The organism is Pseudomonas sp. IT-P12, assembly GCF_949767465.1.
Classification (GTDB): Bacteria; Pseudomonadota; Gammaproteobacteria; order Pseudomonadales; family Pseudomonadaceae; genus Aquipseudomonas.
This window is the reverse complement of the sequence record NZ_CATKPY010000005.1, coordinates 1-50612: the sequence shown is the minus strand read 5'-3', so window position 1 is coordinate 50612 and position 50612 is coordinate 1. Positions and strand designations below refer to the sequence as shown.

Here is a 50612-nt window from a genome sequence, read left to right as displayed (position 1 = left end):
TGCGTAACTCTTTGTTTACCAAAGAGTTTTCCGTTTCGACTGCGCCGGAAGTGGGGCGAATTATAGACGTCCAGAATCTGCCGTCAACCCCTAATTATGCTTTTCTCGCAGAAGATGATTTTTTACCCGCCAGGCGAGGGATTCGGCGCGACACGGCTGGCAGACGCAACACCAAGAGCAGCAACCCTATGCAGGCATACACCGCCCACTCTTTCAGGTCGGCACGCACGATCCACAACATATGCAGCAAGCCAAGCCCGAGAACGACATAGGCCAGCCGGTGCAACTTCTTCCAGCGAGCACCCAGACGCCGCTGACTGTAGCGATTGGATGTCACTGCCAACGCCAGCAGGCAAAGGAAGCCTAGCGCCCCGACAATGATGTACGGCCGCTTGCGCAACTCGACGCCGAGTTGAGACCAGTCAAAGCCAAGAATGAACGCCAGGTAACTGCATAGATGCAGAACCACATAAGCGAAACACCACAGCCCCAATTGCCGCCGGACCGCCACCCACCCCGCCCAACCGGTGAGCTTCTGCAAGGGTGTCATGCTCAAGGTTATCAGCAGCAGGATGAGCGTCCCGAGCCCCAGCCGGTCAACCAGCACCTTGCCAGGATCCGGCCCGAGCAAATCCGCCCAGGCCTGATAGAGCCAGAGCAACGGCCATATCGCCGCCACTATAAAGACCCCTGCTCGCCACAACGGATATCGCATCAGTAATTCTTCCGCAGATCGAGCCCTGTGTATAACGAAGCGACTTCATCCGCATAACCATTGAACATCTGCGTGTCGCGCACATTGGGCTTGAACAGGCCGCTCGGCAAACGCCGCTCCCGTGCCTGGGTCCAGCGCGGGTGGTCCACTGCCGGATTCACATTAGCGTAGAAACCGTACTCATCCGCAGCAATGCTCTGCCAGGTGGTCTTCGGCTGCTCGCTGACCAGGCTGATCCGCACGATGGACTTGATGCTCTTGAAGCCGTACTTCCACGGCACCACCAAACGCAAGGGTGCACCGTTCTGATTCGGCAACTCACGCCCGTACATGCCCACCGCGAGGATGGCCAAAGGGTTCATTGCCTCATCGAGCCGTAATCCTTCGACATAAGGCCAGTCGATCAAGGCAAAACCGGAACGCTGCCCCGGCATGGTTTGGGGGGCCTGCAGGGTTTCGAAGCGAATGAATTTTGCCTTGGAGGTCGGCTCGACCTGCTTGAGCAATGCCGAGATGGGAAAGCCTATCCACGGAATGACCATCGACCAGGCCTCCACACAGCGCAGACGATAAATGCGCTCCTCCAACTGGTAGGGCTTCATGAAGTCTTCCAGCGCGTACCGCCCTGGCTTCCCCACTTCCCCGTCCACCACCACGCTCCAGGGCTCGGTTTTCAGCGCACCCGCGTTGGCAGCCGGATCACCTTTATCGGTGCCGAACTCATAGAAGTTGTTGTAGTGGGTCGCATCCTTGAACGGCGTGATGGCTTCGTCCCTGACGTTGACTGCCCCCCACTGCACAGAAGGAAGCTTTTGTGAAAACCAGGCAGGCGCCTTGCCGGGCTCGACATCCGGATAACGCGCAGCATCAGCAGCGCCGGCCCAACGTGGCAAACCGCCCAGGGCAAGGCCGGCAGCGGCAGCCCCCAGGACACTTCGACGGGATAGATAGAGGGATTCAGGCGTGACGTCCGACTCATGACAGTCGGACGCCTGGGGGACTTTGATCAGCATGGTAACTCCGCAGCATTGGAGAACAGATGCACCAATAGACTGCGGAGTATGAAGGAAATTACGCGTTCTTGTGCCGACGAAGGCGTAACAGATATTGCACCGGACCAGACGCCGCATAGGCGAGGAACACCAGCAGCAGGATACGCGGCGGATCACTGAAGACCACGGCGAACACCAATACGACGGCAAGGATGGCCACGAAAGGTACGCGCCCCTTCAGGTCCAGCTCCTTGAAGCTGTTGTACTTGATATTACTGACCATCAGCATGCCAGCAGCCGCCACCATCAGCGCCACCAGGAACGACATCTTGGAACCCTGGATCCCGTAATCGCTGAAAGCCCAGACAATACCGGCAACGACACCCGCAGCAGCCGGACTGGCCAGGCCGATGAAGTAGCGCTTGTCGGCGGTGCCGACCTGAGTGTTGAATCGCGCCAGTCGCAGCGCAGCACCGGCGACATAAATGAAGGCAACCATCCAGCCGACCTTGCCCATGTCGCCCAAAGCCCAACCGAATGCCAACAGGGCGGGCGCGACACCGAAGGCGACCATGTCCGACAGCGAGTCGTACTCGGCACCGAAGGCGCTCTGGGTATTGGTCATCCGAGCCACGCGACCGTCAAGGCCGTCGAGCACCATGGCCACGAAGATCGCGATGGCCGCGAAGGCGAAATACTTGCTGGCGCCAGCGGCATCGCCGGCACTCAAGGCGCTCTGCGCGCTCATCGAGTTGATGATGGAATAAAACCCCGCGAACAGGTTCGCGGTGGTGAAGAGATTCGGCAGAAGATAGATACCACGATGCCTGACTTTACGGCCTTCGGCGTCATGCCCTTCTTCGACGTGCTCATCGATGGGCAGCAGGCTTTCGGCGTCGGAAGCCTGGTTTGGCTCTTCGGGACGTTCGCTCATGGACATTACCTTGCAACAGGGTGGAAAGTTTCGACAAGTGTCTGGGACGACGGTTCGGCCGCAAACGATGCAGCTTTATACCAGAACCGTCCCCGCAAACGAAAAAACGCGGCCTGGGCCGCGTTTTTTCTCACACAAGTGCGCGACTTAGTTTTTGGCTTTGTCGACGATCTTGTTGGCACCGATCCACGGCATCATGGAGCGCAGTTGCTCACCGATGATTTCGATACCGTGAGCGGCGTTGTTACGACGCTTGGCGGTCATCGAAGGATAGCCGGTGGCGCCTTCGCTGATGAACATCTTGGCGTATTCGCCGTCCTGAATACGTTTCAGGGCGTTGCGCATGGCCTGGCGGGATTCGGCGTTGATCACTTCCGGACCGGTCACGTACTCGCCGTACTCGGCGTTGTTGGAGATCGAGTAGTTCATGTTGGCGATACCGCCTTCGTACATGAGGTCAACGATCAGCTTCAGTTCGTGCAGGCACTCGAAGTAGGCCATTTCCGGCGCGTAGCCAGCTTCAACCAGGGTTTCGAAACCGGCCTTGACCAGCTCAACGGTACCGCCACACAGAACGGCTTGTTCGCCGAACAGATCGGTTTCGGTCTCGTCCTTGAAGGTGGTTTCGATGATGCCGGTACGACCGCCACCGACGCCAGCGGCGTAGGACAGCGCGACGTTCTTGGCGTTGCCCGAGGCGTCCTGGTAGATCGCGATCAGGTCAGGGATGCCGCCGCCTTTGACGAACTCGGAACGCACGGTGTGGCCCGGTGCTTTTGGCGCGATCATGATCACGTCGAGGTCGGCGCGCGGTACAACCTGGTTGTAGTGAATCGCGAAGCCGTGGGAGAAGGCCAGGGTGGCGCCCTTCTTGATGTTCGGCTCGATTTCGTTCTTGTACAGCGAGGACTGGAACTCGTCCGGGGTCAGGATCATGACCAGGTCGGCAGCCGCGACAGCGGAAGCAACGTCGGTCACTTTCAGGCCGTGAGCTTCGGCCTTGGCGACGGTCGCCGAACCTTTACGCAGGCCAACGGTAACGTCAACGCCGGAGTCTTTCAGGTTGCACGCCTGGGCGTGGCCCTGGGAACCGTAACCGATGATGGCAACTTTCTTGCCCTGGATGATCGACAGGTCGCAGTCTTTATCGTAGAAAACTTTCATGAATTTCCCCTATATATCCAGGCCGTTCAGGCCATTCGCTAATTTGGTTTAGATGCTGAGTACTTTGTCGCCGCGAGCAATACCGGTGACGCCGCTACGGACGGTCTCCAGGATCGAAGCGGTGCCGATGGACTGAATGAAGCTGTCGAGCTTGTCGCTGGTACCGGTCAGTTGAACGGTATAGACGCTGGCGCTGACATCGACGATCTGCCCACGGTAAATATCGGTAGTGCGTTTGATCTCGGCGCGCTGGGCGCCCGTGGCCTTGACCTTGACCAGCATCAGTTCGCGCTCGATGTGAGCACTCTCCGACAGGTCCACCAGCTTGACCACTTCGACCAGCTTGTTCAGGTTCTTGGTGATCTGCTCGATGATCTCATCGTGGCCCACCGTGGTCAGCGTCAGACGCGACAGGGTCGGGTCCTCGGTTGGCGCCACAGTCAGGCTTTCGATGTTGTAGTTGCGCTGCGAGAACAGGCCGACTACGCGAGACAAAGCGCCAGGTTCGTTTTCCAGAAGCAAGGAAATAATGTGCCGCATGATTAGGTACGCTCCGTCTTGCTCAGCCACATATCGCGCATGGAGCCGTCTTTGATCTGCATCGGGTAGACGTGCTCACTGGTATCGACCGCAATATCGAGGACCACCAGACGATCCTTCAGAGCGAACGCTTCTTCCATCTTCGACTTCAGATCCTTCGAATCACTGATGCGTACGCCGACGTGACCGTAGGCTTCGGCCAGCTTGACGAAATCAGGCAGTGACTCCATGTAGGAATGCGAGTGACGACTGCCGTAGCTCATGTCCTGCCATTGGCGAACCATACCCAGAACACCGTTGTTCAGGATGACAATCTTGACCGGCAGACCATATTGCAGACAGGTGGACAGTTCCTGGATGTTCATCTGGATGCTGCCCTCGCCAGTCACGCAGACGACGTCGGCATCCGGGAAGCTCAACTTGATGCCCATGGCCGCCGGGAAACCGAAGCCCATGGTGCCCAGACCACCGGAGTTGATCCAGCGGTTGGGTTTGTTGAACTTGTAGTACTGCGCCGCGAACATCTGGTGCTGACCGACGTCGGAAGCGACATAGGCATCGCCCTTGGTCACTTCGCACAGGGTTTCGATCACAGTCTGCGGCTTGATGATACTGCCGTCACCCTTGTCGTAAGGGAACAAGCCGCGATCACCGCGCCATTCATCCACCTGCTTCCACCAGCTTGCCACGGACTCCTTGTTCGGGGTCTCGCCGATTTCCTTGAGGATCGCGACCATTTCGGTCAGGACGCTCTCGACGGGGCCCACGATCGGCACGTCGGCCTTGATGGTCTTGGAAATCGAAGCCGGGTCGATGTCGATGTGAATGATCTTGGCGTTCGGGCAGAACTTGGACGCGCCATTGATCACGCGATCGTCGAAACGCGCGCCGACCGCGAGGATCACGTCGGCATGGTGCATCGCCAGGTTGGCGGTGTAGCTGCCGTGCATGCCCAGCATGCCGATGAACTGGCGATCAGTGCCAGGGTAGGCACCCAGGCCCATCAAGGTGTTGGTCACTGGCAGGTTGAGCATTTTGGCCAGTTCGGTCAGCGGCGCGGAGCCACCACCGAGAATCACGCCACCGCCGGCGTACATCACCGGACGCTTGGCCGCCAGGAGCATTTCGGCTGCCTTGCGGATTTGCCCGGAATGGCCACGGACGGCCGGGCTGTAGGAACGCAGCTTGGCTTTTTTCGGGAAGATGTATTCGAACTTCTCGGCCGGGTTGGTCATGTCTTTCGGGATGTCGACAACGACCGGACCAGGGCGACCGGATTGCGCCAGGTAGAACGCTTTCTTCATGACTTCCGGGATTTCCGAAGCGTGCTTGATCATGAAACTGTGCTTCACGATCGGCCGGGAGATACCGATCATGTCGGTTTCCTGGAACGCATCGGTACCGACCATGGTGCTCGGCACCTGGCCGGAAATGACCACCATCGGGATGGAGTCCATGTAGGCAGTGGCAATACCGGTAATGGCGTTGGTTGCGCCCGGTCCGGAGGTCACCAATACCACGCCGGCCTTACCGGTGGCACGGGCGTAGCCGTCAGCCATATGGGTCGCAGCTTGTTCGTGACGAACCAGGATGTGGGTCACTTCCGGTTCTTTGAACAGGGCATCGTAGACATGAAGAAGAGCACCACCCGGGTACCCGTAGATATATTTGACGCCTTCGTCACGCAAAAAGCGGACGAGCATCTCACCGCCAGATAAAAGCTCCACGTTGTTCACCTCTAAAACGCCAGAATACCGTCCATATCAGAAAGGACGGGTCTTAATAGGTTTACTTCTCGGCAGAGCATGAGCGACGGTGGTCGCCGACTACGTCAGCACTGACTGAGCAAGTATTGGGATCGTCCCAAGTGTTGCGGGCTTTTCCCACCCAGCGCGAGGTAACGCGTTGCGGGTGTAACAGGTCGACGCGGATGTGCGCCTCATGATCTGCCGAGTGGGTCTGCTTCTGGCAGTCCCTCTACAGCGGACTTTGGATTCTTCTGTTTCGTCCCCTGCAAGTCAAGTCGTCTATGTGCTTTATTGAAGTAAGCACATGAGAAAGCAAGAAAAAACCGCGAAACAGCAACTGTGTTAGCTTCAATTGCGCAACCCAATACAAGGAAATGGCATGCGAACGTTTTTCCTGACCGCCAGCCTGTTGGCTGGCTTGAGTCCAATGTGCATGGCCGCGCAGGTTTACAAATGGGTCGATGAACACGGCGTCACCCACTTTGATGCGCAACCGCCCCAAGGCCGGGAAGCCGAAACAGTGGTTACGCCCTCGGCGCCTGCGAGCAACCCGGCGACGCGGCTGCCTGGCAGCACCGTCGGCGATCAACAGGCCATCGACAAGTCGGTGAAAAAGCAGGTCGCCGAGCAGCAGGCCCAACTGAAGGTATTCTGCGAGCAGGCCCGCACGAACCTGGCGCAACTGCAGAACAACCCGCGGCTGCGCGAGGATGTCGACGGTGAGATGCGCCGCCTGACCGACGAGCAACGTCAGGAGCGCACCACCGAAACACAAAGGCAGATCGCCGAGAATTGCCAGTAACGATCCTGCCCTGTGTGAGCGAGCCTGCTCGCGCCGGGAAGGATAAGCGGATCAGCGCGACGTCGTGATCAACAGGTCAAATTCCTTGAGGAGCACCTGCAACTGGCGATCCCGGCCCTGGACATTACGGGAGGCGAAGACCATTTCGGCCATCTCCTGAATGCCCGAAGCGTTGGGCAGCGGCAGATCCTGCTCCAGGATGATTTTCATGCGAGGCAGGAAGATCCACTGCAGCCACTGTTCGAAATCCAGCGTATCGACCGAAAAGGGTTCGACACTGGACAACGCTTCGGCGCAAGGCGCGACATCGTCCCACCATCCCTGAACGCGCAGTTCGCGCTCGATCAGCAACAGCTGTTCGGCAATCTTGGGAAAGCGCACGTCCATTACGAGGAAACCTTGGCCTTCTGACGAGCCAGTGCAGCGCCCGCGGAATCACCCTGCTTCTCACGCGCCTGACCAATCAATTCCCACAGGCTGGCCTGAAGCGCCGGACGTCCATTGGCGAACGTCAGGCCGCGACGGGCAAATTGTTCGGCCTGTGGCGCATCACCCTGCGCCATACGCACCTGGGCCAGGCGATAGAGCACTTGTGGTTCACGGGGTGCAACACGCTGGGCACGCTCGAGGCTGGAGGAAGCGCCATTGAGGTCCCCGCCCGCCTGTTGCTGCTGGGCGGTCGTCAGCAGTGCCAACACCGGACCATCCAGCTGTTCATCGGCGGACAAGCCACCGGCACTCGCCGACGGAATTCCGCTGGGGGTCGACGGCATGCTGTAGCTGCCCTGATTGATCGGCGCCGACTGAACCGGCGAGGTATCGATCGGGCCCGGGGTGATCGGCCCCGGCGTAATCGGCGAAGTGCTGATCGGTGTCGACGAAACGGCACCACCGCCCGGCACCATCACCACGACGCCAGAGTCGCCTTGTGGAATCGCCTGGCCCTGGGCTTGCGCCGGACGCTGCACCGTCGTCTGACGGAAGCCACCATTGGCCGACACCCGCTCACTGTTGGAAACGGCACTGCCGGAATCCACAACCGGAATGGAACCGCGCTGTACGGTGGAGCAACCGCTGAGCAAAGCCACGGTGACCACTGCTGGAATCAACCACTTGTTCACTTGAAACCCTCTTTGCTTAATTCATCCAGCCTTTGACCCAATCCATCACCGTTTCGCCGGAGACAGGGCTTTCCCCACCACACGCAGCGCCGGGAGGCGGTTCGCTGCCGCGAATATACGGCATCTGCACGGCACCTGGGCAATTGGCGTCGGAGCCTTGCCCGGTCCGCGAATCAACCCATGCCTGAACGACGTTGTCCGGTTGCGGCATGTCCAATGGCAGCGGGTCGGCCTTGCGCATGAAGCTGGTCCAGACCTGCAACGCACCGGTGGCGCCAGTGAACGGTGTCTTGCCGTTATCATCGCGCCCCAACCAGACCACCGCCAGCAAGTCCTGACTGAAACCGGCGAACCAGCTGTCTCGCGAGTCGTTACTGGTACCGGTCTTGCCTGCCAGGGTCAGGGTTTTCGGCAATACGTTGTAAACCGAACTGCCCGTACCTTCACGCATGACCCGCTGCATGGCGTTCTGGATCAGATAGATGGACGCCGGATCAAAACGCTGCTGGATCTGGAACGGATAGCGCTTGAGCGGCTCGCCTTCGGCCGTCAGTACACTGCGAATCCCGCGCATCGGCGTATTGAACCCTCCGTTGGCGAGCGTCTGGTACATGGTCGCGACCTCGATCGGGGTCATGCCTCCCGCCCCCAGCAACATCGACGGAAACGCCGGAAACTCACGGTTCACGCCCAGTCGAGCGACGGTTTTCAGCACATTGGGCACGCCGACTGCCAAGCCCAGACGTGCAGTGGACAAGTTGTAGGAGTGCGCCAGGCCCTGATAAAGGAAGACGGTGCCGTGGGAGCGGCGATCATAGTTCTGTGGTTTCCAGACCTGGCCATCCGCCCCCTTGACCGAGAAGGATTCGTCCGACAGCCAACTGGTCAGGCTGTACTGGCTCGGCTTCTCAAGAGCCGTCAGGTAAACGGCCGGCTTGATCAGCGAGCCGATCGGGCGCACCGCATCCAGCGCCCGGTTGAAGCCGGCGAAACTCGCCTGGCGACTGCCGATCATGGCCTGGACTTCACCGGTTTCCGGGTTGGTCACCACCATCGCCGCTTCCACATCATCGGAGCCCTTGCGTCCGGCCAGCCGCTTGAACGTATCGTTGACCGAGGCCTCGGCCTTCATCTGCAGGATTGGATCGAAACTGGTGAAGATCCGCAGGCCTTCTTCGGTCAAGTCTTCATCACGATAGTCTTCGCGCAATTGGCGCTTGACCAGATCGATGAATCCAGGGAACGAGCTGTCGGCGAGTTTGCCCCGCGTCGTCACACCCAGCGGCATTTTCTTCGCCGCCGCGACTTGCTCCGCAGTCGCAACGCCTTGCTGCTCAAGTACATCGAGCACCAGGTTGCGGCGCTCCAGCGCCCGCTCCGGATTGCGCCGCGGGTTGTAATAGGACGGCCCCTTGACCATGCCCACCAGCATGGCGACCTGATGCAACTTCAGTTCGGACAATGGCTGCCCGAAGAAGAACTGGCTGGCCAGGCCGAAACCGTGCACCGCACGCTGACCGTCCTGGCCGACAAACACCTCGTTGAGGTAGGCCTCAAGAATCTCGCGCTTGTCGTAATGCAGCTCGAGCAACATCGCCATCATGGCTTCGGTGAGCTTGCGGGTCAGGCTGCGTTCGCTGGTCAGGTAGAAGTTCTTCACCAACTGTTGCGTCAGGGTACTGCCCCCCTGAGTCATCTTGCCGCCCGAGGTATTGACCCAGATGGCGCGGGCAATCGACTTGGGCGATACGCCCCAGTGGCTGTAGAAATCCCGGTCTTCCACGGCGACCAGGGTTTCGAGCAGGTAAGGCGGGACCTGATCGAGCTTGATCAGAATACGGTCTTCAAGGTTTTTCGGGTAAATCCCGCCAATCAGCAGGGGCTCCAGACGCACCACCGACAACTTCGAGCCGTTGGTCGCCGAGAGTTCGGCCACATAGTCGCCGGAGAATCGCACGCGCACGGGCTGCGCCTTCTCCAGGCCTTCATAGAACTGGAAACCCCGGGTGTTCAAATCCACCGTATTGCCATTGACCGAGGCGGCGCCGGGGCCGTTGCTCACGCTTTCGCGACGATAGCCCAGGGCATCGAGCTCGGTCAGGAAGTCCTCTTTGCTCAGCTTCTGGCCGGTAAACAGCTCGAGCGGGCGCGCATACACCTTCGCCGGGATAGTCCAGCGCTTGCCGGAGAACTTCTCCTGCACGATGGCATCGAGGTAAACGGCGAATCCGGCGAGCAGCACAAGGCCAACCAGACTGAGTTTGATAGCCCAGCTCAACCAGGGACGCAGGCCCCGGGAAGGTGGTTTTTTGGGGGTACGGGGGGATCGGGTACGAGTCATGGCGCCGGATTATACGCACTTTATTCATCGTCAACAGGAGCCAACCGAGGTTTGCGTCGGACGGACTTGCCGCCATAATGACCGCCATATTTTTTGCCAGACTCTGAAGGAACGCCTGTGAGCCAGCCCCTGATCGCCGCCCTGCAAAACCCGGCCCTCTACCCGCATCCGGTAGACGGATTCCAAGTCATCGAAACGCACATCTCCTGGGTGATACTCACGGGCCCCTTCGCTTATAAAGTGAAGAAACCGGTTAACTTCGGCTTTCTCGACTTCACCAGCCTGGATGCCCGCGAGCATTTCTGCGCTGAAGAACTGCGCCTGAACCAGCGCCTGACCGATGATTTGTATCTGGAAGTGTTGCCAATCACCGGCAGCGTCGAGGCGCCACAACTGGGTGGTAATGGCCCGATCCTCGACTTCGCGCTGAAGATGCGCCAGTTCCCCCAGAGCCAATTGCTCAGCACCCTGCAAGCCAACGGCGAGCTGACCACCACGCACATCGACGAGATGGCCGTGCAGATCGCGCAATTCCACCTCAACGCCCCGAAAGTGCCTGCAGAACACGAAGCCGGTACCCCGGACAGCGTCATGGCGCCGGTTCGACAGAACTTCGAACAGATCCGCCCATTCCTGAGTGACAAGGCCGACCTTTTGCAACTCGACGCGCTGCAAGCCTGGGCCGAGAGCAGCTTCGAACGCCTCAAGCCCCTGTTCGCCGAGCGTAAAGCCCAGGGCTTCATCCGTGAGTGCCACGGTGATATCCACCTGGGCAACGCCACCGTGATCGACGGCAAGGTCGTGATCTTCGACTGCATCGAATTCAACGAGCCGTTCCGCTTCACCGACGTTTACGCCGACACCGGTTTCCTGGCGATGGACCTTGAGGACCGTGGCCTGAAATGCCTGGCCCGGCGTTTCATCAGCCAATACCTGGAGTTGACGGGTGACTACCAGGGCCTGGAGCTGTTGAATTTCTATAAAGCCTACCGCGCACTGGTTCGCGCCAAGGTCAGCCTGTTCAGTATGCCGGCCGAGGCCGACCCGGTGCAGCGCGCCACGACCCTGCGCCAGTACCGCAACTACGCCAACCTGGCGGAAAGCTACAGCACCATTCCTTCGCGCTTCCTGGCCATTACCCATGGCGTTTCGGCGGTGGGCAAAAGTCACGTGGCCATGCGCCTGGTGGAAGCGTTGGGCGCGATTCGACTGCGTTCCGATGTGGAGCGCAAACGCATGTTCGGCGAGCAAACCGTCACCAACGACCCTCAGGCCGGCATCTACAGCGCCGACGCAAGCGCCGCGACCTATGCCCGCCTGCATGAAATTGCCGCCGTGATCCTGCATGCCGGTTTCCCTGTGGTGATCGATGCCACGTACCTCAAGCGCGAGCAGCGCGATGGTGCTGCGCAAATCGCCGAAGCCACCGGTGCGCCGTTCCTGATCCTTGACTGCGAAGCACCACAAGCCGTGATCGAAAACTGGCTGGCCCTGCGTCAGGCAGACAAAAACGATCCATCCGACGCCAACCTGGCCGTTATTGCAGCTCAACAGGCCAGTCGTGAAGCGCTGACACCGGCGGAAATCCTGTGCAGCAAACGCGTGCTGACCAATGAAAGCGGGACCCTCGACACCGTTGTCGCACAAATCCGCCAACGCTTGCCGGGCCTGTAAAAAGTATTTCAATCGTGAAGCCTTCATCGGCTTCACGATTGTAACGTAGTGGCATTATACTGGCGTCATAAAACCAACAGGTGACGTGACATGAGCCAGCCCAAACTTCTCGATACACCGCTTTATGCTTTGCTGCACAAAGACGACATCAAGGGTTTCAACAACGAACGCCCAACGGATGGACCTATCGACATGGTCGGGGGTGACTTTCGCGGCCTGGACCTGCGCGAACTGAATGCCGACGGCGTCGACTTCACCAATGCCTATTTCCGTTCCGCCGACCTGCGCGGCATCGATTTCACTCATTCGAAACTGGAAGGCGCCAGCCTGGCTCACGCGCAGATCTCCGGCGCCTACTTTCCGCCGGAACTGAGCGCCGACGAGATCCTGATGTCGATGAACTTCGGCACACGCCTGCGTTATCGCTCACGCTGAAAACGACTGATCACTAAAAAGTCCGGCGCCCCCTGCCTCGCGCTGGACTGCGGATACGTTCGCGCACAAAACCCTGAGCACATCCCGCCTTCCCCTCCTCCGTTGCGATCTGGTACGTCGCGCCCCAGCGTGCTTCTTAGAAGCATTTGCTCCGACAGCGACCAAACAATCACGCTTTTGCTGCTGATGGCTACACTCCTGAGAAGCTCGCCCACGCACCGTTCGGCTATCGCAAGGAGGCTTGATGAATGATGAACTGCAGCATCTGAAGAACCTTGGCAAGACGTCAGCGCAGTGGCTGCATGCCGTGGGCATCCACAGCGCCTCGGATTTGCGTCGGCTGGGGGCCGTGGATGCTTATCGGGCCGTGCGTACGCGCGGGTTTCGAGCGTCCAAAGTGCTGCTGTACGCCATCGAAGGCGCCTTGATGGATGTGCACTGGAACGACATCCCCGCAGAGCGCAAGGAAGCCCTGAATAAACAGCTGGAAGCCATTTCATCACGCCACAAGAACTGAACGGGCCCTGCCACCATGTATTTGCTTGGGGAACAACCGGCCTACGCCGACGTACTGATCGATCGCCTGCAAAACATTCCGGCCCGCCTGCTGGAGCATTTATCCCCGTGCGGCCCGGCGTTGGAGTTTTCGGCGACTGACGATCTGGCAGCCGAATTACCCGTCAATCAATTGTTCATCCTGAAAAGCGGCCTGCTGCATGGATACATCGACGAGCGCCCGCTGTTCTACCTGCATGAAGGCGACCTGGTCGGCTTGCGCCAGGACAGCGACCTGCCACGCTGCCGGCTGTGCACGGATAGCCCGATCACACTGACGCCCTACCTGCGCTCCGAAGTGTTCCAGCACATCCATGCCGACCCGGAGCGCCCGGAACTGTTGCTGCAGTACCTGACCGGTCAGACTGCCCTGTTGTCCGACGCCGTCGCCCGCCTGAAGCAACCGGAGTTACGCAGCACCAACGGCTTTCAGCGCGTCGCGCGTGGCGACATGCTGATCCATCAGGGCGATGAGGCCGATCACGTCTTCGTGATTATCGAGGGCCATGCCGAAGCGTTCGTCGACGGACACAAGGTCGGCGATATCCCCAAGGACGAGATTTTCGGCGCCATGGCCGTATTCACTGGCGAGAAACGTAATGCGAGTGTGATCGCCAGCGAACCCAGTACCGTCATGCTGATCCCCAAAGACCAGTTTCTCAGCCTGACCCGCAGCAATGCGAAGATCGCCCACAGCCTGATCGAAAGCATGGCCCGCAGAATCGACCTGCTGAATAAACAGGTTACACATTTGAGCTCGCTCAAAAGCGGCCCGCCAGGCCAATGATTACGGGCTCCTTCAGCGCTTCGACGGCGATTCTCGAATAAATGAAGAATCAACGGTTGACATGGTAATGAGAATCGATATGATTATCACAACTGGTCGCGAGACTGGTCGATATTTGAACAGCCCTTGGTTCGGACTCTCAGATATCTCCTCATCAGGCTAATCACGGTTATTTGACCCGGCTCTTGCCGGGTCTTTTTTTGCCTGTGGAAAAGTCCGTCCTCACTTGCCGAACTGCTTGCGCATCTGCGCACAGTAATCCGGCGCCTCCATGACGGGGGTGTACCAGACATAGTCGGCCATTGCCGCCGTCACCTCACTGCCCTGCTGAGCGAGCATCAGTACCGTCGGCGCTTCACGCTCACCCAGATCCAGGGCGTGTATCGGCACCCCGACATCCTTGCGCGCGTGGTAAGCACCCGCCAACAACAAGGCCGGGGCGGGAGCTGCCAGCAGCCGCTCGGCCATGCGACGGTCGCGCTGTTGCTGGACGGCGAGCATGGCCGGCATTTGCGAGTCAGGCAGCAGGCCGCAATGGGATTCGCCGACCTGGGCCAAAAGCTCGGCCCTGACAGGCTCGGCGTTGGTGCGAGCACCGCTCAATACCGACGGGTTGGCGTAGATGTCGCGGACCTCGGCAGCATCCAGGTTGGCGGCCAGCAGCGGATACGGCTGGGCCAGGGCGAAACGGACAATCGGACCATACAGGTTCCAATCCCACCCCGACTGCCAGGCCAACGCACCGGGCAAGTCCGCCGGCAACGTCGGCGCCTGACGGACGTCGTCGACGCGGGCCTGCTGGTCCGGCGTGAGCATTTCCAGCAACAGGCTGCCTTGCGGACGCTGATCCCCCAGCGCCTGCAATAGCCAGTGCTGCAATTCGTGGTGATCGCGGTTGTCATGCTGCTCACCGACGATCAACCGCGAGGCGCTGGCCAGCCGCACGACCAGCTCCTGCGCGGTCAACGGCTGGCCGCTGTGCACGTCACGAATGTCACCGACGATCGGCGGCGGCGCTGAAACATGTTGGCAGGCGCTCAGCATCAACCCCGCCAGAATCATTCCTGCACGCATGCACTCCCCCTTCACCTTCAGCGGGCGATGATCAGCGGATGCCCGCGCTCTGGATGCTGTTGTACCAACACGTCCAAGCCGAATACCGCCTTGAGCGGCTCTGGACGCAATACTCGCTCGGGCGTATCGAGCGCGACCGGGCGACCGCCTTCAAGCAGCAGCAGGCGATCACAATAACGCGCCGCGAGGTTCAGATCATGCAGGATCACCAGCACAGCCGCTCCTCGGTCGGCGAACTCGCGCACCGCTTGCAGGGTGGTGTGCTGGTGCAGTGGATCGAGCATCGAGGTGGGCTCGTCCAGCAGTAACGTCTGGCCCGTCTCGCCAGGCCAGAGCTGCGCCAGCACACGCGCCAGGTGCACACGCTGGCGCTCGCCACCGGACAGCGCCAGGTAACTGCGCCCCATCAGGTGCCCGGCATCGGCTGCGTTCAACGCCGCGAGGACAATTTCGTCATCCCGAACCCGGCCGCTCTGGTGCGGCAAGCGCCCCATGCCGACCACTTCTTCGACACGGAAGGCGAAATCCAGGGTCGACACCTGTGGCAACACCGCCAGGCGCTGGGCTCGCCGGGCACCGGTCCACTCCCGCAGCTCGCGATCATCGAGCCAGACGCTGGGTTGATCCGCGTGCAACTCGCCGCCCAATGCGCCCAGCAGCGTGCTTTTTCCGGCACCGTTGGGTCCCAGCACGCCGAGCACTTCCCCGGGTCTGAGTTCCAGCGTGATGTCCGTCAGGACGAGCTTGCGGCCTCGGCGGATGTGCAGATTCTGCGTTCGCAACATCAGGCACGTCCCCTGAGCAGCAAATATAGAAAGAACGGCGCACCGATAAACGCAGTGACAATGCCGATCGGCAGCTCGGCCGGCGCCAGCGCCAGGCGCGCCACCAGGTCGGCAAACAGCAGCAGACTCGCGCCCGCCAGCACCGAGGCCGGCAGCAGCACGCGATGATCCGGGCCGGCCAGCAAGCGCACCAGATGCGGCACCACCAGCCCGACGAAACCGATCATACCGGCCGCCGCCACGGCCGCACCGACGCCCAACGCCGTGCAAAACACCAGTTCACGCTTGAGCCTCTCGACATCGACGCCCAAATGGCCGGCCTCCGACTCCCCCAGCAACAACGCATTCAGGGCCTTGGCCCGGCGTGGCAACCATAACGCCACGCCGACAGTGATCAGTAGCAGCGGCCAGAGTCGCGAGTAACTGGCCCCGTTGAGGCTGCCCAGGTTCCAGAACGTCAGGGTGCGCAGGGTCGCGTCGTCCGCCAGATAGGTAAACAGCCCCACGGCGGAGCCCGCCAGTGCAGTGAGGGCGATACCCGCCAACAGCATGATGGCGACATTGGTCTGCCCGTTGCGGCGCCCCAGCCGATACACCAGCGCGGTCACGCCCAGCCCGCCGATAAACGCGCACAGCGATAGCAGGTATGGCCCGAATGACTCCGGCAAACCGCCAAAGGCCGTTGCGCCGACAATCGCAATGGCCGCCCCCAACGCCGCACCACTGGAAACGCCCACCAGCCCGGGATCGGCCAGCGGGTTGCGAAACAAGCCTTGCATGGCCACGCCCGACAGCGCCAACACCCCGCCCACTGCCAGCCCCAGCAACGTGCGCGGCAGGCGAATCTGCCCGAGGATCAGTTCAGCCTGCTCCAGCCCGTCAGGTGCAATGGGCAGGCCGAGCAGACGCAAACTCGCGCGCAGGGTATCAAGCAGGGGAAGGCTGACCGGCCCCAGCGCCAGCGACAGCCAGATTGCCAACAAACACAGAAGGCTCAGGCCGATGAACAATGCACGGGGCTTTACCAGCACGGTCATGGAGTGGCAGTGCCGGGGTAGAACAGGTCGCTGACTTTTTTCACGGCCAAGGGCAGACGTGGGCCGAGCCCACCCACCAGCAGCGTCGGATCAAGCTCCATGACCCGCCCATCACGGGCGGCGCGGGTCGAGGACAGGATCGGGTTCTCCTTGAACAACGCTGCGCGGGCTGCCTCGCCCGTCAGCGCGCGGTCGGCGAACACCAGCACTTCGGGGTCCAGGCTGATCAGGGACTCGTTGGAGAAGGGTTTGTAACCGGTGTGGGTCGCCAGATTGTGCCCACCGGCGCTCTCAATCAGCCAATCGGCCGCCGTGTCCTTACCGGCGATCAGGGGTTTGCCGCCCGCATGACCGACCAGCAACAGCACACCCGGTGATGATTGTTTGACCTGCGCCCTGGTCACGCGGACTTTCTGCTGGTCGAGTTGTCGCTGATAGTCCTGGAACAACTGCACCGCCTTGTCCTCTGCGCCGAGCAACCGGCCCAGATGCTGCAAATTGTCCTGCAACGCTGGCAGATCGGGCTGGGCCGAGAACAACTCGACTTGCACACCTGCCGTACGAATCTGCGAAATCACCGGCGGCGGGCCCATTTCCTCGGTGCCCACCAGTATTTGTGGGCGCAGGCTCAACACGCCTTCGGCCGATAGCTGCCGTTGATAGCCAATGCTGGGCAATGCCGTGAGAGATGGCGGGTGCTGGCTGGTGGTGTCGACCCCGACCAGTTTCGCCTCGCCACCCAGTGCACTGACCCATTCCGACAGGGCGCCGCCGGCGCTGACCCAACGTTGCGGCAATTCGGCCGCTGCGCCGTGGTGGCTGACGAGAAGTCCGGCACAAAGCGCAATAACGCGGGTACTGAGGCGCATAAACAGCTTCCTTTTAAGGTTTTTCCCAGGCATCGAAAGACCAGGCCAAGTATCCTCGACGTGCGGCAGCTACCTGTGGACAAGGTGGCCATTTGATAATTGTTTTCATTTGAACGTCAAGCTCGGACATATTCAGTCACGAGCCGCCGACGACGTTGAGGATAGTCATGAAGTTTCTTTGCGCTGGCGCTGAGCTGGCCGACTCCAGCAGCCGCGGTTTCGACGTCGATGGCCAGAAGCTGTTTGCCGTGCGCCGCAACGGCCAGGTCTACGTCTATCTCAATCGCTGCCCGCACCGCGGCGTCGGTCTGGAATGGACGCCTGACCAGTTCCTCGACCCCAGCAACAGCCTGATCCAGTGCGCCACCCACGGCGCACTGTTCCTGATCGAAGACGGTGAGTGCGTGGCCGGCCCCTGCGCCGGACAATCTCTGACCCGCGTTGACAGCCGTGAAGACGACCAGGGCATCTGGATCAACCCTTAACGGTCGAGCAAAACATCCAGACGCCGCTCGACCCGCATTCCTTCATGGCTCAAAGCCACGCCATAAGCCAGCACCTCAACCCCGCACGCCACCGCGTCGCGCAAGGCCGAGGCGTAGGCCGCATCGATTTCGTGCGCTGGACGTACTGCCTCGATACCGCTCAGGCAGACGCAATACAACTGCACCGCCCGAATGCCGTCCCGGGCCAGGTGAGCCAGCTCCCTCAAGTGCTTGGCGCCTCGCTGGGTCACCGCATCGGGAAACGCGGCAACGGCTGAGCCATCGAAGCCCAGGGTCACGCTTTTGACTTCCACGTACGCCGGCCCATCCGGGTAATCGAGACGAAAATCGATACGGCTGCTTTCCTGTCCGTAGGCCACTTCACGCTTGAGTCCGGTAAAACCGTTGAGCTCGGCGATGACCCCGTTGCGCAGCGCCTCTTCGATCAAGCCATTGGCGCGTCCGGTGTTCACGCAAAACAGCCGGCCCTGCGGGGTTTCGCCGATTTCCCAGGTCCCCGGCAACTTGCGTTTCGGGTCATTGGAGCGACTGAACCACACCTGCCCGCCTTCAACCTGGCAATTGAGCATCGAGCCGGTGTTCGGGCAATGAAGGGTGAGGAACTCGCCATCGACGGTTTCGATATCGGCGAGAAAACGCTTGTAACGCCGGATCAGGCGACCTTCTTCCAGTGGGGGATCAAAACGCATCAGCCTTGCCAACTCCGCAGACCGCGAGCAATGCGTTCCACCGCTTCCTGCAGACGCGGCAAGCTCTGGGTATAGGCAAACCGCACGTGATGACCGGCCTGATAACGCCCGAAATCCAGGCCCGGGGTGATTGCCACATGCTCGGTTTCGAGGAAGTGGCGGCAGAACGCGAAGGCATCGCCGCCGAACTGGCTGATATCGGCGTACAAATAGAAGGCGCCTTCCGGCTCTACGGCAATATTGAAGCCCAGCTCACGCAAGGCGGGCAGCAGGAAATCCCGGCGCCGTCCAAACTCAGCACGCCGCTCTTCGAGAATGGCAATGGTCGCCGGTTCGAAACAGGCCAGGGCCGCATGCTGCGCCATGCTCGGAGCGCTGATGTAGAGGTTTTGCGCCAGCTTCTCCAACTCACCGACCGCCGCCTCCGGCGCCACGAGCCAGCCAAGCCGCCAGCCGGTCATGCCGAAATACTTTGAAAAACTATTCAGCACAAAGGCGCTGTCGTCGACTTCCAGCACGCTGGCGGCATCGGTGCCGTAGGTCAGGCCATGGTAGATCTCGTCCACCACCAGATGGCCATGACGCGCCTTGATCGCGCCCGACAGCCCGGCCAGTTCGTCGCGAGTCAGGATCGTCCCGGTCGGGTTGGCCGGCGAAGCCACCAGCGCGCCGACGCTGTCGTGGTCCCAATGACGCTCGACCAGGTCCGGCGTCAGTTGATAGCGCACCTCCGGCCCCACCGGCACCAATTGCGCCGCACCTTCCACCAGACGCAGGAAATGCCGGTTGCACGGGTAGCCCGGATCCGCCAGCAACCAGTGCTTGCCCGGGTCCACCAGCAGGGCGCTGGCCAGCAGCAACGCACCGGAACCGCCGGGCGTGATCAGGATTCGCCGGGGATCGATGTTCAGACCGTAACGCTGCTGATAGAAGCCTGAAATCGCCTCGCGCAGTTCGGGGATGCCCCGGGCGGCGGTATACCGGGTCTTGCCCGCCGTCAGCGCAGCCTGGCCGGCCTGGATGATCGGTTCGGCGGTGATGAAGTCGGGTTCGCCTATCTCCAGGTGGATCACGTCGTGGCCGGCAGCTTGCAGTTCGTTGGCCCGCGCCAGCAGCGCCATGACATGGAACGGTTCAATTGCGCGACTGCGGGCACTGTAGGGCTGAGCCATTGGCCTTCCTTCAACAAAAGGGAAAACACCGATTCTACCCAAGCGCAGGAACGAGCGAGAACCTAAAGCGGTCAGACCCCTTGAGACCCTGGCCACAAACGCTCATGCGAGTGCGCCAGGTTTGACTAAAATCATTAATTGATCAGGCCTCCATCACCACCAGGCAAGGCTTTGCAATCATTTGCAAGCCCCGCGGGCTGTGCCCTCGACATCCGGGAGTAGCGCGGTCCGATTCGATCTGGTAAGTTCGCCCGCTTGCAGCCGCAGGGCCGGCGGGTGCCGGTGATGGAGCAATCCTGCGCAGATGGATTACAAGAGTAGAGGCGGTCTATTTCATGTCCACCCAAGCAAAGCAACAGCCAGTCCAGTCGATCAGCGGCTTCGAACCCTATGTGGAAAAGCCGGGCGAGGAGTACATGGGCAAGCCCATGCGCGCTCACTTCACCAAGGTCCTGAACAAGTGGAAACAGGACCTGATGCAGGAAGTCGACCGCACGGTTGATCACATGAAGGACGAAGCGGCCAACTTCCCTGACCCCGCAGACCGTGCCAGCCAGGAAGAAGAGTTCGCACTCGAACTGCGCGCCCGCGATCGTGAGCGCAAGTTGATCAAGAAGATCGACAAGACCCTGCAACTGATCGAAGACGAAGAGTACGGTTGGTGCGAATCCTGCGGCGTGGAAATCGGCGTCAAGCGCCTGGAAGCCCGTCCGACCGCCGACATGTGCGTCGACTGCAAGACCCTGGCGGAAATCAAGGAAAAACAAGTCGGCAAGTAATGACGACTTGAATGAAGAACGGAGCGTGCGAACGCTCCGTTTTTGTTTCTGATATTTGGCCTGGCACATAACCTGTGGGAGCGGGCATTCGCGAGCAAGCCCGCTCCCACAGAGGTCTGGCGCCAGCCTGGAATAATGATACCGCCTGTATGAAATCCCCGACCTACATCGGCCGCTTCGCCCCCACGCCCAGCGGACACCTGCATTTCGGATCGCTGGTTGCCGCACTGGCCTCCTATCTCGACGCGCGTGCAGTGGGCGGGCGTTGGCTGGTGCGCATGGAAGACCTTGATCCACCCCGGGAAGAGCCCGGCGCGCAGGCAGCCATCCTCAAGGCACTGGAAAGCTACGGTTTCGAGTGGGATGGCGACATGGTCCGCCAGAGCGAGCGTCACGAAGCCTATGCCGACGTGCTCAATCAGCTGTTCAATCATGGCCTGGCGTACGCCTGCACCTGCTCGCGAAAGCAGCTCGAGCCCTATCACGGCATCTACCCGGGGCTGTGCCGCAATGCAGGCCACGGCAGCGAAGACGCGGCGATCCGCTTGCGTGTCCCGGAGCTGGAATATCACTTCATCGACCGGGTACAAGGCGAATTTCGCCAGCACCTGGGGCGTGACGTCGGCGATTTCGTGATCCGCCGCCGCGACGGCCTTTACGCCTACCAACTGGCGGTGGTACTCGATGATGCCTGGCAGGGCATCACCGACATCGTGCGGGGTGCCGACCTGCTGGATTCGACGCCACGCCAGCTCTATCTGCAGGAATTGCTCGGCCTGTCGCAACCGCGTTACCTGCACATTCCGCTGATTACTCAACCTGACGGCAACAAGCTCGGCAAATCCTACCGTTCGCCGCCGTTGACCGAAGATCAGGCCACCCCCCTGTTGTTGCGGGCCTTGCGCGCCCTGGGGCAGGCTCCGGGGAGCGAACTGAAGTACGCAACGCCCCGGGAAGTGCTGAACTGGGGGATCGCCCACTGGGATGCCACGAAGATCCCGCGCACACTCAACCTGCCCGAAGCGCAACTACAGTGATCAGACTTGCAGTGGCGCCCCCATCCGTTACCATCGCCGCACGTTTTCGGGCACGCGCATAAAAAAGAGAGGCCGGGATGTACATCTATCGCTTGGTCCTGCTTCTGGTCGTGGGGATCTATCTGTTCTCCCCCGCCATCATGGATTGGTGGATCGACGCCACGGGCGCCTGGTATCGCCCTTATCTGCTCTGGCTGATCCTGATCGTCGTGACCTTCATCCTGCAGAGCCAAAAAGATGCCGATGAGCTTTAGCCTGACCCAGATGATCCTGATCAGCGCCGCCTACCTGGCCGTGCTGTTCGGCGTAGCCTGGGTCAGCGAACGGGGCATGATCCCCCGGGCGATCATTCGCCACCCGCTGACCTACACCTTGTCGCTCGGGGTCTATGCCAGCGCCTGGGCGTTTTATGGCACGGTCGGCCTGGCCTATCAGTACGGCTATGGCTTCCTGTCCAGCTACCTGGGGGTTTCCGGTGCGTTCCTGCTGGCGCCGGTGCTGCTGTACCCGATCCTGAAGATCACCCGCACCTATCAGTTGTCGTCACTGGCCGACCTGTTCGCGTTCCGCTTTCGCAGCACCTGGGCGGGCGCACTGACCACGGTGTTCATGCTGATCGGCGTGCTGCCGCTGCTGGCGCTGCAGATCCAGGCGGTGGCCGACTCCATCAGTATTCTCACCCGCGAGCCGGTGCAGCATCGCGTGGCACTGAGCTTCTGTGCACTGATTACCCTGTTCACGATTTTCTTCGGCTCGCGCCATATCGCCACCCGCGAGAAACATGAAGGCCTGGTGTTCGCGATCGCCTTCGAGTCGGTGATCAAGCTGATCGCCATCGGCGGCGTCGGTCTGTACGCCCTCTACGGCGTCTTCGACGGCCCGCAACAGCTTGAGTTATGGCTGTTGCAAAACCAGACCGCCCTCGCCGCCCTGCACACGCCGTTGCAGGAAGGCCCGTGGCGCACGCTGTTGCTGGTGTTTTTCGCCTCGGCGATCGTCATGCCGCACATGTACCACATGACCTTCACCGAAAACCTCAACCCGCGCTCACTGGTCAGCGCGAGCTGGGGCCTGCCGCTGTTCCTGCTGCTGATGAGCCTGGCAGTGCCGCTGATCCTTTGGGCCGGACTGAAACTGGGGGCCACCACCAACCCGGAATTTTTCACCCTGGGCATCGGCATCGCCGCCAACAACAAAGCGCTGGCGCTGCTGGCCTATGTCGGCGGGTTATCGGCCGCCAGCGGCCTGATCATCGTCACCACGCTGGCCCTGTCCGGTATGGCGCTCAACCACCTGGTGCTGCCGCTTTACCAGCCGCCCGCCGAAGGCAATATCTATCGCTGGCTGAAATGGACCCGGCGCGCCTTGATCGTCGCGATCATCATGGCCGGCTACGGTTTCTACCTGTTGCTGGGGGCGGAGCAGGACCTGGCCAACCTTGGCATCGTCGCCTTCGTCGCGACGCTGCAATTCCTGCCCGGGGTGCTGTCGGTCCTGTACTGGCCGACTGCCAACCGTCGAGGTTTCATCGCCGGCCTGCTGGCGGGGATCCTGGTGTGGCTGGTGACCATGCTGTTGCCGCTGGTCGGCAACCTGCAGGGTTTCTACATTCCACTGCTGAACATGATCTACGTGCTGGACGACACCAGTTGGCACATGGCGGCGATTGCCTCGCTGGCCGCCAACGTGCTGATGTTCACGCTGATTTCGCTGTTCACCAATGCCAGCACCGAAGAAGCCAGCGCGGCCGAAGCCTGCGCCGTGGACAACGTGCGTCGCCCGCAACGCCGCGAACTGCATGCCGCCTCGCCACAGGAGTTCGCCACGCAACTGGCCAAACCCCTGGGTGCCAAAGCCGCACAGAAGGAAGTCGAGCAGGCCCTGCGCGATCTCTACCTGCCGTTCGACGAACGCCGGCCATACGCCCTGCGTCGCTTGCGTGACCGGATCGAGGCCAACCTCTCCGGCCTGATGGGCCCCAGCGTGGCACAGGACATGGTCGAAACCTTCCTGCCGTACAAGGCAGGCGGCGAAAACTATGTCACCGAGGACATTCACTTCATCGAAAGCCGTCTCGAGGATTACCACTCGCGACTGACCGGCCTGGCCGCCGAGCTCGACGCCCTGCGTCGCTATCACCGCCAGACCCTGCAGGAACTGCCGATGGGCGTCTGTTCCCTGGCCAAGGATCAGGAGATCCTCATGTGGAACAAGGCCATGGAGGAACTCACCGGGATCGCCGCGCAGCGCGTGGTCGGTTCGCGCCTGAGCACCATTGCCGAGCCGTGGAAAGGCCTGTTGCAAGGGTTCATCAATGTGCCGGACGAGCACTTGCACAAACAGCACCTGGCCCTCGATGGCCAGACCCGCTGGCTGAACCTGCACAAGGCGGCCATCGACGAGCCGCTCGCACCGGGTAACAGCGGCCTGGTCCTGCTGGTGGAAGACCTGACCGAAACCCAGATGCTCGAAGACAAGCTCGTGCACTCCGAGCGCCTGGCGAGCATCGGCCGCCTCGCGGCGGGCGTGGCCCATGAGATTGGCAACCCGATCACCGGCATCGCCTGCCTGGCGCAAAACCTGCGTGAAGAGCGGGAAGAAGACGGCGAACTCAAGGAAATCAGCGGCCAGATCCTCGAACAGACCAAACGCGTGTCGCGCATCGTGCAGTCACTGATGAGCTTTGCCCATGCCGGCACGCATCAGCACAATGACGAAGCCGTCTGTCTGGCCGAAGTGGCCCAGGATGCCATCGGCCTGCTGGCGTTGAACCGCCGCAATTTCGAAGTGCAGTTCTATAACCTGTGCGACCCCGACCACTGGGTCGAGGGCGATCCGCAGCGCCTCGCCCAGGTATTGATCAACCTGCTCTCGAACGCCCGTGACGCCTCGCCTCCCGGCAGTGCGGTCAGGGTCAAGAGCGAAGCCGGCGAACACACGGTCGACCTGATCGTGGAGGACGAAGGCAGTGGCATACCGAAGAACATCATGGACCGGTTGTTCGAACCTTTCTTTACCACCAAGGACCCTGGCGAAGGCACCGGTCTGGGCCTTGCACTGGTCTATTCCATCGTTGAAGAGCATTATGGACAAATCACCATCGACAGCCCGGCTGATGTACAAAGCCAACGCGGCACCCGTATCAGGGTGACTTTGCCGCGTCATGTCGAAGCGACGTCCGCTGTGAACTGAGACCGTCGAGAGTATCGAATCAATGCCGCACATTTTGATCGTCGAAGACGAAACAATCATCCGCTCCGCCTTGCGCCGCCTGCTGGAGCGCAACCAGTACCAGGTCAGCGAAGCCGGTTCAGTGCAGGAAGCACAAGAACGCTTCACCATTCCCACGTTCGACCTGATCGTCAGTGACCTGCGCCTGCCAGGCGCACCGGGCACCGAACTGATCAAACTTGGCCAGGGCACTCCGGTGCTGATCATGACCAGCTACGCCAGCCTGCGCTCGGCAGTCGACTCCATGAAGATGGGCGCAGTGGACTACATCGCCAAGCCTTTCGATCACGACGAAATGCTCCAGGCCGTCGCCCGGATCCTGCGTGACCGGCAATCGGCCCCGGCCAACAGCGAATCGCCTGTCGGCAAAGCCGTCAACGGTGCGGCGAAGCCCGGCGTCGACAGCAGCAACGGCGAAATCGGCATCATTGGCTCCTGCCCGCCCATGCAGGATCTCTACGGCAAAATCCGCAAAGTGGCACCGACCGACTCCAATGTCCTGATCCAGGGCGAGTCCGGCACCGGCAAGGAACTGGTGGCCCGCGCCCTGCACAACCTGTCCAAACGGGCCAAGGCGCCGATGATTTCGGTGAACTGCGCAGCGATTCCGGAAAGCCTGATCGAGTCCGAACTGTTCGGCCACGAGAAAGGCGCCTTTACCGGCGCCAGCGCCGGGCGTGCTGGCCTGGTGGAAGCGGCCGACGGCGGCACCCTGTTCCTCGATGAGATCGGCGAACTGCCGCTGGAAGCCCAGGCTCGACTGCTTCGCGTGTTGCAGGAAGGCGAAATTCGCCGGGTCGGTTCGGTACAGTCGCAAAAGGTCGACGTGCGCCTGATCGCCGCGACCCACCGCGACCTCAAGAGCCTGGCGAAAATCGGCCAGTTCCGTGAGGACCTGTACTACCGGCTGCACGTGATTGCCCTGAAACTGCCGGCATTGCGCGAGCGTGGCGCCGATGTCAACGAAATCGCCAATGCGTTCCTGGCGCGACAGAGCGCACGGATCAACCGCACCGACCTGAAGTTTGCCCCGGATGCCGAGCAGGCAATTCGTCACTATTCCTGGCCCGGCAACGTCCGCGAACTGGAAAACGCTGTCGAGCGCGCGGTCATCCTGAGCGAAAGCCCGGAGATATCCGCCGAGCTGCTGGGGATCGACATCGAACTGAGCGACCTCGACGACGATGAATTCATCGGCCTGGCACCGCAACAGGGTAACGGTGCCGCCAACAACAGCCATGAACCGACCGAGGACCTGTCACTGGAGGATTACTTCCAGCACTTCGTCCTCGAGCATCAGGACCACATGACCGAAACCGAGCTGGCGCGCAAACTGGGTGTGAGCCGTAAATGCCTGTGGGAACGTCGCCAGCGCCTGGGTATCCCGCGGCGCAAGACCGGCGTGGCCAGCGAGAGCTGAACGTCACCTGCGGGGTGCGCGAGTAACACATGAATCTGTGAAAAAACTGTTACCGCCGATTTTTCACGTAACAGAAGCCGGGGCTTACGGTAACGAAGCCCCGGTTTTTTTGGGCCTTGAAAAACCGGGTCAGCGGGCCTAACCCCTTGTTTTGCTAGGCTTCACAAAAGTTGGCACGCACCCTGCTATATGTTTGGTACAAGAACAATAACAAGCAATGCATAAGACAATAAAAATAAGACGAATCGACTCACGCACAATAAAAACAAGACGGCGAGAGGCGCAGCTAACTGATTCTTTTGGAGAGGCGTTGTATTTGGGGCGTGCCCCACGACCAGGCCGAGAACAACAAAAACTGTCCTAAGACAGAGCCTGAACTGGTTGGATCGAAAGATCACTGCAACACAGCGACCAAAGCAATCCGTTTGCTCTTGGCTCCCGATTGGGAGGGTCATGAAGGAAACCTTCATGGCGAGGGCACTCAACAAAAACAAAAAGCCCGAAACCAATAACAAAAATAGAGCATGCAACTACTTCTTGGGGAGCTTCGGCTCCCCTTGTAGTTTCCGCCCCCCGGGACCTTCCCTACAGCGTCCTACACCATCCTCTGACTAAATGCTAGAATCCCCGCCCATCATGCGGTCATTCTTCGTTTTGGCCGAACATTCCTTCAAACAGTGCATCCCATGCTGAAGAAGCTGTTCCAGTCACTCCGTTCTCCCAAGCGTATTACGCAACACATCCGCAGCACGCCTGAAGTGCTTAACAGCGGTCAACATTCGCTGCAAAAGGCGCAGTTCAGCCGTTATGCGGTGAATATCGTCGAACGCCTGCAGAGCGCCGGTTATCAGGCTTACCTGGTCGGCGGCTGCGTGCGCGACATGATGCTCGGCATCACGCCCAAGGATTTCGACGTCGCCACCAGCGCCACGCCTGAACAGGTTCGCGCCGAATTCCGCAATGCGCGGATCATTGGCCGTCGCTTCAAGCTGGTGCACATCCATTTCGGCCGCGAAATCATCGAAGTCGCGACCTTCCGCGCCAATCACCCGCAAAACGAAGAGGAAGAAGACAGCAACCAGTCTTCCCGCAACGAAAGCGGGCGCATTCTGCGCGATAACGTCTACGGCACCCTGGAAGAGGACGCGCAACGCCGCGACTTCACCATCAACGCCCTGTACTACGATCCGGTCAGCGAGCGCATCCTCGATTACGCCAACGGCGTACACGATATCCGCAACCACCTGATCCGCCTGATCGGCGATCCGAAGCAGCGCTACCAGGAAGACCCGGTACGGATGCTGCGGGCCGTGCGGTTTGCCGCCAAGCTGAATTTCGGTATCGAAAAACACAGCGCCCTGCCGATCCGTGATCTGGCGCCGATGCTGCGCGAGATTCCGTCGGCCCGTCTGTTCGAAGAAGTGCTCAAGTTGTTCCTCTCCGGCCACGCCGCGGACACGTTTGAAATGCTGGTCGACCTGCAACTGTTCGATCCGCTGTTCCCGGCCAGCGCCGAGGCCCTGGAGTACAACCCGACGTACACCCACACCCTGATCAGCGAAGCACTGATCAACACCGACCTGCGCATCAAGCAGAACAAGCCGGTGACCCCGGCGTTCCTGTTTGCCGCATTGCTCTGGCCTGCCCTGCCGGCTCGCGTACTGCGCCTGCAGGAACGTGGCATGCCGCCAATTCCGGCCATGCAGGAAGCGGCGCACGAACTGATCGCCGAACAGTGCCAGCGGATCGCGATCCCCAAACGCTTCACAATGCCGATCCGGGAAATCTGGGACATGCAGGAGCGCCTGCCGCGCCGCAGCGGTAAACGCGCCGACCTGTTGCTGGACAACCCTCGCTTCCGTGCCGGTTACGACTTCCTCCTGCTGCGTGAAAGCGCCGGCGAGCAAACCAACGGCCTGGGCGAATGGTGGACCGATTATCAGGACGCCAACGACAGCGAACGGCGGGACATGATCCGCGACCTCAGCGGCAAGGACGACGGCGACTCAGGCGCTCCCCGCAAACGGCGCCGCAGCACGGGCGCCAAACGCAAGCGCACGGCCGGCGCCCCGAGCGGCAGCGGCGAGTAAACGCATGGAACGCATCTACATCGGCATGGGCAGCAACCTGGCTGACCCAGCCGAACAATTGCGCAGCGCGCTCGACTCGCTGGCGCACTTGCCCCAGACCGCGCTGGTCGGGGTTTCCGCGTTTTACCAAAGCGATTCGCTGCTGCCGGGCCAACCGCGTTACACCAATGCGGTGGCCGCCCTCGACAGCGCACTGGCACCACTGGCGCTGCTGGATGCGCTGCAAGCCATCGAAAATGGCCAGGGCCGCGAGCGCCTGGAACGCTGGGGACCACGCACGCTGGATCTCGACATCCTGCTGTTTGGTGACCGACTGATCGACGAGCCGCGCCTCAAGGTGCCCCATTACCATATGCAGGAACGCGCCTTCGTCCTCTATCCGCTCGCCGAACTGGCGCCCGCGGATTTGCGCCTGGCCGATGGCCGCCGCCTGGACGCGCTGCTTGCCGCCTGCCCGTTCGTCGGCCTGGAACGACAGCCCTCGAATTAACCAAAATCCCCTGTGAGAGCGAGCCTTCACAGGGATTTTGGCGCCGCTCCAGAAACCGCGGTTGCTGAATCGCATCAGTCGCCATCGGTAACACCCCTGTCGTAACAATGCGGTAACACACGTAATTGACTTCCCGAGTTCTCATCACGACTATAGGCGTCCCGCTGCCGCCAACACGGCGTTAAAGGGCGCAATCCAGGCCTTAAAAGCACGACAACAGACCGTGCGCCTGTATTTAACGAAGAATCACGCGCGTTACTCGCAGTAGTTTCCATAGCGCCTGAATGAGGAACTTTTCATGCCAGCCATCACCCTGACCACGCTGCAAGGTCTCAAGCAAAAAGGTGAAAAAATCACCATGCTGACCTGCTATGACGCAACCTTCGCCCACGCCTGCAACGAAGCGGGTGTCGAAGTGCTGCTGGTGGGCGACTCCCTCGGCATGGTTCTGCAAGGTCACGACAGCACGCTGCCGGTGACCACTGCCGACATGGCTTACCATGTCGCGGCCGTCAAACGCGGTAACACCGACGCGTTGATCCTCGCCGACCTGCCTTTCATGGCCTATGCCACCCTCGAACAAACCATGACCAACAGTGCTGCGTTGATGCAGGCCGGTGCGCACATGGTCAAGGTCGAAGGTGCCCTGTGGCTGGCGGACTCGATCCGCCTGCTGGCCGAGCGCGGCATCCCTGTCTGCGCGCACCTTGGGCTGACACCACAGGCGGTGAATATCCTGGGCGGCTACAAGGTCCAGGGTCGTAGCGAGAACCAGGCACGGCAGATGCGCGCCGATGCCATTGCTCTGGAACAGGCCGGTGCGGCCATGCTGTTGCTGGAGTGTGTACCGAGCGAACTGGCCCAGGAAATCACTCAGGCAGTGGGCATCCCGGTAATCGGCATCGGTGCGGGCAATGGCACCGACGGCCAGGTGCTGGTGCTGCACGACATGCTCGGCCTGTCGATCACAGGCCGTGTGCCCAAGTTCGTGAAAAACTTCATGCACGGCCAAACCAGTATTCAGGCGGCCCTGAGTGCTTATGTCACCGAGGTCAAGGCGGTGACTTTCCCTGGTATCGAACACGGATTCTCTGCATGAACACCGTAAAAACCGTACGCGAACTGCGCGCCGCCGTGGCTCGCGCCCGGGGCGAAGGCAAGCGCATTGCCTTCGTGCCCACCATGGGCAACCTGCACAGCGGTCACATCGCCCTGATTGCCAAGGCCTCGCAACGGGCTGATTTCGTGGTCGCGAGCATTTTCGTCAACCCGCTGCAATTCGGCGCGGGCGAAGACCTCGACAAGTACCCGCGCACCCTGGCGGCGGATCAGGAAAAGCTGCTCGAAGCGGGCTGCCACCTGCTGTTCGCTCCGACCGTTGAAGAGATGTACCCCGACGGCATGGCCGGCCAGACTCGCGTCAGCGTTCCCCAACTGTCCGAAGGCCTGTGTGGTGCGAGCCGTCCGGGACATTTCGAAGGCGTGGCGACAGTGGTCAGCAAGCTGTTCAACATGGTCCAGCCGGACCTGGCGATCTTCGGTCAGAAGGATTTCCAGCAACTGGCGGTCATCCGCGCCCTGGTGCACGACCTGAACATGCCGATCCAGATCATCGGCGAGCCGACCGTGCGAGCCGACGATGGCCTGGCGCTGTCGTCGCGCAATGGCTTCCTCGACGAACAACAGCGAGCAACAGCCCCGGTCGTCTACCGCACCCTGTCTGCGATGGCCGAAGCCATCAAACAGGGCGAACGCGATTATCCAGCCCTGATCGCGGCCCAACGCCAGGCACTCGAAACCGCCGGGCTGCGTACCGATTACCTGGAAGTGCGCCATGCGCTGACCTTGCGTCCCGCCACAGCGCAGGACCGCGACCTGGTGATCCTGGTGGCGGCGTTCCTCGGCAGCACACGGTTGATCGACAACCTGCACCTGGATCTCGACGCGATCGCTTGACACCAAAACCTGCTGTGGGAGCGAGCCTGCTCGCGATAGCGGTCTGTCAGTCAGTCAACATCGATGTTGAATGTGAGGGACTTATCGCGAGCAGGCTCGCTCCACAGGGAAAATTTGTGGGCTTCCCGCGCGTATTGCTGCCCACATTGCCTTCGGGCACACTGCCCGCCGTTCGATTCCGACCTGGAAAAACACTCATGCACGCCATCATGCTCAAGGCCAAGCTGCATCGCGCCGAAGTCACCCACGCTGTTCTCGATTACGAAGGTTCCTGCGCCATCGACGGCGAATGGCTGGACCTGTCCGGCATCCGTGAGTACGAACAGATCCAGATCTACAACGTCGACAATGGCGAGCGCTTCACCACTTACGCGATTCGCGGTGAAGAAGGTTCGCGGATGATTTCGGTCAACGGCGCTGCAGCGCACAAGGCCAAGGTGGGCGACCGCGTGATCATCTGCGCCTATGCCCACTACAGCGAAGCCGAACTGCTCAACTTCAAGCCGCGTATGCTCTACATGGCGCCAGGTAACGAGTTGAGCCACACCAGCAACGCCATCCCGGTTCAGGTTGCCTGATCGCATCGCCTTCCCGTTTGTCGGACCGTTCCCTGCCCCATGTACAAAAAAGTACCGGGAACGGGTCAGACAAACTCAAGACAGATTGCAGCGCGAGGTTTACTGTATTCGCCCTGTGCCATGAAATCGTGTCGACGCAGTTGACCGGACGCCCACCCGCAGCGCTCCGGGATTTTTAGTGTTCAAAAGGCCGTTCAAGTAAAAAGGAAACCCGCAGCGATGGCGTACTACCGCACTCCTCACGACGTGACCACCCTGCCCGCCTGGCAGGCGTTGAAAGACCACCGCCAAGCCATGCAGGATTTCAGCATGCGCGAGGCCTTTAATGCCGACCCGCAGCGTTTTACTCAATTCACCCTCAGCAGCTGCGGCCTGTTTCTCGACTACTCGAAGAACCTGATCAACGCCGAAACCCGTAACCTGCTGGTGGGCCTGGCCAACGAAGTCGATCTGCAAGGCGCGATCAAGGCGCTGTTCGAAGGCGAAATCGTCAACTCCTCCGAAGGCCGCCCGGCCCTGCACACCGCGCTGCGTCGCCCGGTGGGCGACAAGCTGTCGGTCAACGGCGTCAACGTGATGCCGGAAGTCCACAAGGTGTTGAACCAGATCACCGACCTCGTGGGCCGCATCCACGACGGTCTGTGGCGCGGCTACACCGAGAAGCCGATCACCGACGTGGTCAACATCGGCATCGGTGGCTCGTTCCTCGGTCCTGAACTGGTGTCCGAAGCGCTGCTGTCCTACGCGCAAAAAGGCGTACGTTGCCACTACCTGGCAAACATCGACGGCAGTGAGTTCCATGAACTGACCCTGAAACTGCGCGCCGAAACCACGCTTTTCATCGTCTCGTCGAAATCCTTCAACACCCTCGAAACCCTGAAGAATGCCCAGGCCGCTCGCGCCTGGTACCTGGCGCAGGGCGGCTCGGAAGCCGAGCTGTACCGTCACTTCATTGCCGTCTCCAGCAACAACGCCGCCGCAGTAGCATTCGGGATCCGCGAAGAAAACATCTTCCCGATGTGGGACTGGGTCGGCGGGCGTTACTCGCTGTGGTCGGCCATTGGCTTGCCTATCGCCCTGGCCATCGGCATGTCGAACTTCAAGGAGCTGCTGTCCGGTGCCTACACCATGGACCAGCATTTCCAGAGCGCGCCGTTCGAACAGAACATGCCGGTGCTGCTGGCCCTGCTCGGCGTCTGGTATGGGAACTTCTGGGGTGCGCAGAGCCACGCGATCCTGCCGTACGACCACTACTTGCGTAATATCACCAAGCACTTGCAACAGCTGGACATGGAATCCAACGGCAAGAGCGTGCGCCAGGACGGCACGTCGGTGTCCACCGACACCGGTCCGGTGATCTGGGGCGGCGTCGGCTGCAACGGTCAGCACGCGTATCACCAGTTGCTGCACCAGGGCACCCAACTGATCCCGGCCGACTTCATCGTGCCGATCGTCAGCTTCAACCCGGTGGCCGACCACCACCAATGGCTGTACGCCAACTGCCTGTCGCAAAGCCAGGCGCTGATGCTCGGCAAGACCCGCGCCGAGGCCGAGGCCGAGCTGCGGGACAAGGGCATGGCCGAAGCCGAGGTGCAGAAACTCGCACCGCACAAGGTGATCCCGGGCAACCGTCCGAGCAACACCCTGGTGGTCGAGCGCATCAGCCCACGCCGCCTGGGCGCGCTGGTGGCGATGTACGAACACAAGGTCTTCGTGCAAAGCGTGGTCTGGGGCATCAACGCCTTCGACCAGTGGGGCGTGGAGCTGGGCAAGGAACTGGGCAAGGGCGTCTACAACCGTCTGGTCGGCAGCGAGGAAACTGCCGCCGAGGACGCATCCACCCAAGGGCTGATCAACTACTTCCGCGGTCGTCATCGCGGCTGATACCCAGCTGCGCCGCTATTCCTGTGGGAGCGGGCTTGCTCGCGAATGCGTCATGTCAGTCGACGAATGTATCGATTGATCTACCGCAATCGCGGGCAAGCCCGCTCCCACAGTGTTTTGAGGCGGGCCCAAAATTTCGGGGTTCGGGTTGAACCCTTGCGCCACTCGGCGCATCTTTGTTCCTGTCGCAAAACAAGAATAAGGAACCGTCATGTTCGATATCAGCACGTTCCCCAAAGCCGATGCTGTCCGCCGGGCTGCACAGTTGAGTCAAGACGACTACCAACGCCTGTACCGCCAATCCATCGAACACCCCAGCGAGTTCTGGGCCGAGCAAGCCAGGCGTTTTCTCGACTGGAGCAAACCCTGGGACACCGTCCAGCGCTACAACCTGAAAACCGGTGAAGCCAGCTGGTTTGCGGGCGGCCAGTTGAATGTCAGTTACAACTGCATCGACCGCCACCTGGAAAAACGCGGCAATCAGGTCGCCCTCATCTGGGAAGGCGACGACCCCGCCGAATCCGCCCAGATCACCTACAAGAAACTGCACCACCACGTCTGCCGCCTCGCCAACGTGCTCAAGAGCCGTGGCGTGAAGAAAGGCGACCGCGTGTGCATCTACATGCCGATGATCCCCGAAGCCGCCTACGCCATGCTCGCCTGCACGCGCATCGGGGCGGTGCATTCGGTGGTGTTTGGCGGCTTCTCCCCTGATTCGGTCCGCGACCGCATTCTCGACGCCGACTGCCGCACCGTGATCACCGCCGATGAAGGCGTGCGTGGCGGCAAATTCGTTGCGCTCAAGGAGAAGGTCGACAAGGCGCTGCTGGGCTGCCCGAACGTCAGCACGGTGATCGTGGTCGAGCGCACCCAGGGCCAGGTGAACTGGGTCGAAGGCCGTGACCTCTGGTATCACCAGGCCCTGCGCGACGTCAGCGACGAATGCCCGCCCGAGCCGATGGACGCCGAAGACCCGCTGTTCATCCTCTACACCTCCGGCAGCACCGGCAAACCCAAGGGTGTGCTGCACACCACCGGCGGCTACCTGCTGCAAGCGGCCATGACGTTCAAGTACGTGCTCGATTACCGTGACGAAGAAGTCTTCTGGTGCACCGCCGACGTCGGCTGGGTCACCGGCCACAGTTACATCGTCTACGGCCCCCTGGCCAATGGGGCAACCACGCTGATCTTCGAAGGCGTGCCGAGCTACCCGAGCAGCTCGCGCTTCTGGCAGGTCATCGATAAACACAAGGTGAACATTTTCTACACCGCCCCGACCGCCCTGCGCTCGCTGATGCGCGAAGGCGCCGAACCCTTGAAGGAAACGTCGCGGGCGAGCCTCAGATTGCTCGGCAGTGTCGGCGAGCCGATCAACCCGGAAGCCTGGGAGTGGTACTTCAACGCGGTCGGTGAACAGCGCTGCCCGATCGTCGACACCTGGTGGCAGACCGAAACCGGCGGCATCATGCTCAGCCCGCTGGTCAGCGCCCAACGCATCAAGCCCGGCTGCGCCACGCAACCGATGTTCGGTGTGCAACCGGTGCTGCTGGACGAAGTCGGCAAGGAAATCAAAGGCGCCGGCAGCGGCGTGCTGGCGATCAAATCCAGCTGGCCGGCGCAGATCCGCAGCGTGTACGGCGATCCGCAACGAATGGTCGACACCTACTTCAAGCCCTACCCCGGCTACTACTTTACCGGCGACGGTGCGCGTCGCGACGAGGACGGCGACTACTGGATCACCGGGCGTATCGATGACGTGATCAACGTGTCCGGCCACCGCATTGGCACCGCCGAAGTGGAAAGTGCTCTGGTGCTGCATGACAGCATTGCCGAGGCCGCCGTGGTCGGTTACCCCCACGATGTCAAAGGCCAGGGCATCTACGCATTCGTCACGCCCATGAACGGCACCCAACCCAGCGACGATCTGAAAAAGGAGCTGCTGGCCCACGTCAGCCAGGAAATCGGCAGCTTCGCCAAGCCGGATCTCATCCAATGGGCACCGGCCTTGCCGAAAACCCGTTCGGGCAAGATCATGCGGCGAATCCTGCGCAAGATCGCCTGCAACGAACTCGACAGCCTCGGTGACACCTCGACCCTGGCCGATCCGAGCGTGGTGCAGGAGCTGGTCGATAAGCGTTTGAATCAATGAAAAAGCATCGTCGGAATGCCGCCCAGAGCAGGCTCGTTCTCACAGGGGATCAGTGACGGACGCAGATCCAACGTGGGAACGAGCCTGCTCGCGATGGCGTCACCGCGCTCTGGCGCCAAGCTGTTAAACTCCCGCGCCCCATTCCTCGTGCAAGGCGCCCAGCATGTCTACCTTGAACCAGGCGCTGCGCGCCGCCCTCGATCATCGCCAGGAACTGCTGGCCGAACTGCATCGGCAGGGCACCGACTGCTATCGCCTGTTCCATGGCAGCCAGGAAGGCGCCGGCGGCCTGACCATCGACCGCTACGGCCCGCAACTGCTGGTGCAGAGCTTCCACCAGACGCTGGAGCGCGAGGCGCTGCTGCACGTCCACCAGGCGATCAACCAACACCTGGGTTTCGACAGCCTGCTGGTCTACAACGACCGCTCCCGAGGCCACTCGCGGATCGACCGTGAAGACCCGGTCTACCGCGCCGACGACGCCGCCCTGCAAGACCTGGTCGGTCACGAGTGGGGCCTGAATTACCGGGTTCGCGGTCGCCACGCCGGCCAGGACCCGTTGCTGTTCCTCGACCTGCGCAACACCCGTGGCTGGGTCAAGGACCATAGCCGCGACAAGAGCGTGCTGAACCTGTTCGCCTACACCTGCGGAGTTGGCCTGAGCGCGGCCGCCGGCGGTGCGCGCGAGGTGTGCAACCTGGACTTCGCCGAGGGCAACCTGGCGGTCGGCCGGGAAAACGGCCTGCTCAATCCGCACCTGCCGACCATGCAATTCATCCAGTCCGATTACTTCCCGGCGATCCGGCAGTTGGCCGGGCTGCCCATCAGCCAGCGTCGCGGGCAGAAACTGCCGAGCTATCAACGCCTGGAGCAACGCCAGTACGACTTGGTGCTGCTCGACCCACCCGCCTGGGCCAAGAGCGCATTCGGCACCGTGGACCTGCTGCGTGATTACCAGAGCCTGCTCAAGCCCGCGTTGCTGACCACCGCCGACGATGGCGTGCTGATCTGCTGCAACAACCTGGCAAAAGTCAGCATGGACGATTGGCGCGAGCAGGTTCTGCGCTGTGCCGAGAAAGCCGGGCGGCCGGTGCGCGAATGGGCGGTGATGAAACCGGGTGGCGATTTCCCCTCGATGGACCAGCAGCCGCCATTGAAAACCCTGATCCTGCAGCTCTGACCTCGTCGGACAAATCTGAAAGTCGTGGGCAGCTCAATTACTTCGGAACCGGAAACGCGTGCCATACTCCAAGGCACTCCGATTCAGACAGATGAAGCTGCACATGCCCAAAGGATTGATTCGCGCTATCGGCGCCTTGTTGACTGCCCTGGCTCTCTACAGCCTGCTGGGGTTTCTGATTCTGCCGGGCATTGCCTTGCGCGTGGCCAATCAACAACTGGCCCACTACGCGACCACTCCCGCCACGCTCCAGCGCATCGAGCTCAACCCGTTCAGCCTTGAAGTCACCCTGTGGGGCCTGAACATTGGCGAGCCGGGCAAGGAACAGGTCGGCTTCGAACGCTTGTACGCCAACCTGCAGCTCGACAGCCTGTGGACCAAGGCGCTTCATCTGGCCGACATCGAACTGGACAAACCCAAGACCGAAATCCTGTTCGACAAGGACGGCAAGCTCAACCTGCTCGGCCTGTTCAAGTTGCCTGCCAGCGAGCCGGCCCCGGCCGATCCCGACGCCAAGCCGTTTCCCCTGAGAATCGAGCGCATCAACCTGGCCGGCGGCGCCGTGCATTTCCTGGATGAGCGTCCCAGCGAACCCATCGAGTTCGTCTACGACAAACTCGACTTCGAGCTGAAGAACCTCAGCACCCTGCCCGAGGATAGCGCCGACATGACACTGGTGGCCGCCGGCCCCAATGGCGGGCAGATCGACTGGACCGGCAACTTCAGCCTCATCCCGATCGCCTCCGAAGGAAAACTGAAAGTCACCGACGGCAAGATGAAAGCCTTCTGGCCCTACGTGCGCGATGCCGTACCGCTGGTGCTCGAAGACGGCGTCGTCAGCCTGAGCACCGACTACAAGCTCAACCTGTCCCAGCAGACCGAACTGCTGCTCAGCAACGTGGCGGTCAGCGTCGCGCCGTTTGCCATCAAGGCCCCGGACGGTCGACCGCTGGCGAAACTCGAGCGCCTGGACGTTACCGACACCACCGTGGACCTGGCCAGACAGCAAGTGGTGGTCGGCAAGATCCGCAGCCAGAAACTGGAAACCTGGGCAGCACTGGAGGCCGACGGCCAGCTCGACTGGCAAAAACTGTTCGCCAGCCAACCGTCCAAGGAAGCCGCGAAAGCCAAGGCCGAACCGGCCAGCACACCTGCAGCCGCCGACTCGCCGAAAGCACCCGAGACCGCGAGCAAACCGTGGCAGGTCTTGCTCAAGGACGTGCAACTGCGCGATTACCAGGTCCACCTGGCAGACCGCAAGGCGCAACCCGCTGTCACTCTGGACCTGAACCCGCTGAACCTCGACCTGCAGAATTTCGACAGCCTCAACGGTTCACCTTTTACCCTCAAGCTCGATACCGGCGTGGGCAAGCAAGGCCGGATCACGGCCGACGGTCAGGTCAATCTGGCCCCGGTCAGTGCCCAATTGAAAGTGCAGACCAAAGACATCGACCTGCGGGTCGCCCAGTCGTATATCAACCCGTTCATTCGCCTCGAACTGCGCAGCGGCATGCTCGGCAGTGATCTGGCGGTCAACCTCAAAAGCAACGAGCCGTTGGCCCTCAGCGTCACCGGACGCGCACAGATCGACCAGTTGCACACCCTCGACACCCTGAAGACCCGTGACTTCCTCAAGTGGCAGCAGGTGGTGGTGGAAGGCTTGAACTATCAGCACGGCGACAGCCTGTCGATCGACAAGGTCAACCTGTTCCAGCCCTACGTGCGCTTCATGATCAACGATGACCGCACCACCAACGTCGATGACCTGCTGATCCCGCAGCCGCCCGATTCCGGGGCGAAAACCGCTGCCGCCAAGCCGGCCGCCGGGAAGGACAAGCCGCTGGGCATCCACATCGGCGGCATTGCCATCAATGACGGCTCGGCCAATTTCGCCGACTTCAGCCTGACCCCGAACTTCGCCACCGCCGTGCAACAGCTCAATGGCCAGATCGGCACCATCGACAGCCGTCAGGCAAAACCGGCGACCGTGGACGTCAAGGGCAAGGTCGATCGCTACGCGCCGGTGACCATCAAGGGCTCGGTCAACCCGTTCGACCCGATGGCCGCCCTCGACATCGCCACCAGTTTCAAGCGCGTGGAACTGACCACCCTGACGCCCTACTCCGGCAAGTTCGCCGGTTACCGCATCCGCAAGGGCCGGCTCAATCTGGACCTGCACTACCTGATCACCAAAGGCCAGCTCAAGGCGGAAAACAAAGTGGTGGTCGAGCAGTTGCAGCTGGGTGAAAAAGTCGACAGCCCGGATGCGGTCAGCCTGCCGTTGAAACTGGCGATTGCCCTGCTCAAGGACGTCGACGGCAAGATTTCCATCGAGCTGCCGGTGACCGGCGACTTGAACAATCCGCAGTTCAGCGTCATGCCGATTGTCTGGCAGACCTTGCGCAACCTGATCGTCAAGGCCGCCGCCGCGCCGTTCAAGCTGATTGGCGGGCTGGTCAGTGGCGGTGGCTCCGAAGACCTGGGCACGGTGTCGTTCGCGCCGGGCTCCAGCGAACTGGGCAAGGACGCCGAGGGTTCGCTGATCAAGCTGTCCCAGGCCCTGAAGGAACGTCCGACCCTGCGTCTGGAAATCGAGGGCACCGCCGCCGCCAGCAGCGATGGCCCGCTGATCGCCGAGCAGCGCCTGGAGCGCGAGTATCAATACAACTACTACAAGATGCTCCAGCGTCGCGGCGACAAGGTGCCGGCGCAGGCGTCGTTGCTACAAGTCCCGGACGGCGAGAAAGGGCCGTTGCTGGAAGGCATCTACCGCACCCGTCTGAAAACCCAGCCACCGGCTGAATGGAAAGACCTGGGCAAGGAGGAACGTACGGCCCGGATGCGTGCCGACGTGATCAAGTTCTGGAGTTCCAGCGACGTGCTGCTGCGCCAACTGGGCCAGGACCGAGCCAGCAGCATCAAGGATTACCTGGTCGACAAGGGACAACTGGCCGACGACCGTGTGTACTTCATCGACGCCAGCCTCGGCGAGGCGGAAAGTGACGGCCGGGTCGTGACACCCCTGCACCTGGACGCCGAATGATGATCGGGCGCTTGCTGCTCGGCCTCACCCTGGCAATGACGGCGGCCCACGCCTCGGCCGCCGACACCCTGCGCTGCGGCAGTCAACTGGTCAGCGTGGGGGATCGCTCCAGCGAGGTGCGGCAGAAGTGCGGTGAACCGGTCAGCCGCGACCTGCTCGGTTACAAGCGCAGCGCCAACCGCCGGGAAGAGTTCCAGGTCGAGGAATGGACCTACGGGCCTAACGGCGGGATGTACCAGTACCTGCGGTTCGAGGGTAATCGGCTGCGGCAGATCACCAGCAAGCGAGGTCACTGAATCCTTCCCCACGTCAATTGTGGGAGCGAGCCAGCTCGCGATAGCGGACCGACGATCACTGCCGCGTTGTCTGTGGAGCCGCCATCGCGAGCAGGCTCGCTCCCACATCGACGCCAGGTCTTTCCTGTCTTGCAAATAGAACAGGCCCCGACACGAATGCCGGGGCCTGTAATGGCCACTATCCCTGTGGCCGTCGCATGAACTCTAAAGTTGCGGCAGACGTATAACCTGGCTCGTCTACCGCGTCTTCTCCCGGTCCAGGCGAGAAGTCTTGCCTTACTCGGCTTTCAGGCCGTCAGCGGAGACCGCCTTGACGCCTTTGATTTTCTTGGCGATGGCCACGGCCACATCTTTCTGCGACTCGGTCACAGCGGTAGTGGACGACAGGGAAACCACGCCTTTGTTGGTTTCAACCTTGATGTCGGTGCCAGGAATGCCTTTCTCGGTGACCAGGTCGGCTTTGACTTTGGTGGTGATCCAGGTATCGGAGGTAGCTTCCTTGGCTTGGGTCACTTCACCGGCTGCGAGAACCATAGGAGCCTGGGTCGCTTGGGTTTGGGCGAAAGCGGCGTTGGCCATGGTGAGGGTCAGCGCGGTAGCAGTGGCAGCAGCGATAGCGAACTTCTTCATACGAGTAACTCCTGTTTTTCTGGAAAAGTCTGCTGGGTGTCATGTCAGCAGGGTTACTGGGTATGTTGCGAACGCTGTGCCAAGTTTGAGACAGACAATAAATCGTTATAAATCAGATAGTTAAGAAAACGAGCAATTTTCGAAATCATGCAAAATGCATGAGTTTGATTTTTTCTACATGCAAGTTGCGGATTTGGCGTGGGCCTAAGGCCATGAATTTGCGAAAGTTTTGCTATTACTCCGGTCATGCGTCGATAGCTCACTCAAATCCGCAAAAAAAACCCCGCCTCTCACGAGGCGGGGTCCAGTGAGCCGTTGATGATCAGGTCCCGGTAGGGCAACCCGCTGGTGCGTAATCGGACGCTGCGCTGGTTTTGCATGACCATCCGCTGGTGGCATCACGAGTCAGCGTGATCGTCGCGTTGGCGACGACGGTCGGTGCCCCCTTGAGCGTGCAGACAATCCCGCTGCTTGGCGATGCCAGGACGGTGATCGTGCAGTGCTGCGAAGTCGTGCTGGCGCCGATATCGGTGGTGGATGGCGACGTCGTACCCGAATTGACCTTATCTTCATAATTGACTTTCAGCGCCGAAATCTCCGCCAACCCCGCCGTCACCTTCGCCCGCGCCTGGTACTTGGAGTACGCCGGAATCGCAAACGTCGCCAGGATCCCGATGATCGCCACCACGATCAGCAGTTCGATGAGGGTGAAACCTTTCTGAGTATTCATAGACAAGCTCCATGCATGAGTCGAAATCTCATGATCTGAATCAGCCGCAGCACAGCCCGTGCCAAGCCTTCAGCCCCTTGTTCCCGGGGGGCGGAAACCCGACCACGCGGCGAGCGGTCCGCAAAAGCCGCACTATGTGACACTTTTTGTCACTTCAACAGCGCGGGTTTGGCGCGTCCGTTTGACTAGGCTATAAGTCATGAACTGTCTGCGTCCGGTATTCCCATGAATGACATCGCTCTAAGCGGCCTGGCCAAACAACTGGTCCTGGCCGAACTGCTCACTGAAAAAAGCGCGCAACAGGCGTATCAGCAAGCCCAACGCCAGAAACTGTCCCTGGTCAGTTACCTGGTGCAAAACAAACTGGTGAAGAGCCGCCAGGTGGCCGAGATTGCCTCGGAGCATTTCGGCATGGCCTTGCTCGACCTGCATCGGCTGGACAAGGAGTCGCAACCCAAGGGTCTGGTCAGCGAAAAACTGGTTCGCCAGCACCATGCCCTGCCCCTGTGGCGGCGCGGCAACAAACTGTTCGTCGGGGTCTCCGACCCGACCAATCACCAGGCCATCAACGACATCCAGTTCAGCACCGGGCTCACCACCGAAGCAATCCTGGTGGAAGACGACAAACTCAGCGACGCCATCGAGAAGTTCTTCGACAGCCATGCCACTGGCCTGGAGGACATGCCTGACGTCGACCTCGATGGCGTGGACATCGAGTCGATCGATGACGCTCGACAGGATGGCATCGCCGGGCAGGATGCCGACGACGCGCCGGTGGTGCGCTTCGTTCACAAGATGTTGCTCGACGCCATCCGGGGCGGTTCATCCGACCTGCACTTCGAACCCTACGAAAAGACCTACCGCGTGCGGGTGCGCACGGACGGCATGCTGCGCGAAGTCGCCAAGCCGCCGATCCAGCTGGCCAACCGCATTGCCGCGCGCCTGAAGGTCATGGCCAGCCTCGACATCTCCGAACGGCGCAAACCCCAGGACGGGCGGATCAAGATGCGCCTGTCCAAGAGCAAGTCCATCGACTTCCGGGTCAATACCCTGCCGACCCTGTGGGGCGAGAAAGTGGTGATCCGGATCCTCGATCCGTCCAGCGCGCAAATGGGCATCGATGCCCTCGGCTACGAGCCCGAGCAGAAAGACCTGTACATGGAAGCGCTGAAGCAACCGCAAGGGATGATCCTGGTCACCGGCCCCACCGGCTCGGGCAAGACCGTATCGCTCTACACCGGGCTGAACATCCTCAACACCGTGGACATCAACATCTCCACGGCCGAGGACCCGGTGGAGATCAACATGGAGGGTATCAACCAGGTCAACGTCAATGCCAAGCAGGGCATGGGCTTTCCCCAGGCGTTGCGTTCGTTCCTGCGCCAGGACCCGGACGTGATCATGGTCGGCGAGATCCGCGACCTGGAAACTGCCGAGATCGCCATCAAGGCGGCACAGACCGGACACCTGGTGCTCTCGACCCTGCACACCAACAGCGCGGCGGAAACCCTGACCCGCCTGCACAACATGGGCATCCACGGGTTCAACATCGCCACCTCGGTCAGCCTGATCATTGCCCAACGCCTGGCGCGCAAGCTGTGCACCCATTGCAAGAAGCCGCTGGATGTTCCCCGCGAGGTGTTGCTCAGGGAGGGTTTCCCCGAGGAACGCCTCGGCCAGTTCACGATCTATGAGCCGGTCGGCTGCGATCATTGCAATGGCGGCTACAAGGGGCGCGTGGGGATCTACGAAGTGGTGAAGAACACGGCGGATCTGCAACGGCTGATCATGGCCGAAGGCAACTCGCTGGAAATCGACAGCCAGATGCGCAAGGACGGTTTCAACGACCTGCGGACCTCGGGGCTGATCAAGGCCATGCAGGGTATTACCAGCCTTGAAGAAATCAACCGGGTTACCAAGGACTGAACATGGCGGTCAAAGCAGCAAAAATCAGCGTGTACGCCTGGGAAGGCACCGACAGGAAAGGCACGAAAATGACCGGCGAGCTCAGCGGTCAGAACCCGGCCCTGGTCAAGGCGCAACTGCGCAAGCAAGGCATCAACCCCGGCAAGGTGCGCAAGAAATCCGCCTCGATCCTCAACCTGGGAAAACGCATCAAGGCCCAGGACATTGCCCTGTTCACCCGGCAGATGGCGACGATGATGAAAGCCGGGGTGCCGCTGTTGCAGTCCTTCGACATCATCGGCGAAGGCTTCGACAACCCGGCCATGCGCAAACTGGTGGACGAGGTGAAACAGGAGGTGGCGGCCGGCAACAGCTTCGCCGCCGCCCTGCGCAAGAAGCCGGAGTACTTCGACGAGCTCTACTGCAACCTGGTGGACGCCGGTGAGCAGGCCGGCGCGCTGGACACCCTGCTGGAACGAGTCGCCACCTACAAGGAAAAGAGTGAAAGCCTCAAGGCCAAGATCAAGAAAGCCATGACCTACCCGCTGGCCGTGGTGTTCGTCGCGATCATTGTCACCGGTATCCTGCTGATCAAGGTGGTGCCGCAGTTCGAGTCGGTGTTCAAGAGCTTTGGCGCGGAACTTCCGGCGTTCACGGTCATGGTCATCGGCCTGTCGAAGCTGTTGCAGGAGGGCTGGTGGATCGCCCTCGGCCTCCTGATCGCGGCAATCTTCGGCGTGCGTCGTGCCCTGAAAACTTCGCAGGGCTTTCGCGACACGATGGACACCTGGCTGCTGAAACTGCCGTTGATCGGCACGTTGATGTACAAGTCGGCCGTGGCCCGATTTGCCCGCACGCTGTCGACCACCTTCGCCGCCGGCGTGCCGCTGGTCGAGGCACTGGAGTCGGTGGCCGGTGCCACCGGCAATGTCGTGTTCAAGCGTGCGGTGCTGCGCATCAGGCAAGACGTATCGACGGGGATGCAGCTGAATTTCGCCATGCGCACCGCCGGCATCTTTCCCAACATGGCGATTCAGATGACGGCCATTGGCGAAGAGTCCGGTGCCCTGGACGACATGCTCGACAAGGTTGCCGGTTTCTATGAAGCCGAGGTCGACAACATGGTCGACAACCTCACCAGCCTGATGGAGCCGTTCATCATGGTGGTCCTGGGTGTTGTCGTCGGCGGCCTGGTGGTGGCGATGTACCTGCCGATCTTCCAACTCGGCGCAGCGATCTGATATGCCCTGGCCTGACACCCTGACCCTTTACCCGTTGGCGTTTGTCGTCATCGCGCTGTTGCTCGGTCTGCTGGTCGGCAGTTTTCTCAACGTGGTGACCTGGCGCCTGCCGAAAATGCTCGCACGCGAATGGCGATTGCAGGCCCATGAAATCCTCGGCCTGCCGGGCGAGACACCGCAGCCCACCTATAACCTGCTGCTGCCCCATTCCCAGTGCCCGCATTGCGGGCATCGGATCCGTGCCTGGGAAAACATTCCGCTGCTCAGTTACGTCGGCTTGCGTGGGCGCTGCTCGAGTTGCGCCACGCCGATCGGTAGACGCTATCCGTTGACCGAACTGGTCTGTGGCCTGCTGTCGGCCTTCATTGCCTGGCATTTCGGTTTCGGCTGGCAAGCGGTGCTGGTGCTGGTACTGAGCTGGGGCCTGCTGGCCATGAGCCTGATCGATGCCGAGCATCAATTGTTGCCCGACGTACTGGTGCTGCCGTTGTTGTGGCTGGGGCTGATCGTCAACAGCTTCGAGTTGTTCGTGCCGTTGCACGAGGCCTTGTGGGGCGCCGTTGCCGGCTACCTGGCGCTGTGGGCGGTGTTCTGGCTGTTCAAGCTGATCACCGGCAAGGACGGCATGGGCCACGGTGATTTCAAGCTGCTGGCCCTGCTGGGGGCCTGGGGCGGATGGCAGATTCTGCCGCTGACGCTCCTGTTGTCGTCGCTGGTCGGGGCCGTGGTCGGGGTGATTTTGCTGAAGCTGCGCGATGCCAGACACTCGACACCGCTGCCCTTTGGCCCCTATCTGGCAATTGCCGGCTGGATTGCCTTGCTCTGGGGTGGTCAAATAACCGACTTCTATTGGCAGTTTGTCGGTTTGAAATGAATACCCCTGCGGAAAAACCCTGGATTCTCGGCCTCACCGGCGGCATTGGCAGCGGCAAAAGCGCGGCGGCCCAGCACTTCATCGACCTGGGCGTCCATGTGGTCGATGCCGATCACGCGGCGCGCTGGGTCGTGGAGCCGGGTCGCCCGGCCCTGGCGCGGATCGCCGAACATTTTGGCCCCGGCGTGTTGCAGGCCAACGGCCAACTGGATCGTGCGGCACTGCGCAAGCTGATCTTCGAAGACCCGCAAGAGCGACGCTGGCTCGAAGCGCTGCTGCATCCACTGATCGCCGAGGAAATCGCCGAGCATCTGGGCAAGGCACAATCGCCTTACGCGATTCTGGTTTCGCCGTTGCTGATCGAATCCGGGCAATACGCAATGACCCAGCGCGTGCTGGTGATCGATGCGCCCGAACAGCTACAGATCGAACGCACCCTGCAGCGCGACCAGACCAGCGAGCAACAGGTCCAGGCGATCCTCAAGGCGCAATCCAGCCGTGAGGATCGCGTGAGCCACGCCGACGACGTGGTGGTCAACGACCGCGACCTCGCCTGGCTGCACAGCGAGGTCGAGCGCCTGCATCACTTTTACTTAACATTGCGTGGAGGCCAGTCATGAGCCCAATCCCGACCGTCGATTGCCCAACCTGCGGCGCCCCTGTCGAATGGAGCCCCGAGAGCACCTTCCGGCCGTTCTGTTCGGACCGCTGCAAACTGATCGACCTGGGCGCCTGGGCATCGGAGGAACACAAGATTCCGGTGAGCCCGGACGCCGAGGACGACCTGTTCAGCGAAGACTTCGAACCGCGTCACTGAGGACGATATTCAGGGCCGCATGAACCCGTAGTCCTGACTGTCATCGAGATTTTCGGCGAGAAACTGCAACTCGTCGGCCAGGTCCTCGACACTGCGCACCGCCTTGCTCTGCTGCACCACCGCGCTGAGCAGGGCGCGCAGGCTCAGCCCCGGATCAAACCCGACTTCCTGCGCGGCATCCAGACTGTGGCGCAGTTCCTGCCTTGCCCATTCGTAGACACTCATTTCAATGCTCCTGAAAGGTTTTTCGGAGCATGAATTCGTCTGGTTTTTTTGCCTTTGATGTGGATCAAGATTTCGGGTCGTCATCCTTCCAGGGCGCCGAAAGGTAGCGGGTGCGGTTGAAGGTCTCCAGCCATTCGGGGCAAAACACCACCAGCGCACTGACCACCATGCCGTTGATGAAGGCCTCCGGAAAGATGATCAACCACAGGTAGCCGACAAAGTCTTCCAGCCAATAGGGCATGGCGAACAACCCGTCATACCACAGCAGCCACAGCGCCAGGAGCAGGCACAACAACGCCGACAACGCGGCCGCGAAGAAACCGGACACGAAGATGTAAACGAAGAGATTACGCGGCTGCGCACGCTCCACCAGGATGGCGCAGCACTCGGTGATCAAGACGGGCAACACGATCAACAAGGCGCCGTTGACCCCGACGGCGGCGAGGTCCTGGCGGCCGAGCAGCACCAGGCCTGCCTGCGCGACCAGGCCACCGACGATTGCCAGGGGCCAGTCCAGCAGCAGGGTCACGGCGGTCATGCCGAGAAAGTGATAGGACACACCGGTATCGAAATCCCGTCGCACCAGCCACAACATGAACAGCGCGAACACCGTGCCGAACAGCAGATGCTGGCGCCGGCTGTCGGCGAACAATTCGACCCAGGGCGTGCGCCAGACAGCCCAGGCAATCACCGGCAGGTAAATCAGCCAGCCGACCGTCAGGCTCTGCGCCGACAGCACCTCCACGCCGATCATGGCCCGGCTTTCTCCAATGCCTCACGCAATTGCGCGGCCGTGGCGTATTCGTGCTGGTCCACCAATTGCCCCTTCCTGAGGGTCAGCCACAGCACTTTATCCACAGCCCCCGGATAGCGCGGGGCCACTCGACCCTCACGATCCAGCATGACCCGATAGGCATAGTCGCGCATGGCCGGCACGGCGAACAATTTGGCCACCAGCCGTGGCATGCGCTCGATGTCCGCGACAAACACCGCGTGGCGTGCTTCCAGGTAGCCCTTCGGCTGACCTTGCAGCGCCGCCTCGACCAACTTGGCCCCGTCCATGCTCCGCGCCACCAGCAATGTCTGCGTCTGATCGTCAAGGCTGTAGGCCTGATCGAACTGATCCAGCAACGTCCAGGGTGCCAGGCGCTCGCCTGTTTCAAGCGCATGGGCCCCCAGGGGTAAAAGTCCGAGCAGCAACAACGGCCAATATTTCACGTCTGATCCTCGTTCAATCGCTTGCACATAATGGCCATCAGTCTACACCGGCTGTTCCCCCTGCCAGTGACGAGCTTTACCGTTAAACGCTTTCAGCTTGTCGCATTTGAACGCTAAGCTTGGGCCTATGGATGACTCCGACTACTTACGCCTGCTGACCATCGCGGCCGAGCAAGCCAACGCGTTCCTGTCCAATGCCCGCAAATGGGAGCGTGAGCGTTGGGTCTGCCAACGCCTGCTGCAAGGGCTGAACATTCCGTACCGCGTCGACGAATTCGCCCCCGCCGGGGAACCGCCGGACGTGCTGTTCCGGGACGCCAACTTTGAAGTGTTCTTCGTCCTCGACGAGGGGCGGCGCCTCAACGACGAATGGCGCGATGAGTTGCAACGGCGGCGCAGCGCGTTTTCGCTCAGTTCACTGGTACGTCGCGAAGCCAAGCCCAGGCGCATTCCGGCCAATGAATTTCTGCAGAGGCTGGCGCCGACCCTGCGCAAGAAAGCCCACAACTACAAGGAACGCGGCATGGACCTGGGCGAGCTGGACATCATTGCCTTCACCAGCCTCAAGCGTGAAGTGCTCGACCTCAACAGCCACTTTCCACCGCCCACCGAATATTTGCGCCAGGGCTGGCGCTCCTTGTCACTGGTAGGCCCCACCTTCGCCCGCGTGCTGTTTGCCCACCCGGATGCGCCGGACTTTCTGCGCGGCAACCTGGGGCGCAGCATCGTGTTCGATGTCGGGATCAGCCTGTGAGCCCGCTGCAGGCATTGATCGCCGAAGTGCCGCAGCTGGGCCGCGTGCGCTGGATCGGCGTACGCCCGCAACGCCATGCGCCGATGATCGAGCTGGAGGCGGTAGAGGCTCGTCTGGAAGCCGGCCTGACCGGTGACCGCGCTCGCCCCGGCGTGCGCAATGCGCGCCAGGTGACGCTGATCCAGTGGGAGCACCTGGCCGTCATCAGTGCGCTGATGGGCCGCGCCGATGACCAGCCCGTAGTGCCGCAGGACCTGCGGCGCAACATCGTCGTCAGCGGTATCAACCTGTTCAGTCTCAAAGGCCGACGCTTCAGGATCGGCCAGGCGATCTTCGAAACCACGGGTTGGTGCCAACCGTGCGCGCGCCTGCAGGACAACCTCGGACCGGGCACCTTTCAAGCCGTTCGCGGGCATGGTGGAATCACCGCCCGGGTGTTACAAAGTGGAATCATTCGCCTGGACGACACCGTCAAGGTCGAGCCGATTCCGCCAAGCGGCTATGCTCCGTTCAATGCGGGCTGATGCGTGACCCTGCCGTGCGCATGTAGCTTCAATCCATTCAGCAACGTCTACCCCTGACGAGGCCCGATATGACCAGCCGCCTGAACCCTGACGACCAAAAGCATGTCGAAGAGTACCTGCAGTTGTCCCAGCACCGAGTCGAGCGCCGGCCCTTTCGGCCGTGGATGCTCCTGGTGATGGTGCTGGCTGTGACCATCAGCCTGGGCCTGTTGAGCCGACTTATCAGTTACCTGACGCTATGAGCTGCCTGGCGCTCGCTCGGATGACTGCACCGATTTCCTTTAGCCTTGCGAGTTATCCCCATGTCCCATCGTATTGTCATTGTCGGCGGCGGCGCCGGCGGTCTGGAGTTGGCTACCCGTCTGGGTAAGACTCTGGGCAAGCGCGGCACGGCCAGCGTGATGCTGGTCGACGCGAACCTGACCCACATCTGGAAACCGCTGTTGCATGAAGTGGCGGCCGGCTCCCTGAACTCTTCCGAAGACGAACTCAACTACGTCGCCCAGGCAAAATGGAACCACTTCGAGTTCCAGCTGGGGCGCATGAGCGGGCTTGATCGCACCCTGAAGAAAATCCAGCTGGCGGCCACCTACGACGAAGCCGGCCTGGAACTGGTGCCGGCACGCGAAGTGCCTTACGACACACTGGTGATCGCCGTCGGCAGTACGACCAACGATTTCGGCACCCAGGGCGCCGCGCAGCATTGCCTGTTCCTCGACACCCGCAAACAGGCCGAGCGCTTCCACCAGCAGTTGCTCAACCATTACCTGCGCGCTCATGCCGGGCAAACCGATGCGGTGCAACAGATCAGCGTGGCCATCGTCGGTGCCGGCGCCACCGGCGTGGAACTGGCTGCCGAACTGCACAACGCGGCCCATGAACTGGCGGCCTACGGGCTGGACCGGATCAAGCCGGAAAACATGCACATCACCCTGATCGAAGCCGGGCCACGGGTGCTGCCAGCCTTGCCGGAACGCATCAGCGGGCCGGTGCATAAAACCCTGGAGAAACTCGGGGTCAACGTCATGACCAACGCGGCAGTCAGCGAGGTCACCGCCGACAGCCTGATCACCGCCGATGGCAATGTGATCAATGCCAGCCTCAAGGTCTGGGCCGCCGGGATTCGCGCACCGGGTTTCCTCAAGGACATCGATGGCCTGGAAACCAACCGCATCAACCAGTTGCAGGTGCTGCCGACCCTGCAAACCACCCGTGACGAAAACATCTTCGCCTTCGGCGACTGTGCGGCCTGCCCGCAACCAGGCACCGATCGCAATGTGCCGCCGCGCGCACAGGCGGCGCATCAGCAGGCCTCGCTGCTGACCAAATCGTTGAAGCTGCGCATCGAAGGCAAGTCGCTGCCTGAGTACAAGTACACCGATTACGGCTCGCTGATCTCGCTGTCGCGCTTCTCGGCGGTGGGTAACCTGATGGGCAACCTCACCGGCAGCGTGATGCTCGAGGGCTGGCTGGCGCGGATGTTCTATGTGTCGCTGTACCGGATGCACCAGATGGCGCTGTATGGCATGTTCCGCACGGCGATGTTGATGCTGGGCAGCAAGATCGGGCGCGGCACCGAGCCGCGCCTGAAGCTGCACTGATCAAACACCTGCCTGTGGGA

At 61.1% G+C, this 50612-nt stretch carries 50 protein-coding genes; 30 read left to right on the top strand and 20 right to left on the bottom strand.

Annotation, left to right across the window (positions count from 1 at the left end; all coding sequences use genetic code 11):
* Positions 1-94 precede the first annotated feature (94 nt).
* The 6 genes from msrQ to ACM6IM_RS03110 all read right to left on the bottom strand — a co-directional run bounded on the left by msrQ (position 95) and on the right by ACM6IM_RS03110 (position 6072).
* The gene (gene msrQ / locus ACM6IM_RS03135) at positions 95-715 is read right to left on the bottom strand and encodes a protein-methionine-sulfoxide reductase heme-binding subunit MsrQ (RefSeq protein ID WP_414864120.1); all 621 of its coding nucleotides are present in this window, start codon (positions 713-715) and stop codon (positions 95-97) included.
* Positions 715-1728, bottom strand: a complete 1014-nt coding sequence (gene msrP / locus ACM6IM_RS03130) for a protein-methionine-sulfoxide reductase catalytic subunit MsrP (RefSeq protein ID WP_414864119.1) — start codon at positions 1726-1728, stop codon at positions 715-717. The genes msrQ and msrP overlap by 1 nt, the downstream gene beginning before the upstream one ends.
* 58 nt (positions 1729-1786) lie before the next feature.
* Positions 1787-2641 carry a CDP-diacylglycerol--serine O-phosphatidyltransferase gene (pssA, locus tag ACM6IM_RS03125; protein WP_192308904.1) on the bottom strand — a complete coding sequence of 285 codons (855 nt, stop codon included), beginning with the start codon at positions 2639-2641 and terminating at the stop codon, positions 1787-1789.
* A gap of 147 nt (positions 2642-2788) precedes the next feature.
* Positions 2789-3805 (bottom strand): ketol-acid reductoisomerase, encoded by a 1017-nt coding sequence (gene ilvC, locus ACM6IM_RS03120; RefSeq protein WP_003228216.1) that lies wholly within the window; start codon positions 3803-3805, stop codon positions 2789-2791.
* Between the two features lie 48 nt (positions 3806-3853).
* Positions 3854-4345, bottom strand: coding sequence for an acetolactate synthase small subunit (gene ilvN, locus ACM6IM_RS03115; RefSeq protein WP_040064172.1), 492 nt, complete (start codon positions 4343-4345; stop codon positions 3854-3856).
* A 2-nt stretch (positions 4346-4347) separates the two neighbouring features.
* Entirely contained in the window at positions 4348-6072 is a 1725-nt protein-coding gene (locus ACM6IM_RS03110) for an acetolactate synthase 3 large subunit (protein WP_192308906.1), read from the bottom strand.
* A 400-nt stretch (positions 6073-6472) separates the two neighbouring features.
* On the opposite strand from ACM6IM_RS03110, the gene ACM6IM_RS03105 reads away from it, so the two are divergent.
* Positions 6473-6895 (top strand): DUF4124 domain-containing protein, encoded by a 423-nt coding sequence (locus ACM6IM_RS03105; RefSeq protein WP_201194794.1) that lies wholly within the window; start codon positions 6473-6475, stop codon positions 6893-6895.
* A gap of 51 nt (positions 6896-6946) precedes the next feature.
* Here ACM6IM_RS03105 and ACM6IM_RS03100 read toward each other — a convergent pair whose 3' ends face one another.
* The 3 genes from ACM6IM_RS03100 to mrcB are packed head-to-tail and all read right to left on the bottom strand — an operon-like array spanning position 6947 to position 10357.
* Positions 6947-7282, bottom strand: coding sequence for a YqcC family protein (locus ACM6IM_RS03100; RefSeq protein WP_201194796.1), 336 nt, complete (start codon positions 7280-7282; stop codon positions 6947-6949).
* Positions 7282-8016, bottom strand: coding sequence for a tetratricopeptide repeat protein (locus tag ACM6IM_RS03095; protein ID WP_414864118.1), 735 nt, complete (start codon positions 8014-8016; stop codon positions 7282-7284). Before ACM6IM_RS03095 ends, ACM6IM_RS03100 begins: the two co-directional genes overlap by 1 nt.
* A 16-nt stretch (positions 8017-8032) precedes the next feature.
* Complete coding sequence (gene mrcB, locus ACM6IM_RS03090; protein WP_192308914.1) at positions 8033-10357, bottom strand: penicillin-binding protein 1B; 2325 nt, start codon at positions 10355-10357, stop codon at positions 8033-8035.
* A 117-nt stretch (positions 10358-10474) separates the two neighbouring features.
* Here mrcB and ACM6IM_RS03085 point away from each other — a divergent pair, with 117 nt between their 5' ends.
* From ACM6IM_RS03085 to ACM6IM_RS03070, 4 genes are all read left to right on the top strand, one after another.
* Positions 10475-12031 (top strand): AAA family ATPase, encoded by a 1557-nt coding sequence (locus ACM6IM_RS03085; protein ID WP_414864117.1) that lies wholly within the window; start codon positions 10475-10477, stop codon positions 12029-12031.
* 90 nt (positions 12032-12121) lie between these two features.
* Positions 12122-12466: a pentapeptide repeat-containing protein gene (locus tag ACM6IM_RS03080; RefSeq protein ID WP_201194807.1), complete on the top strand. Its 345-nt coding sequence runs from the start codon at positions 12122-12124 to the stop codon at positions 12464-12466.
* 244 nt (positions 12467-12710) lie between these two features.
* Complete coding sequence (locus ACM6IM_RS03075) at positions 12711-12983, top strand: TfoX/Sxy family protein (protein ID WP_007971093.1); 273 nt, start codon at positions 12711-12713, stop codon at positions 12981-12983.
* Positions 12984-12998: 15 nt separating this feature from the next.
* A complete protein-coding gene (locus ACM6IM_RS03070) occupies positions 12999-13808 on the top strand; it encodes a Crp/Fnr family transcriptional regulator (protein WP_414864116.1) in 810 nt (269 codons plus the stop codon).
* 222 nt (positions 13809-14030) lie between these two features.
* Here the strand turns inward: ACM6IM_RS03070 and ACM6IM_RS03065 are convergent, their stop codons facing one another.
* The 4 genes from ACM6IM_RS03065 to ACM6IM_RS03050 are packed head-to-tail and all read right to left on the bottom strand — an operon-like array spanning position 14031 to position 17573.
* Positions 14031-14882 carry a ChaN family lipoprotein gene (locus tag ACM6IM_RS03065; protein ID WP_414864115.1) on the bottom strand — a complete coding sequence of 284 codons (852 nt, stop codon included), beginning with the start codon at positions 14880-14882 and terminating at the stop codon, positions 14031-14033.
* 17 nt (positions 14883-14899) lie between these two features.
* Positions 14900-15667 carry a heme ABC transporter ATP-binding protein gene (locus ACM6IM_RS03060; RefSeq protein ID WP_414864114.1) on the bottom strand — a complete coding sequence of 256 codons (768 nt, stop codon included), beginning with the start codon at positions 15665-15667 and terminating at the stop codon, positions 14900-14902.
* Positions 15667-16650 carry a FecCD family ABC transporter permease gene (locus ACM6IM_RS03055; protein ID WP_414864121.1) on the bottom strand — a complete coding sequence of 328 codons (984 nt, stop codon included), beginning with the start codon at positions 16648-16650 and terminating at the stop codon, positions 15667-15669. Before ACM6IM_RS03055 ends, ACM6IM_RS03060 begins: the two co-directional genes overlap by 1 nt.
* Before the next feature lie 50 nt (positions 16651-16700).
* Positions 16701-17573: a heme/hemin ABC transporter substrate-binding protein gene (locus ACM6IM_RS03050; RefSeq protein ID WP_414864113.1), complete on the bottom strand. Its 873-nt coding sequence runs from the start codon at positions 17571-17573 to the stop codon at positions 16701-16703.
* A 167-nt stretch (positions 17574-17740) separates the two neighbouring features.
* Between ACM6IM_RS03050 and ACM6IM_RS03045 the strand changes: the two genes are divergently transcribed.
* On the top strand, positions 17741-18058 hold the full coding sequence (locus ACM6IM_RS03045) for a Rieske (2Fe-2S) protein (RefSeq protein ID WP_192308926.1): 318 nt from the start codon (positions 17741-17743) through the stop codon (positions 18056-18058).
* On the opposite strand, the gene sfsA is transcribed toward ACM6IM_RS03045, so the two are convergent.
* A complete protein-coding gene (gene sfsA / locus ACM6IM_RS03040; protein WP_414864112.1) occupies positions 18055-18768 on the bottom strand; it encodes a DNA/RNA nuclease SfsA in 714 nt (237 codons plus the stop codon). The two genes, ACM6IM_RS03045 and sfsA, sit on opposite strands and share 4 nt — an antisense overlap.
* Positions 18768-19940 carry a pyridoxal phosphate-dependent aminotransferase gene (locus tag ACM6IM_RS03035; RefSeq protein ID WP_414864111.1) on the bottom strand — a complete coding sequence of 391 codons (1173 nt, stop codon included), beginning with the start codon at positions 19938-19940 and terminating at the stop codon, positions 18768-18770. The genes sfsA and ACM6IM_RS03035 overlap by 1 nt, the downstream gene beginning before the upstream one ends.
* Before the next feature lie 335 nt (positions 19941-20275).
* Here ACM6IM_RS03035 and dksA point away from each other — a divergent pair, with 335 nt between their 5' ends.
* The 15 genes from dksA to ACM6IM_RS02960 all read left to right on the top strand — a co-directional run bounded on the left by dksA (position 20276) and on the right by ACM6IM_RS02960 (position 40073).
* On the top strand, positions 20276-20719 hold the full coding sequence (dksA, locus tag ACM6IM_RS03030) for an RNA polymerase-binding protein DksA (RefSeq protein WP_192308932.1): 444 nt from the start codon (positions 20276-20278) through the stop codon (positions 20717-20719).
* Positions 20720-20868: 149 nt separating this feature from the next.
* The gene (gene gluQRS, locus ACM6IM_RS03025) at positions 20869-21756 is read left to right on the top strand and encodes a tRNA glutamyl-Q(34) synthetase GluQRS (RefSeq protein ID WP_201194829.1); all 888 of its coding nucleotides are present in this window, start codon (positions 20869-20871) and stop codon (positions 21754-21756) included.
* Between the two features lie 77 nt (positions 21757-21833).
* Complete coding sequence (locus ACM6IM_RS03020) at positions 21834-22010, top strand: hypothetical protein (protein ID WP_003176118.1); 177 nt, start codon at positions 21834-21836, stop codon at positions 22008-22010.
* On the top strand, positions 21994-24948 hold the full coding sequence (locus ACM6IM_RS03015; RefSeq protein WP_192308936.1) for a sensor histidine kinase: 2955 nt from the start codon (positions 21994-21996) through the stop codon (positions 24946-24948). Before ACM6IM_RS03020 ends, ACM6IM_RS03015 begins: the two co-directional genes overlap by 17 nt.
* 22 nt (positions 24949-24970) lie before the next feature.
* A complete protein-coding gene (locus tag ACM6IM_RS03010; protein WP_192308938.1) occupies positions 24971-26407 on the top strand; it encodes a sigma-54-dependent transcriptional regulator in 1437 nt (478 codons plus the stop codon).
* A 686-nt stretch (positions 26408-27093) separates the two neighbouring features.
* Complete coding sequence (locus ACM6IM_RS03005; RefSeq protein ID WP_414864110.1) at positions 27094-28497, top strand: polynucleotide adenylyltransferase PcnB; 1404 nt, start codon at positions 27094-27096, stop codon at positions 28495-28497.
* A gap of 4 nt (positions 28498-28501) precedes the next feature.
* Positions 28502-28987: a 2-amino-4-hydroxy-6-hydroxymethyldihydropteridine diphosphokinase gene (gene folK / locus ACM6IM_RS03000; protein WP_414864109.1), complete on the top strand. Its 486-nt coding sequence runs from the start codon at positions 28502-28504 to the stop codon at positions 28985-28987.
* 298 nt (positions 28988-29285) lie between these two features.
* Entirely contained in the window at positions 29286-30086 is an 801-nt protein-coding gene (gene panB / locus ACM6IM_RS02995) for a 3-methyl-2-oxobutanoate hydroxymethyltransferase (RefSeq protein ID WP_192308944.1), read from the top strand.
* Positions 30083-30943, top strand: a complete 861-nt coding sequence (gene panC / locus ACM6IM_RS02990) for a pantoate--beta-alanine ligase (protein ID WP_414864108.1) — start codon at positions 30083-30085, stop codon at positions 30941-30943. The genes panB and panC overlap by 4 nt, the downstream gene beginning before the upstream one ends.
* 197 nt (positions 30944-31140) lie before the next feature.
* The gene (gene panD, locus ACM6IM_RS02985) at positions 31141-31521 is read left to right on the top strand and encodes an aspartate 1-decarboxylase (RefSeq protein WP_003228271.1); all 381 of its coding nucleotides are present in this window, start codon (positions 31141-31143) and stop codon (positions 31519-31521) included.
* 219 nt (positions 31522-31740) lie between these two features.
* Positions 31741-33405, top strand: a complete 1665-nt coding sequence (gene pgi / locus ACM6IM_RS02980) for a glucose-6-phosphate isomerase (protein WP_192308949.1) — start codon at positions 31741-31743, stop codon at positions 33403-33405.
* 211 nt (positions 33406-33616) lie between these two features.
* Positions 33617-35554: an acetate--CoA ligase gene (gene acs / locus ACM6IM_RS02975; RefSeq protein WP_192308951.1), complete on the top strand. Its 1938-nt coding sequence runs from the start codon at positions 33617-33619 to the stop codon at positions 35552-35554.
* 163 nt (positions 35555-35717) lie between these two features.
* Complete coding sequence (locus ACM6IM_RS02970) at positions 35718-36734, top strand: class I SAM-dependent rRNA methyltransferase (protein ID WP_414864107.1); 1017 nt, start codon at positions 35718-35720, stop codon at positions 36732-36734.
* A gap of 91 nt (positions 36735-36825) precedes the next feature.
* Positions 36826-39777, top strand: coding sequence for a DUF748 domain-containing protein (locus ACM6IM_RS02965; protein ID WP_414864106.1), 2952 nt, complete (start codon positions 36826-36828; stop codon positions 39775-39777).
* Positions 39777-40073, top strand: a complete 297-nt coding sequence (locus tag ACM6IM_RS02960; RefSeq protein WP_201195089.1) for a DUF2845 domain-containing protein — start codon at positions 39777-39779, stop codon at positions 40071-40073. The genes ACM6IM_RS02965 and ACM6IM_RS02960 overlap by 1 nt, the downstream gene beginning before the upstream one ends.
* 276 nt (positions 40074-40349) lie before the next feature.
* On the opposite strand, the gene ACM6IM_RS02955 is transcribed toward ACM6IM_RS02960, so the two are convergent.
* Both ACM6IM_RS02955 and ACM6IM_RS02950 read right to left on the bottom strand, forming a co-directional pair.
* A complete protein-coding gene (locus ACM6IM_RS02955; RefSeq protein WP_192308957.1) occupies positions 40350-40703 on the bottom strand; it encodes a BON domain-containing protein in 354 nt (117 codons plus the stop codon).
* A 322-nt stretch (positions 40704-41025) separates the two neighbouring features.
* Entirely contained in the window at positions 41026-41433 is a 408-nt protein-coding gene (locus ACM6IM_RS02950) for a pilin (protein WP_192308959.1), read from the bottom strand.
* 225 nt (positions 41434-41658) lie between these two features.
* On the opposite strand from ACM6IM_RS02950, the gene pilB reads away from it, so the two are divergent.
* Genes pilB through yacG form a run of 5 tightly spaced genes read left to right on the top strand, consistent with a single transcriptional unit; the run spans position 41659 to position 46270 of the window.
* Positions 41659-43359, top strand: coding sequence for a type IV-A pilus assembly ATPase PilB (gene pilB, locus ACM6IM_RS02945; RefSeq protein ID WP_192308961.1), 1701 nt, complete (start codon positions 41659-41661; stop codon positions 43357-43359).
* 2 nt (positions 43360-43361) lie between these two features.
* Positions 43362-44579, top strand: coding sequence for a type II secretion system F family protein (locus ACM6IM_RS02940; protein ID WP_192308963.1), 1218 nt, complete (start codon positions 43362-43364; stop codon positions 44577-44579).
* A gap of 1 nt (position 44580) precedes the next feature.
* Positions 44581-45453 (top strand): prepilin peptidase, encoded by an 873-nt coding sequence (locus ACM6IM_RS02935; RefSeq protein ID WP_414864105.1) that lies wholly within the window; start codon positions 44581-44583, stop codon positions 45451-45453.
* Entirely contained in the window at positions 45450-46073 is a 624-nt protein-coding gene (gene coaE, locus ACM6IM_RS02930; RefSeq protein WP_192308967.1) for a dephospho-CoA kinase, read from the top strand. The genes ACM6IM_RS02935 and coaE overlap by 4 nt, the downstream gene beginning before the upstream one ends.
* The gene (gene yacG, locus ACM6IM_RS02925; RefSeq protein WP_192308969.1) at positions 46070-46270 is read left to right on the top strand and encodes a DNA gyrase inhibitor YacG; all 201 of its coding nucleotides are present in this window, start codon (positions 46070-46072) and stop codon (positions 46268-46270) included. Before coaE ends, yacG begins: the two co-directional genes overlap by 4 nt.
* Positions 46271-46279: 9 nt before the next feature.
* On the opposite strand, the gene ACM6IM_RS02920 is transcribed toward yacG, so the two are convergent.
* From ACM6IM_RS02920 to ACM6IM_RS02910, 3 genes are all read right to left on the bottom strand, one after another.
* Positions 46280-46495 carry a hypothetical protein gene (locus ACM6IM_RS02920; protein ID WP_054051316.1) on the bottom strand — a complete coding sequence of 72 codons (216 nt, stop codon included), beginning with the start codon at positions 46493-46495 and terminating at the stop codon, positions 46280-46282.
* 64 nt (positions 46496-46559) lie between these two features.
* Positions 46560-47249 carry an energy-coupling factor ABC transporter permease gene (locus tag ACM6IM_RS02915; protein ID WP_192308971.1) on the bottom strand — a complete coding sequence of 230 codons (690 nt, stop codon included), beginning with the start codon at positions 47247-47249 and terminating at the stop codon, positions 46560-46562.
* Positions 47246-47713 carry an FAD/FMN-containing dehydrogenase gene (locus ACM6IM_RS02910; protein ID WP_414864104.1) on the bottom strand — a complete coding sequence of 156 codons (468 nt, stop codon included), beginning with the start codon at positions 47711-47713 and terminating at the stop codon, positions 47246-47248. Before ACM6IM_RS02910 ends, ACM6IM_RS02915 begins: the two co-directional genes overlap by 4 nt.
* 127 nt (positions 47714-47840) lie before the next feature.
* On the opposite strand from ACM6IM_RS02910, the gene ACM6IM_RS02905 reads away from it, so the two are divergent.
* The 4 genes from ACM6IM_RS02905 (at position 47841) to ACM6IM_RS02890 (ending at position 50592) form a co-directional block, all read left to right on the top strand.
* Entirely contained in the window at positions 47841-48467 is a 627-nt protein-coding gene (locus ACM6IM_RS02905) for a DUF1780 domain-containing protein (protein WP_192308975.1), read from the top strand.
* A complete protein-coding gene (locus ACM6IM_RS02900) occupies positions 48464-48991 on the top strand; it encodes an MOSC domain-containing protein (protein WP_414864103.1) in 528 nt (175 codons plus the stop codon). The genes ACM6IM_RS02905 and ACM6IM_RS02900 overlap by 4 nt, the downstream gene beginning before the upstream one ends.
* 68 nt (positions 48992-49059) lie before the next feature.
* Positions 49060-49233: a DUF3094 family protein gene (locus ACM6IM_RS02895; RefSeq protein WP_192308979.1), complete on the top strand. Its 174-nt coding sequence runs from the start codon at positions 49060-49062 to the stop codon at positions 49231-49233.
* Positions 49234-49293: 60 nt separating this feature from the next.
* Complete coding sequence (locus ACM6IM_RS02890; protein WP_414864102.1) at positions 49294-50592, top strand: NAD(P)/FAD-dependent oxidoreductase; 1299 nt, start codon at positions 49294-49296, stop codon at positions 50590-50592.
* The last annotated feature ends 20 nt before the right edge of the window (positions 50593-50612 follow it).

Bases quoted from the DNA above. Each gene is read 5' to 3' on its own strand.
- msrQ (WP_414864120.1), bottom strand. From the start codon at position 715: ATGCGATATCCGTTGTGGCGAGCAGGGGTCTTTATAGTGGCGGCGATA.
- msrP (WP_414864119.1), bottom strand. From the start codon at position 1,728: ATGCTGATCAAAGTCCCCCAGGCGTCCGACTGTCATGAGTCGGACGTC.
- pssA (WP_192308904.1), bottom strand. From the start codon at position 2,641: ATGAGCGAACGTCCCGAAGAGCCAAACCAGGCTTCCGACGCCGAAAGC.
- ilvC (WP_003228216.1), bottom strand. From the start codon at position 3,805: ATGAAAGTTTTCTACGATAAAGACTGCGACCTGTCGATCATCCAGGGC.
- ilvN (WP_040064172.1), bottom strand. From the start codon at position 4,345: ATGCGGCACATTATTTCCTTGCTTCTGGAAAACGAACCTGGCGCTTTG.
- ACM6IM_RS03105 (WP_201194794.1), top strand. From the start codon at position 6,473: ATGCGAACGTTTTTCCTGACCGCCAGCCTGTTGGCTGGCTTGAGTCCA.
- ACM6IM_RS03100 (WP_201194796.1), bottom strand. From the start codon at position 7,282: ATGGACGTGCGCTTTCCCAAGATTGCCGAACAGCTGTTGCTGATCGAG.
- mrcB (WP_192308914.1), bottom strand. From the start codon at position 10,357: ATGACTCGTACCCGATCCCCCCGTACCCCCAAAAAACCACCTTCCCGG.
- ACM6IM_RS03080 (WP_201194807.1), top strand. From the start codon at position 12,122: ATGAGCCAGCCCAAACTTCTCGATACACCGCTTTATGCTTTGCTGCAC.
- ACM6IM_RS03075 (WP_007971093.1), top strand. From the start codon at position 12,711: ATGAATGATGAACTGCAGCATCTGAAGAACCTTGGCAAGACGTCAGCG.
- ACM6IM_RS03070 (WP_414864116.1), top strand. From the start codon at position 12,999: ATGTATTTGCTTGGGGAACAACCGGCCTACGCCGACGTACTGATCGAT.
- ACM6IM_RS03065 (WP_414864115.1), bottom strand. From the start codon at position 14,882: ATGCGTGCAGGAATGATTCTGGCGGGGTTGATGCTGAGCGCCTGCCAA.
- ACM6IM_RS03060 (WP_414864114.1), bottom strand. From the start codon at position 15,667: ATGTTGCGAACGCAGAATCTGCACATCCGCCGAGGCCGCAAGCTCGTC.
- ACM6IM_RS03050 (WP_414864113.1), bottom strand. From the start codon at position 17,573: ATGCGCCTCAGTACCCGCGTTATTGCGCTTTGTGCCGGACTTCTCGTC.
- ACM6IM_RS03045 (WP_192308926.1), top strand. From the start codon at position 17,741: ATGAAGTTTCTTTGCGCTGGCGCTGAGCTGGCCGACTCCAGCAGCCGC.
- sfsA (WP_414864112.1), bottom strand. From the start codon at position 18,768: ATGCGTTTTGATCCCCCACTGGAAGAAGGTCGCCTGATCCGGCGTTAC.
- ACM6IM_RS03035 (WP_414864111.1), bottom strand. From the start codon at position 19,940: ATGGCTCAGCCCTACAGTGCCCGCAGTCGCGCAATTGAACCGTTCCAT.
- dksA (WP_192308932.1), top strand. From the start codon at position 20,276: ATGTCCACCCAAGCAAAGCAACAGCCAGTCCAGTCGATCAGCGGCTTC.
- gluQRS (WP_201194829.1), top strand. From the start codon at position 20,869: ATGAAATCCCCGACCTACATCGGCCGCTTCGCCCCCACGCCCAGCGGA.
- ACM6IM_RS03020 (WP_003176118.1), top strand. From the start codon at position 21,834: ATGTACATCTATCGCTTGGTCCTGCTTCTGGTCGTGGGGATCTATCTG.
- ACM6IM_RS03015 (WP_192308936.1), top strand. From the start codon at position 21,994: ATGCCGATGAGCTTTAGCCTGACCCAGATGATCCTGATCAGCGCCGCC.
- ACM6IM_RS03010 (WP_192308938.1), top strand. From the start codon at position 24,971: ATGCCGCACATTTTGATCGTCGAAGACGAAACAATCATCCGCTCCGCC.
- ACM6IM_RS03005 (WP_414864110.1), top strand. From the start codon at position 27,094: ATGCTGAAGAAGCTGTTCCAGTCACTCCGTTCTCCCAAGCGTATTACG.
- folK (WP_414864109.1), top strand. From the start codon at position 28,502: ATGGAACGCATCTACATCGGCATGGGCAGCAACCTGGCTGACCCAGCC.
- panB (WP_192308944.1), top strand. From the start codon at position 29,286: ATGCCAGCCATCACCCTGACCACGCTGCAAGGTCTCAAGCAAAAAGGT.
- panC (WP_414864108.1), top strand. From the start codon at position 30,083: ATGAACACCGTAAAAACCGTACGCGAACTGCGCGCCGCCGTGGCTCGC.
- panD (WP_003228271.1), top strand. From the start codon at position 31,141: ATGCACGCCATCATGCTCAAGGCCAAGCTGCATCGCGCCGAAGTCACC.
- pgi (WP_192308949.1), top strand. From the start codon at position 31,741: ATGGCGTACTACCGCACTCCTCACGACGTGACCACCCTGCCCGCCTGG.
- acs (WP_192308951.1), top strand. From the start codon at position 33,617: ATGTTCGATATCAGCACGTTCCCCAAAGCCGATGCTGTCCGCCGGGCT.
- ACM6IM_RS02970 (WP_414864107.1), top strand. From the start codon at position 35,718: ATGTCTACCTTGAACCAGGCGCTGCGCGCCGCCCTCGATCATCGCCAG.
- ACM6IM_RS02965 (WP_414864106.1), top strand. From the start codon at position 36,826: ATGAAGCTGCACATGCCCAAAGGATTGATTCGCGCTATCGGCGCCTTG.
- ACM6IM_RS02960 (WP_201195089.1), top strand. From the start codon at position 39,777: ATGATCGGGCGCTTGCTGCTCGGCCTCACCCTGGCAATGACGGCGGCC.
- ACM6IM_RS02955 (WP_192308957.1), bottom strand. From the start codon at position 40,703: ATGAAGAAGTTCGCTATCGCTGCTGCCACTGCTACCGCGCTGACCCTC.
- ACM6IM_RS02950 (WP_192308959.1), bottom strand. From the start codon at position 41,433: ATGAATACTCAGAAAGGTTTCACCCTCATCGAACTGCTGATCGTGGTG.
- pilB (WP_192308961.1), top strand. From the start codon at position 41,659: ATGAATGACATCGCTCTAAGCGGCCTGGCCAAACAACTGGTCCTGGCC.
- ACM6IM_RS02940 (WP_192308963.1), top strand. From the start codon at position 43,362: ATGGCGGTCAAAGCAGCAAAAATCAGCGTGTACGCCTGGGAAGGCACC.
- ACM6IM_RS02935 (WP_414864105.1), top strand. From the start codon at position 44,581: ATGCCCTGGCCTGACACCCTGACCCTTTACCCGTTGGCGTTTGTCGTC.
- coaE (WP_192308967.1), top strand. From the start codon at position 45,450: ATGAATACCCCTGCGGAAAAACCCTGGATTCTCGGCCTCACCGGCGGC.
- yacG (WP_192308969.1), top strand. From the start codon at position 46,070: ATGAGCCCAATCCCGACCGTCGATTGCCCAACCTGCGGCGCCCCTGTC.
- ACM6IM_RS02920 (WP_054051316.1), bottom strand. From the start codon at position 46,495: ATGAGTGTCTACGAATGGGCAAGGCAGGAACTGCGCCACAGTCTGGAT.
- ACM6IM_RS02915 (WP_192308971.1), bottom strand. From the start codon at position 47,249: ATGATCGGCGTGGAGGTGCTGTCGGCGCAGAGCCTGACGGTCGGCTGG.
- ACM6IM_RS02905 (WP_192308975.1), top strand. From the start codon at position 47,841: ATGGATGACTCCGACTACTTACGCCTGCTGACCATCGCGGCCGAGCAA.
- ACM6IM_RS02895 (WP_192308979.1), top strand. From the start codon at position 49,060: ATGACCAGCCGCCTGAACCCTGACGACCAAAAGCATGTCGAAGAGTAC.
- ACM6IM_RS02890 (WP_414864102.1), top strand. From the start codon at position 49,294: ATGTCCCATCGTATTGTCATTGTCGGCGGCGGCGCCGGCGGTCTGGAG.